Here is a 57671-nt window from a genome sequence, read left to right as displayed (position 1 = left end):
TATCTACTACAAGGTTGTAGTTGCTACTTTTTTATTTTAGATATTTGCACAACTTATCTAATTATGGCTACAAAAAATCAATCTTTAGGAGAATTTATTATTGAAAATCAGTCTGATTTTCAGTACAGCAGTGGAGAATTATCCAGGCTCATTAATTCTATACGACTGGCTGCAAAAATGGTTAACCATGAAGTAAACAAAGCTGGACTAGTAGACATAACCGGTAGCGCAGGTGAAGTCAATACCCAAGGAGAAGATCAACAAAAGCTAGATGTTTTTGCAAACGACACTTTCATAAGAACATTAACTAACAGACAAATTGTTTGCGGTATTGCTAGTGAAGAAAATGATGACTTTATTACCATTGAAGGAGAACGTAAAGATCACGGAAACAAGTATGTACTAGCAATGGATCCACTAGATGGTAGTTCTAATATAGATGTGAATGTATCTGTAGGAACTATTTTTTCTATATATAGAAGAGTCACTCCAGTAGGAACGCCTGTACAATTAGAAGATTTTTTACAACCAGGAAATATGCAAGTTGCTGCTGGTTATATTATTTATGGAACTTCTACCATGCTGGTGTACACGACAGGTAATGGAGTAAATGGATTCACTCTCAATCCATCTTTAGGGACTTATTATCTATCACACCCTAACATGACTTTTCCAGAAGATGGAAATATATATAGTGTTAATGAAGGAAATTATGTGCATTTTCCACAAGGCGTTAAGGACTATATCAAATACTGTCAGGCAGAAGAAGGTGATCGTCCTTATACCAGCCGTTATATAGGTAGTCTTGTAAGTGACATACACCGCAACATGATTAAAGGTGGTGTTTATATGTATCCAAAAAGTTCTAAAGCAAAAGAAGGAAAATTAAGATTGTTATACGAATGTAATCCAATGGCATTTATTGCAGAACAAGCTGGAGGAAGTGCTAGTGATGGTCACCAACGTATTATGGATCTTAAACCTACAGAACTACACCAACGCGTACCATTCTTTTGTGGAAGTAAAAATATGGTCGCTAAGGCAGAAGAATTTATGAGCAAATATCCTCGATAACTCTACTTAAATCGGCGTTTTAATTTTAACTAATGGCCACCAAGAAAAAGCAAGTAGAAGAGGAAGCACACTCTGTCGAAATCAATTCAAAACTTGAAGCAATCAAAAACCTCATTTTTGGGCAAAATATACAGCAGTAATTTGAATTTGATCTATTGAAAAAAGATATTCTATCTAAACACGAAAGAAGCTTTTCAAATGATTGAAGATACTAGTGAAGAGGTGAACAAAAGTATTGATAGTCTATCTACTGATTTAAAAATACGCCTAACTGATTTTGAGTCTAAAATGAAGGATAGGTCAGACCATATGGATGAGGATAAAATAAGTCGATCTATGTTAGGTGACACACTAACCAAATCAGGTAGAAAAATTAAAGCTTAAAAGTAAATGATGAACCAGGATGATAAGCTGGATTTATTATGCACTCTTTTACTTACTGATGATAGATTACTAACTGAAAGTATCTCAAATAAAATTTCTATTCTAGAAGAAACAATTAGAGAAAACGAGAAACTTTCTGAAAAAGCATCTCTCATTATCAAGGAAGAGCTAGAAGCTTTAGCACTAGACATCCCTTAAAAATTAGGTCCTGTCATCACAAAAAATCTGAAAATTCAAATAGCCGAATCTAAAGATGAAGTCGTGGAGGCTTTATATCCTATCTTGGGACAAATGATCAAAAAGTATATTTCTCAAGAAATCAAAATGCTTTCTGAGAGTATTGATAAATCTACTAAAGAAGCGTTTTCTGGAAAAGCTATAAAGGGAAAATTTAAAGCTTTATTATTAAGCAGTGTTAAAGAGAATGATTTAATAATAAGTGAACTGGCAAATACCAAAGTAGAGCAAATTTTGTCATCGAAAAGAATTCTGGTATCCTACTAGGAAGTTATCGAACTAAAGAAACGGTAGACGAAGAAATGATAAGCGGTATGCTTACCGCAATTAAGGCTTTTGTAGAAGACGCTTTCAAAGAAAAACAACATAATTTGCAATCCATAGAGTATGATCTTTATGAAATATACCTTCATAGTTTTCACAAGTATTACATTGCATCTGCTGTAAGCGGTACTTTCACAGGACGTCTTGAAAATGAATTAGAAAATTTTAATTTCAAAATCAGTGAAGATATTAATAAACAAAATATCTTAAATGATCGTACAGCACTAGAGTCTCTGCTTCTAGAAAAATATATAAACTATAAATTTACGTTAGAATAAAAAACGACATCAAAAAAATAGTTATCGTAGGAAGTTTTGGAGTTGGAAAAACTTCATTAATACGCCGTTTTGTGGACGATACTTTTGCTGACGACTATAAAGTTACCATAGGTGTACATATTTTAAAGAAAACAGTTGAAGTACAAGACCATGAAGTGAACTTAATCATTTGGGATACAGAAGGAACAGATGATATAAAAGAATTACGTAAAACATATCTTTTAGGGACACATGGATTTATCTATATTACTGATGTTACTAGACCTAAGACCTATCTTCATCTAAACGAGCATAAAGAATACTTAAACAATAACTTTGGGAATGTACCAATAATTACTGTTGGTAATAAAAGTGATCTATTACCGAAAGGTAGTATTGCGCAAAAAAAAGAAGAAATGGATTTTCTGGATCTAATTATTAGTGCAAAAGAAGGAAGTAACATGCAGCGCTTATTTGAAAAAATGGCAAAAACATTACTTTCATGAAAAACTATAAATCGAACAATGAATTTAATGTAGAAACTCAATTTATCTCGATTGATAAGAACGGAAGTATTATAAAATCAGACCTGAAAATAATACCTGCCCAAGAAGGAACTTTATTACAAGATACACATCCTTTTTTTGAATCGGCTATTAGTTTATTTAAATCAAAATCAGAACATATTCAACTAGACTGCGTCAACATGTTTGACCTTGTTTTAGATATAGAAGTAATTACACATGCAGATAATTCTGGTGTAATAATTTTAAAAGATTGAACTCATTTCTATAAACGTATTCAAAGCATTGCGCAAAAACACAATGAATCACTAATTTTCAATGAAATTCTTGAATTAAAAAATCAATTGCTTGAAGAAAAGGAAGCTTTTAAAAACAAGTTTATTACGAATTTTTCACATGAAGTAAGAAATCCGCTTACCTTAATCAGTGCCTTTTCATCATTATTATTAAAAGGTGAATTAGATCTAGAGCAAACAAAATTAATAGAGGCTGTAAAAGATCACAGTGATACACTTAAAAAATTGATGGATGATATTATTGAGCTATCACAACTGAAGAAAGAGAGCCCAAAACTATCCAACACTCTTTTCTCTTTTAAAGATTTACTAGCAAATATCCACATCAATTTCAGCTCAAAAATAAGTTTATCAAACAATTTTTTTGAGATGAATGTCTGAAAAGGCGTCCCAGAATTTTTAATAGGAGATGAAAGAAGAATTGAACAAATTATAAGCAATCTGATTGATAATGCTTTAATCTACAATAGTGGGAACTATATTAAATTTGAAATTAGTGAAAATCATAAAAGAGCAGGTAAATCAAGTCTTAGGTTTGTAGTGCATCATGAAGGTAAAGTACCGGACTACCTTGAGGGTAAATACTTACTTCAAGACCTAGACAAAATTGAACCAGAAGGATTGTGTTTTTCTATAGTAAGAGAATTAGTCGACTTGTTAGAAGGTAATATTACCATAAAGAAGGTGGACACAAATACTACCCAGCAAATTATCAATTTAAAAGTTTCTTTTCCACTTCATCATGTGCAAGTACCTACAAAAACGTCAGAGATAGTTGAAAAATATAAGTTTACAGATAAAGTAAAAGTTCTGGTTGCAGATGAAAAATAATACCACACAACTTACAGCGCTTAAAGTTTTAGTAAGTACCGGTAATTTTGACACAGTGGTTTATACAGATCCTAAAGAATTATTAAAAGCGGTAGAAAAGAACGAATACGATTTGATACTGATGTCTTCAGGTATTTCACAAATAGATTCTATAGAACTTATTGGTATTATTAAGCAATTTGCAAATAAATAAGAATAAAGGTATTCCTATAATTGCTCTCACTGTACACACTTCAAAACGAGACCTTGCCGCATATCGCAGTGCTGGTTTTAAAGACGTAATAAAAAAGCCTTACACAGATGACGAGTTATTAAACACCATCTATAAAAGGCTCCATTTGAAAAAATTCCTCTAAAACAATTATTGAATTTAAAATGATGTTTTAGAGGAATCTATATCCTTATTATGATCTATTTTTATTTAAAAGATATCTGTAATCTTCTAAATTAAGATGCCCACTAAAAATTTCTATAGAACGTGCTACTAGATATTCAGCATCTTCATCATTATATCCTAACGCTGTTGCATACTTTCTCAAAAGCTTATGCTCTGCCTCGTCCATACGGTGATCTGCAAAAACTATTTTAAATAAATCATGCAACCACTGGATGCGCTCTTCTGTTGTATTAGGAGGCGTAACAGGGTAAGCCTTAGGGTTTTTTATAATTTGATCAAAATCTGCATCAGAAATATCAAGAACAGATTTAAAACGGTTAAGCACCACCATTTCTTCTTCTTGCATTCCAGAAACTTGCGCTAGAGATACTAAAGTTGCAAAGTGACTTTTATTTCTGGAACTTCCTCCAGATTCAAATAAGCTTGAAAACGACATAATCTTTATTTAATTAATGCAAATATAACAATAGCTCCTATAGTAGGAATCAATTATTTGAGTTGAGATAACATTTCTACAACCATATTACTTAATTCATATTTTCTTTTCCATTCCCAGTCCTTTTGAGCAGGAGAATCATCTATAGAGCTAGGCCAGCTGTCAGCAATCGTCTGCCTAAAATCTGGTTCATAAGCAATAGTAAAATCTGGAATATGCTTTTTGATTTCTGCAGCAATTTCATCAGGAGTAAAACTCATCCCAGAGAGATTATAAGAAGACCTAATTTTAATATCATCATTTGCAGCATTCATAATTTCTACCGTTGCCCTTACAGCGTCCTCCATGTACATCATTGGTAAAGCAGTATCACTCTTTAAAAAACAATTGTACTTTCCATCTTCAACCGCTTTATGAAATATATCTACTGCATAGTCTGTAGTCCCGCCACCAGGTAAGGTTTTCCATGAGATCAAACCTGGGTAACGTATTGACCTTACATCTACACCATATTTTTGATGGTAATATTCACACCAGCGCTCACCAGTTTGTTTACTTATTCCGTAAACAGTAGTAGGCTCCATTATAGTATGTTGGGGCGTTTGCTCTTTAGGAGTAGTTGGTCCAAAAACAGCAATACTAGAAGGCCAGAATATTTTATCAATTTTACCTTCTTTAGCAATATCCAGTACATGCATTAAAGAGTCCATATTAAGACTCCAGGCTTTTTTAGGAAATTTTTCTCCTGTAGCACTAAGCATAGCTGCCATAAGATAAACCTCATTTACTTCATAATGTATACAAATGTCCTCAATCTGACCTTTGTTCATCGCATCTAATGTTTCAAAAGGTCCTGAGTTCATAATCTCCTCATTCCCGTGTCTAATATCACTAGCGATCACATTTTCACCACCATGAATCTCTCTCAATTTCATGGTCAGCTCAGTCCCTATTTGTCCACAAGCGCCTATAACTAATACTTTGGTTGCCATTAATGTTGTTTTTAACAAAGATAAGAAAGGATGTTAGGAGGATATGTTAGATTTATTACAGTTTTAATACTTATTCCGCTTTCGCGAAAGCGAGATCAAAACAAATTTACTAACCGTACAAAAGTTTATTAAAACAAAGGCAATAAAAAAGAAAACCTAAAAATCTTAAAAAACTGAAGGCTTTAAGTATTTTTGCAACTAGATTGTTCTAATTTATGCGACGAGCGTTTATCCTACTTTTTTTGATAGTATCTTGTAAACCAGCGCCAGTTCAAGAAATTGAAGCTGTTGAGAGTGTGGATTATGCTGCCATGAATCTACAGCAAACTAAAATGAACCTGACTGACAATGCACAAAAAATCGCATTAGAATGGACCGCAATTCAAGATTTGTTTACAGCTCTAGAAAACTATGACCATTCAATCGCAGCAACGATAAAATTACTAGACCATGTGGATGTAATGTTAGAAGATACACCGCAAGCATTTCAAGGCCAGTCCATCATCTCTCGTATCAAAGTTCTGAAAACACGAATTCATATCTACCAATCTTACTTGGGATATCGCATCAAAACAAATAAAAATTTAGAGAATAAATACAACGCCATAATTAAGGCCCTAGATGATTTAATTCTTCAAATGAATTTGAAAGTTAATGAAGATGATGGTATCAATAAAAAACTTCTAGAAGATCTTAAAGCAGATCTTGATCCTGAAGTTCAAGAATGATAAACTTCTCTTAATCTATCATGAATAAAGCTTATGTCAGTTAATTTTATGATATGAGTGTACCGTTATTACAATTTACTAAGAAAGGAATTTACTGCAAACCAGCTGGCGTTTATCTAGATCCCTGGAAACCTGTGGACAAAGCACTTATCACACATGGTCACGCAGATCATTCTAGATGGGGACACAAAAAATACATCACTCACCATAATAACGTGCCTATCATAAGTCACCGATTGGGTGATATTAATGTTACTGGAGTAAAGTACAACGATTCTTTTTCCATTAATAATGTAAAATTTTCTTTTCATCCTGCGGGACACATTCCAGGCTCTTCCCAGATACGTGTGGAACACAAAGGAGAAATATGGGTTTTTACTGGCGACTATAAAACTGAAGACGATGGAATATCAGCCGTATATGAACCTGTAAAATGCAATACCTTCATTACAGAGTGCACCTTTGGGTTACCGGCATTTAAATGGAGAGAGCAACAATTAGTTATGGATGACATCAATCTATGGTGCGCACAAAACCATGCTGATCAGAAAACATCTGTGATCTTTGCCTATTCATTAGGAAAAGCGCAGCGAGTAATCAAACATTTAGACACTTCACAAATGAAGATATACTGTCATGGAGCAGTTTTTAAGATGACTGAAGTCTTGCGGCAGCAAATTGATTTTCCAACAACGCATTTAATCACAAGAGAGACTACTAAAGAAGAAATAGCTGGTAACATTGTCATTGCACCACCAGGAGCTCATGGTACGACATGGATGAGAAAAATGGTTCCTTATGTTACCGCCAGTGCTAGTGGGTGGATGACTTTTAGAGGCGCCAGACGTAGAAAGGCTATAGATAAAGGCTTTGTTCTATCAGATCATTGCGATTGGGATGGATTATTGCAAAGTATAGAAGCAACAGGTTGCGAGAATGTAATTACCACTCATGGTTATCAAGAAATCTTTGCTAGGTTTTTAAGAGAAGAAAAAGGACTTAACGCCATCAGCGAAAAAACACAATATGAAGGTGAAGTACTAGACGATAAAGAAAGTGAAGAGCCTAAAGTAGAAAATGAAAATATTGAACTTTCCATCTCAGACTCAAATTCAAAGAAAGCTCTATGAAAGAATTTGCAGAACTGATAAGAACCATAGATGGTACAAATAAAACGACTCTTAAAGTCGCGGCACTAACTGATTATTTTAAAAGCGCAAGCGATGAAGATAAATTATGGACTATAGCGATACTGTCACATAGAAGACCTAAAAGACCAGTAAATACGACACTCATGCGAGAATGGGCTACACAAATAAGCGGTATACCCATGTGGCTTTTTGAAGAAAGTTATCATATTGTAGGTGATCTGGCAGAAACGATTGCATTAATACTTCCTACTGTAAACGAGTCCAGCGACAAAAGTCTTTCTGAGATCATTCATGAAATAATCGATTTACGCTCAAAAGATGAACTCGATAAACGCAATTATCTTCAAGAGAACTGGCTGCAACTTAACTATTATGAACGCTTTGTTTTTAATAAGATTCTTACAGGTGGTTTTAGAATAGGAGTTTCTCAAAAATTAATGACTAGAGCATTAGCAAATGCTACTGGAATAGATAAAGACATTCTTGCGCATAAATTAATGGGCAGCTGGACTGGAGAAAACACTACTTTTCAAGAACTGGTTTATGAAGATAATGAAGTTGCCATGCGCGGTAAGCCCTATCCGTTTTATCTCGCTTATGCTATTGAAGGAGAAGTAAACGAATTAGGAGATGTATCTCAATGGAGTGCAGAACATAAATGGGATGGAATACGTTCACAAACCATTATAAGAAGCGATGAAATCTTTGTTTGGTCACGTGGTGAAGAATTAGTGACCGATAAATATCCAGAGTTTCAAAAGTTCCTAGAAGTAATTCCTAACGGTACCGTAATTGATGGTGAGATTTTACCTTTTAAAGATGGCGTCATTATGAATTTCAATGACCTTCAAACCAGAATAGGTCGCAAAACCGTAGGGAAAAAGTTATTGAAAGACGTTCCTGTCGTAATAGTCGCTTATGATTTACTAGAATGGAAAGGAGAAGACTTGAGAGATCAGTCATTTGCAAAACGTAGAGCTATTCTAGATCAACTCGTGTTGGACTTAAATGAAAAGGAAGAAAGCTTACCTCAAGAAGAAAAAACGCCATTACTGTTATCTGAAACGATGACTTTTGATTCTTGGGAGGAAATGTCGACTGAGCGTGATCTGGCCAGAGAAAAACGGTCAGAAGGTTTGATGATCAAACGTAAAGATAGTCCCTATCTTGTAGGTCGTAAAAAAGGAGACTGGTGGAAATGGAAGACCGATCCGTTTTCTGTTGACGCTGTACTCACCTATGCGATGAGAGGTCATGGAAGAAGAGCAAATCTATTTACCGATTATACGTTTGGCCTTTGGCAAGATGGCGAGCTAGTAACTTTTGCAAAAGCATATTCTGGACTTACTGATGCCGAATTTCGTAAAGTCGATGCATGGATCAAGAAAAATACTTTAGAACGATTTGGTCCAGTGCGATCTGTTACACCACAACATGTTTTTGAAATCGCCTTTGAAGGAATTGCACCTAGCAAAAGACATAAATCTGGTGTTGCGACTCGTTTCCCTAGAATAGTAAGATGGCGACAGGATAAACCTATGGAGGAAGCAAACACTCTAGACGATTTGAAGGCGTTGATGCCATAAACTAATACCTTTCTATTTTTGCCAAAAGGCAGAAATAAATCTATTGTTTTTGGGAAATAGTTAAAAGATTTCTCTAACTGATTCTTCCCATCAACTCGAGAGAAAAGTCTCTTAACTGTTTTTTACTTTCTTCACTCAAATCGAGTTCTTCAATAATAGAAAGAGCTTTATCTGTGTAGGATTTAATTTTATCTAATGTAGCCGCTGCTCCACCACTTGCTTCAAAGAAAACTTTTACTATTTCCTTTTTTTCATCGATCTGGTCTTCATTCATTTCTTCGTGATCTAGAGCAAACCACTCTTTCAACTCGAGTGCACAATCTTCATTTTCTATACTTTTAAGGTATAAATATGTTTTTTTATTCTCTCTAATATCACCACCTACTTCTTTTCCAAAAGTTTTTGGATCACCGAATGCATCTAAATAATCATCCATTAATTGAAAAGCAAGGCCTAGATGAATACCATAATCATATATAAGTTTTTGTTCTTGTTCTTTTACACCAGCAATGATAGCACCCATTTGCAAAGCACAGCCTACTAGAACAGATGTTTTTAACTTAATCATATTCAGATACTCTGGAATAGTCACATCATCTCTAGTTTCAAAATCAACATCATACTGTTGACCTTCACATACTTCCAGTGCTGTTTTACTAAAGATTTTATTAAGTTCATAAAATTGCTTTTGATCATAACCTTCAAAAAGACGGTAAGCCATAATCAACATAGCATCGCCAGAAAGTATTCCAGTGTTTACATCCCACTTTTTATGTACAGTTTCTTTCCCGCGACGCAAATCTGCAGCATCCATTATATCATCATGTAATAATGTAAAATTATGAAACACCTCTACCGCAACGGCTGCATTCATGGCATCCTTAACTGTTGCACCGTACATTTTTGCACTCATTAGAGTTAGTAAAGGTCGTAAACGTTTACCACCTAAATCAAGTATATAATGTACTGGGTCGTATAAACCAGCTGGCTCTGTAGCTGTGATTTTAGATTTAAGCTCTTCTAAAAACAACGTTCTAAGGGATATCAATGTATTCATGCGGTAAAAATAACTGTTGCTACTTTCTTTTTTGTAGGAATTCTAAATTGTCTTGTTAAATTATTGTAAAACTTAGGAAACTTTATAAGTTTCTAAAGTTTCCTGACCTTATATTTGCGCCCTTATAAAAATTATGGCAACAATTAAAGATCATATCATAAAAACCTCATTAGATTTATTTCTAACGCTTGGCTTTAAAAGTGTAACGATGGATGAGATCGCCACTAAACTGGGAATGAGCAAGAAAACCTTATACAATCACTTTAAAAATAAAAACCAGCTAGTAGACGTCTCTTCCGTACAGTTGTGCAATTTTGTTTGTAACGGTGTAGATGAGATCGTAGACTCTGAAAATGAAAATGCTATTGAAGAACTGTATACTGTGAAGAAGTTTGTCATGCAACAACTTAAAAGTGATGACGCTTCACCTATTTATCAATTACAAAAATACTATCCAGAAACGCATAAAAAAATTACTGACATGCAGTATGCACACATGGAAAATTGTATAAAGAAAAATGTGACTAGAGGAATAGAAGAAGGCTATTACCGTGATAACATCGATGCAGATTTTATCGCGCGTATGTACTTTATAGGTATGCAAGGCATAAAAAATCCGATCATTTTTCCTGCTGAAAAATATCCTGTTAATGAACTTTATGATCACTATTTAGATTATCATATTAGAGGAATTGTAACTCCTCAAGGACGTAAAATTTTAAACAAAATCACCAATTCAAATCACGATTAAATGAACCATAAATTTTTATATGTATGGGTTTTAAGTGTTCTCGCTTTCGCGAAAGCGTACTCACAACAAGCACCTAAACAAGATTCTTACAGTTTTACACTTGAAGAAGCTGTCTCATTTGGACTGGAGAACAACTACCAAGCCATCAATGCAAAAAGAGATATCGCAAAAGCCTTGAAACAAAAATGGGAAACCACTTCTACTGGATTGCCTCAAATTAACGCAGGAGTTGATTACAACTATAACCTAAGAACACCAGTATTAGTTCTTCCTGCTCAAATTGTTAATCCTGAAGCACCTCTAGGTGAGTTTGCAGCGCTTGCCGCCGCACCGCGACAAACAGCAAATTTAAATGCCACACTTACTCAGCTTATTTTTGATGGCTCTTACATCGTTGCTTTAGAGGCGTCAAAAACATTTTTAGACTTTTCTGAAAATGCAAATAATAAGACAAAACTTGAAGTAAGGAAAGGAATCATCAACGCTTATGGTGGTGTTTTGCTCACACAAGAAAACATTGCTATTATAGAACGTAACCTAGAAACACTTACTAAAAACCTTGATGAAACTACTAAAATCTATCAAAATGGACTAGCAGAAGAAGAAGATGTAGAGCAATTGAAGATTACAAAATCTCAATTATTAAACCAGTTGAACAGCGCAAAACGTCAGGAAAGTATTGCTTTAGACATGTTAAAACTAGCTCTAGGAATTGAACTGGATACACCTATTATCCTTACGGAAGATCTTGCAGCTTTGGCGCTTAAAAATATGGACCCTAGCATAACCACAAACTCTCTAGAATTAGAAAAAAATACCGATTTTCAAATAGCTACTAATTTTACAGAACAGCGACGTTTAGAATATAAATTAGAAAGAGCAAAAGCACTTCCTACATTATCAGGTTTTTTGAATTACAGCACGCAGTCTTTTGGAGAAGACTTTGTATTTCTGGATAGAAACAATCCCTGGTTCAGTCAGTCAGTAGCTGGAGTAAGTTTACAGATTCCTATTTTTAGTTCGCTAGGAAGACAGGCACGCACCGATCGCGCAAAAATAGCGTGGGATCAGGCAAAAACAGATCTAGACCGAACCATGCAAGAAATACAATTAAACTATCAAACGGCTTTAAATAATTATCAGATTGCTATCGATAACTATAGTACGAGTAAAGAAAATTTAAATCTTGCAGAGCGTATTGAAAATAAAAATCAAATCAAATTTAGAGAAGGTATTGCCACCAGTTTTGATTTAAGACAGGCGCAAACGCAATTGTATTCTACACAAGCAAATTATTTACAGAGCATGTTTCAAGTGATTACTGAAAAAGCAAACCTAGAAACCATTCTCAACACACCAGAATTTATCAATCAAAATTAATCACACCACAGACTTTTATATCATGAAAAAATTAAGCATATTATTTATAGGACTTGTTCTTCTTACCTCTTGTGGTGGAAATGAACCTACCGTTGATGAGTTAATAGCTACAGGCGATACTAAGGCAATTGCAGCAAAAAAGACCGCGCTTAATACCCAAAAAGCAGAGATAAGCAAATCAATTCAACAAATTGAAGCTTATTTGAAGGAAAATGGTGATCAAGCCATCAATGCTCAAGTGAGTACTATTGTTGTAAAAGATACTTTGTTCAATCACTATATCGAACTTCAAGGTAATGTGGATACAAAACAAAACATCACCATCATGCCAGAAATGGCCGGATTACTGACTCAAGTTTATGTAAAAGAAGGTCAACAGGTAACTGCTGGTCAAGCACTTGCAAAAATAGATGATGGTGGATTATCGCAACAAATACAGCAAATGCAAGTACAGGAGCAATTAGCAAAAACGACTTTTGAACGTCAAAACAGGTTATGGGAACAAAAAATAGGTTCTGAAATACAGTATTTGCAAGCCAAAGCAAATTACGATGGACAGCGCAAGGCGATAAGCTCAATGCAACAAACGCTAGCCAAAACAACGGTAAGAGCTCCGTTTTCTGGAACTATTGATGATGTTATTACAGAACAAGGTAACGTGGTAAGCCCAGGAATGACTCAACTATTTAGACTAGTTTCATTAAAAGATATGTACATCAATGTAGATGTTCCAGAAAATTATTTAACATCTATAAAGGAAGGAACCAAAGTAATGATAGACTTTCCAGTTCTATCAGAAAAGATAGAAAGCTCTATCAGACAAACCAGTAGCTACATTAATCCTGCTAATCGTTCTTTTTCTATAGAAATTCCAGTATCGAGCAAATCTGATAATATAAAACCAAACCTTACTGCTAAGATTAAGATCAACGATTATACCTCTGAGAATGCAATTTTAGTCCCACTTAGTGTTTTAAGTGAGAATCAAAATGGTGAGCAATATGTAATGGTTGTAGAGAAAAGTGATGATGGACTTATTGCAAAACGCAGAACGATTACAACTGGGAAAGCTAGTGGTGATTTTATAGAAATAACTAATGGATTAAAAGAAGGTGATCAAGTTATAACTGCTGGTGCACGTACGGTTAAAGAAGGACAATTAATTGACATTAAAAACGCATAATCATGAGTACTAAAAAGAAAAGTGATAAAGAATTTAAAATCTCTTCATGGGCGATAGATAATTCTACAGTTATTTATGTGATGATGGCGATTATATTCTTTTTAGGCTTAAGTGCTTATAACAGCATGCCTAGAGAAGATTTTCCTGAAATTAAGGAAACTAAGATTTACATCTCTAGCGTCTGGCCTGGTAACACAGCCGAAGATGTGGAGCGTCTGATTACCGATCCATTAGAAGATAAATTAAAAAATATTTCTGGTGTTATCGAAACAGAATCTACATCGCAAGAAGATTATTCCATTATTATTGTGGAATTTGATGAAGATATTGAGGTTGAGGTTGCTAAACAACTGGTAAAGGATGAAGTAGATTCTGAAAGTGCTGGAGAAGACTGGCCTACCTTTAATAACAAACCTGTTACACCTAATGTTTTTAACCTTACTCTAAGTGAGGAAATGCCTATAATGAACATTAACATCAAGGGTGATTACACGGTAAAAAAATTAAAAACCTATGCTGAGTATTTAGAAGATGAAATTGAAGATGTAGAACAAGTAAAACAGGTAGATATACGTGGTGCGCAAGATCTAGAAGTGGAAGTAGCAGTAGACATTTATAAAATGACAGCTGCACAGGTAAGCTTTGATGATATTTTAAACGTGATCCGTGGAGGAAATGCAACCGTAAGTGCTGGAAATTTAAAGTCTAGCGGTCAACGACGTACCATCAGGATTGTAGGAGAAATAGAAAAACCACAAGATTTAGAAAATTTTGTTATTAAGAATGAAAAAGGTCCTATTTACTTAAGAGACGTTGCAAAAGTCACTTTCAAAGAAGAAGATAAAAATACTTTTGCAAGAGAGTATGGTGATCAAGTGGTCATGTTAGATGTAAAAAAACGTTCTGGTAAAAATATGATTGTTGCGGCAGATGCCGTTAGAGAAATCGTGAAAGAATCACAAGAGTCTGGCGCACTACCAGCAGATCTTGATATAACTATTGCTAATGATCTTTCTTCTAAAACACTAAATCAAGTAGATGATTTAGTAAATAATATCATCTTTGGAATCCTACTTGTAGTAGGTGTATTGATGTTTTTCTTAGGTTTTAGAAATGCCTTGTTTGTAGGGTTTGCTATTCCTATGTCTATGTTTATGTCTTTTGCTATCATCAGTCTATTAGGATACACGCTTAATACCATGATTCTTTTTGCCATGATTATGGGATTAGGAATGCTGGTAGATAACGGTATTGTAGTAGTTGAAAACGTATATCGTTTAATGGATGAAGAAGGTTTATCCAGAATAGCTGCAGCAAAAAAAGGAGTTGGCGAAATTGCCGTACCTATTATTATCTCTACCCTTACAACCGTTGCGGCTTTTGTACCATTAGGTTTATGGCCTGGATTGATGGGGCAATTCATGATTTACTTCCCTATCACCTTATCCATAGTTTTAGGTAGTTCTTTATTTGTTGCTATTTTCTTTAACTCTATGTTAGTTTCAAAATTCATGGAAGTAGAGGATCGCAATTTAAGTGTAAAGCAATTGCTATATCTAACCGTTATAATGGGAATCTTAGGAGTCTTTATTCTTATAGTAGGTGGACCGGTAAGTGGTCTAGGTAGTTTAATGTTACTTACCATTATTATGTTTTGGCTATACAAATATGCCATTAAACCATTAACTAGAGGTTTTCAAAAAACGCTTTTAGTATGGTTAGATAGTGGTTACGAATCCTTTTTAAAATTTGCATTAGGTGGTATAAAACCTTACTTATTTATTGCTGGAATGGCGGTAATGTTTGTAGGTGTAATCATGGCTTTCGGTAGTTCTATTGAATCTGGTCGCACAAAAATTGAGTTTTTTCCAGACAATAAGCCCAATCAGATTATTGTATACATAGAATATCCTCAAGGAACATCTATCGAGAAAACAAATCAAATCACTAAAGATATTGAAAGCAAAGTATTAAGCATCATTAATGATGAAGAATACATGGAAGATGATCGCAATTTCCTTGTTGAAAGTGCTGTTTCTCAAGTAGGAATGGGAGCTGGTAATCCTCAAACCGATGGTGGAAGTGCCGCAGAAATGCCTCATAAAGGAAAAATTACGGCAAGTATGCGTGAATACAAATTCCGTAATGGAAAAGATAGTGAGGTACTGCGTAAAAAAGTACAAGAAGGACTAGCAGGTGTTTATCCTGGTGTTTCTATATCAGTAGAAAAAGATGCTGCCGGACCACCACAAGGATATCCTGTAAATATAGAATTAGAAGGAAAAGACTATGGAGAATTAATCGTTACTGCAGAGCAAATGGTTAAATACCTCAACTCTCGTAATGTTGCAGGTGTTGACCAGTTAAAAGTAGACGTAAACAGAAGCAAACCATCTATGCTGGTTAATGTTGATAGACAAAAAGCTGGAGAATTAGGAGTAAGCAATAGTCAGGTAGGAATGCAATTAAGGCGTGCTGTTTTTGGAGAAAAAGCAGGTATTTATAAAAACGATGGTGAAGATTACGATATCAACATACGTTTTAATGAAGAACAACGCTATGATCGTAGTGCGATTTTCAATCAGCGTATAACTTTTAGAGATATGGCTACCGGCCAAATCAAGGAGATACCTGTAAGTGCTATTGCAGAACAAAAAAACACCTCTAGTTTTAGTGCTATAAAGCATAAAGACTCTAAACGTGTTGTAACCGTATACTCTGCACTGAAACCAGGATTTACAGACGCAGGAGCAGTAGTGAAAGATATTCAAAATGAAATGCTCAGCTTTGATACTCCATCTGATATCAAGATAGATTACACTGGACAAATTGAAGAACAAGAAAAAGAAATGGCCTTCTTAATGAGTGCTTTATTCGGCGGCCTAGGATTAATCTTTCTTATTTTAATATTTCAGTTTGGTTCTATTTCAAAGCCAGCGATTATCATGATTGCTATTTTCTTAAGTTTTATAGGTGTATTCTTAGGTATTATCGCAACAGGTGATTCATTTGTTATTTTAATGACTATGATGGGAATAATATCCTTGGCCGGTATTGTAGTTAATAATGGTGTGGTATTGATTGATTACATTGATATTCTCAAATTACGTCGTCGTGAAGAATTAGAACTTGAAGACGAAGATATTTTAAGTAAAGAAGACATGTTTAAAGCCATTGTAAAAGGTGGAAAAGCACGTTTACGACCAGTAATTCTAACGGCAATAACAACCGTTCTAGGTTTGATACCACTTGCAATAGGTTTGAACATCAACTTCTTTACCTTATTTAGTGAGTTAGATCCTAAGATATTTATAGGTGGAGATAATGTAATATTTTGGGGACCACTTGCCTGGACCGTAATTTACGGATTGATCTTTGCCACCTTCTTAACGCTAATTATTGTACCTATTTTACTGTATATGGTACACAGACTTAAATTGCGCTGGAGAAGATTTAGAGCACCTCAAAAAGTAGAAAATGAAGAGACTTCTTCTGGTTCTAATGAAGATTATAAAGAAGAAGTAGCTTAATATTCTTAGATTGTATTGATTATTCAAGCCCTTTTCATTTGAGAAGGGCTTTTTTATTATAAAATGTTTTAAAATCGATACTTCACCTTCATCAATAAATATCTAGGCAACAAACGATAAGATACTGTTGAGGAAGAAACATCGTTTATAGAACTGGTTCTAAACTGCTCGGTATTGGTCAAGTTTCTTGCCATAAGTGAGAATGAAAACGGACTGTCTTTTATATTGTATCGCGCATCGAGATCTAAGAAATAATAAGTATTATCGCCATCATTAATATTACCGAAGAAATAACGCTCTGACTTAATTTGCATATCAATTTGTTCGCTAAACACAAAAGATAAATCTAAAAACGAAGTGTTATCTACAAAACTGTTTGCAATACCAGAGCTTTCTACCTCATTCCAGCGCCAGCTCGTACCTATGTGATAATTAAAAATACCGTCAAAGGCAGATCGCATTTCCAGTCCAAGATTATAGTTAGTACTTTCTATTTCTCGCAAGTTTGAATTATTGATAATATTTTTAAAATTACTTTCTGAATAGCCTGCTTTAAGCTTTAAATTTGAACTCAATACGCCAAAATAATAATCCATATTTGCATTTACACTGATGTTGTCTCGGTCTTCAATAACTATTTTATCCGTTTGTGAAAAATTGGGTTGTAGTAAGGAGTTAGTAGAGAAAAAATCATGATCTGTTCTATAACTTGCCGTTAAACTCGCAAAAAATTGATCACTCCAGTTGCCTAATTGGTAATTGAAATTAATAGAACTGGCTTCTAACTGATTAAAATCTCCAGCACCTCTATTTAAAGAACGGAAACTGGTCAACACATATTGATCGTACACATCTAGAATACCAGCATTAGTGGTGTTGTGCGATGCGCCCAGTCCTATTCTGTTCTTTTTATTGATTTTATAGTTGGCATTTAAACTAGGATTGATAAAAAACGGCTGTTGAGAATCAGAGCTTCCAGACTGTTCTAGAGAATTGAACAATTGATGCGCATCTATCGCACCAGTTAATTTCAACTCTTTCCATTTATAGAGATACGATACTTTTGCATAGAGATCGTTCACTCCATATCTCGTATCATTTTCATAACCTCGTGGTGGCGTTATAATGTTTCCGCTTTCGCGAAAGCGTAACTCATTTCCTAATCTATCCTCACGGTATTCATTACCTAGTTGCAACTCTAGCAAGTGACCGTTTTCTTTGCGGTCTAGATAATGAGCGTTAAAACCTGCATAGGTCATGCTGTTTTCTATATTCTGAAAAACCGACTGCGGTTGTGGGCTCGTATTGAACAAATCCTGAAAAAAGTACTGGTTTACGTCATAATTTTGAGGCGATTTCTCGTCTATAAATCTACCTGTGAGCAATAGCACGCGCTGCTCATCAAATCTGTTGGTATAAGTGGTTATGTGATCCAGTCGTTGCGTGGCAGTCGTGAGTGACTCTACGGTTGAGATGTCGTTAAATTGCAGGTTAGAACCAGCATCGTTAGAGCGATCGCTGTAAGAAGTGATGGATTCTATACTAGAGGTTTTGGACAAGTCATAATTGAGCTGGAATTTTCCAAAACCTGTAAAATACCTGTTGCGCAACAGATAGTCCTCTGTATTGGTAAAGTTGGTGCCTTGTGCAAAAAAGCTGCTGGTACTGTTTCTAAAAAAATCTTTTTCATCCCAATTGAAAAAGCCTAAGGTTTTAATTTTAAGTTTCTCGGTAGTATTAAAAATAGCGTTCAAAGAAAGTAACTCTGCATTATTAAAATTAGAACGGCTGGCTTTAAAGTTATAGAGCCCGGCCTCTAGGTTTTGTAAATTGCTTACTTGCTCGCCATCGCCCACACGACCAGGTTCTCCATAACGCATAGGACTTATAAGATTGCCTATATCGCCAGTAGCGTCCTGACCGGTAGAGTTGGCATTTCCTAAAAAGTAAAATTTATTCTTTTTACCAAAACTCATTAGATTAAAACGACCTTCATAAAAAGAATCTCCTTCTAGATCCTGGCCGATCTCTACATTACCAAACCACTGCCGTTTTGCATCTTCATCTAGGGTAAGATTGAGCGCCACTTTATCACTTTCTTCTACACCTTTAAGGAGTTTATTGTTGGAATAATGCTGTAGTATCTCAATTTTATTGAGTGGTTTTGCAGGCATGTTTTTGGTTAGAATTTTATAGCCTTTTTCAAAGAAGTCATCTCCTTCTACCATGACTTTTTCTACCTCTTGATTGCCTATTTTAATGGTTCCATCACTTTCTACGGTAAGACCAGGGATTTTTTTAAGTAGGTCTTCTACCACTTCTTCATTGCCTTGCATAAAGGCTTTGGCATCTATAATTATCGTATCTTTTTTGATGCGTATGGGCAAGTCTGCATTTACAATGATCTCATTAAGCTCCAGTTGTTGCTCTTGCATGGTGAAATTAATGGTCATTTCTTCCTTAACATCTGTAATGGTAATATTAACAGGTGCGGCTTTATAAGATAAAGAAGAAATAGTAAGAAAGTGTGCGCCTGTATTTTCTGGCTGTATTTTATAAAAACCCAATTTATCAGTTTGAGTAAAAGCTACAATACTGCTGTCTTGAGCCGTTTTAAGAATTACCGTAGCAAAAGCAACAGGCTCTTTTAATTCATTAACCGCCGTGCCAGATATTTGTGCATTGAGTAAAAAGCATGTGAAAAATAGAAAAAGACCTGTTAGGGTCTTTTTCTTGATATTATAAATAAAGTTATGTTTATTTTTTTTCTTCATCATATTCTTTCTCCCATTCGTAGATTGTTTCAATACTATTCCGAGTGAAGGTAGTTGTAGTATTTGAATAAGCTTTTGGTAATCTAGAAACACTTACCTTACTTGCTTCTTTCCTCAGATTTTGTTTATATTCAACAAATTCCCTTAAAGTCATATTTGTACAATCCTCGCAAATAGGTGGAATAGGAAACTTTTCATCAACAGTCGTAATCTTAGTTGCAATCCATGACTTTTTGTAATTATCTCCTATAGAATTCAAGGTTAAGATTAAACCTGGGAGACCTTTAAACTTAAATGGCCCGAAAGTTATAGGGATTTCTGGGGTGAACCATGCTTCATAATCTCTTCCCCTAAAATGTGTAGTTGCCATATTACAGGTATATCCATTTATTTGCTTGGATTTATTTTTATCAATCGTCCAATTTATATCTGGAACTGAATCGGTAATCAATCTTCTCTCGTCTTTATATTTTAATTGATAAAGAATTGTTTGACTTTCTTTGTTTTGATAAAACTCTATTTTACTTAGTTTTATCTTTTTCTGTACCAAAGTTATTTCCGTACCTTCTACTCTATCTTTTGCATTATTTAATCCTGCATAGGGTTCATTATAATAATAAGAAGAATTAGAATTTGCAATTAAGGTTTCTTGCTTCTGATAACTAGTCGTAGTAAAAGTATAATTGACTTTGATATTTTGCGAAAAACATAAAAAGGGGAAAATAAAAATTATAGACTTCATATAATAATTATAAAATTATAGATTATCTGATTAAAATTTTAGAACCCCTAATTCATATGCTCTACCAATGAATGAAGCTATACTGTTACAAGCGGCTCTATCAGCTGCTGTAGTATAATGTATTCGTGTTTGTGTAACTTCGTTACCTTCTTCATCAATACTTGTTCTTTGAATTACAACAGTGCAGTCTCCTTGAGGTGATGTTAACTCTTTTTTAACAAACCCACTACTCAACATAAATACTCCAGCCAGTGCTGCAAAAACTAATTTTCTCATAATAAAATATTTTAAATGATTAATATGAGTTAAAGAAACTAAGAAACTAAGAAACTAAGAAAAATCCTAATTTAATTTTGAGTATTTTATTTTTTAACAGTTTTATTGTCAGTTTTTTATCTTTTAATCTACTCGCATACTTTGAATACTACTGTCTTGTATTGTTTTAAGAATTACAGTGGCAAAAGCGACAGGTTCTTATAATTCATTTACCGCAGTACCAGATATTTGCGCATTGAGAATAAAGCATATAGAAAATAGAAAAAGACCCTAACAGGTCTTTTTCTTTAAATTTGATAAGCTTTGAAATTTACTTTTTTTCATCTTTTAATTCCCATTCAAATACCTTTTCAATTCCAGTCCTCTTAAATTCAACTTTTGTTTTATTAAATTCAGTTGGTAATCTAGAAATAGTTCGCCTACTTCGAGTTTTATTTTTTAAATCACGTTTACTGATAAAGTCCTCGAAGGATATAACTTCTGTATATTTACTCTTATCTAAATTTAAAACATTTGTTTTACTTTCTATAATTTCAATTTGCTTAAGTGTCCAAGATCTAAAGCCTATCATTTTTTCAGTGTACAAAGAAATAATTAAACCTGGAAGTCCATTAAATTTCCAAGGCCCAAAGGAAGTCGATATTTCTTCATTATAATATGCGGTAATAAAAGTACCACGAAAAATTGTTGTTGCCTTTTTACAAACAAAATCTCCAATCAATTTTTTTTCATCAGTTAAATACCAAATAATATCAGGGATCGAGTCTCTTACTAAAATAGCATTTCTCTCAAAAAACAAAATATTATCAGTATTCTTAAAGTATCTACTTGATGCATATGTATTACCTTTATTATCAGGAATGTTCTGAATATTAGTTCTATACACTGATGCAGTATCATTAAAAATCAATGTCTCAAGTTTTAAACCTTGACTATTTTCAACCTGATATGAAATTTTATAAACCTTATCTTGAGAATTTGATAAAAATGTATTGATTGTAAATAGAAATATGAGCAAAGTTCTCATAATCTTATTATCCATAAATTGCTTGAAATAAAGATACCCAGCGTCTAAAACCTGTATTAGCAATTTCGCAAGCGCGTTCATCAACTGTTCTTGTAATTTGACTGTAGACAGCGGTATCAGTGATTTCTCCATCCTCATCATATAAATGCACTTCGGCTGTTAAAAGACAAAATATATCATCCTCCACTTTAATTTGATCGTCACTGGTAGTAAATCCGCTACTCAACATAAATACTCCAGCCAGTCCTGCAAAAACTAATTTTCTCATAATAAAATGTTTTAATTTATTAATATGAGTACTAAGAAACTAAGAAACTAAGAAACTAAGAAAAATCCTAATTTAATTTTGAGTATTTTGTTTTTTAACAGTTTTCTTGTTGTTTTTTTACTGTAAGCTTTAACGGTGTCGCTGTAATGCTAGTGTCTTGCGTGGTTTTAAAAAATAAGTTTGCGTATGCTGCTCTTTCAAGTTGTTTATCTCCCATTGAGCCAGATATTTACAAACTAAGTGCAAGGAAGGTAAAAAACAGAAAAAGACCCTAACAGGTCTTTTTCTTGTTAATGTAAATAAAGTTAAGTTTACTTTTTTTCATTTTTTAATTCCCATTCATAAATAAGCTCTAAAGAATGAGTGTGATTTTGTGTGACTACCTCAGAACTAACAAAGCCATTATTATCATTAGATTTATTATATTCTTTAATTTTAGTCTTCATTCTTGATTCAACTACCTTTAATCTCTGTTTGCTATCTTTTTCAACACATTTGATTTGATTTTCTAAATCAAATATTTTCATTTTATTAAAAGGTACATCAAAATTACTCACATTATAATCTATCAGTGTATTAATAGATTCGGCTTTATAAATGAAAGTTCCATCTGTAGATTTAGCTTCTAATATTAAACCTGGCAAACCTACTATTTTATAAGGACCTATAGGAGTAGAAATTTCAGTCGTATAAAAGGCGATAATAGCTCTACCTCGATAATTTCCAATCGCTTTTTTGCACTTTAAACCCAAAATAACTTTTTCTGCATCGATAATTTCCCATTTAATGATTGGTAAATTATCCACAATAATTGATTTTTTTCCTGTTTTACAAGATTTTCTCATGCTATACTGGGTATTTTCATAGATGTTCCCGATAGTATATGGATCTAATACATTTTCTCTAAAGCCTATAATCTTATATTGCCAAGAGGAAGTACTCTCATTCACAATATTTTGGTACCGGTATAAAGAATCATTAAAAATAAGTTGGATATTAACATTTGTAGAAAAAGTTTTGGTTGAAGTACCTTCACTACTTAATTTATATTGAACTTCTAATGTCTTTTTCTGTGCTGATAGCGAGTAAAAAAAAGTGCAAAAAATTAAACAAAAAATTATTTTCAAACTCATTGATTTATAATTGTTTTAATCTATAATGCTTGCCTTAGGTCTCTGATTTAATTCTGAGGTCTTGCAGGTTAAATCATCCCATACAAAGCTATTAAAATCTACAGATTCAGAAAATAACTCATAAGCTCCTTGAGCATCGTAATAGAAATTTATTGAATGACAAGCACACAACTCAAAAGTATCTTCAATAGAAAGTATGTCGTTTCTGTCTATACTTAAAAACCCACTACTCCACATAAATACACCAGCAAGTGCTGCAAAAACTAATTTTCTCATAATAAACTATTTTAATTGATTCATACAGAGCATTCAGGAACTAAGAAAAATCCTAATTTAATTTTGAGTATTTTATTTTTTAACAGTTTTATTGTCAGTTTTTTATCTTTTAATCTACTCGCATACTTTGAATACTACTGTCTTGTATTGTTTTAAGAATTACAGTGGCAAAAGCGACAGGTTCTTTTACTTCATTTACCTCATTACCAGATATTTGTGCGTTAACTATCAAGCATAGTAAAAATAGAAAAAGACCGGTTAGGGTCTTTTTCTAAATATTTAATAGGCGTTTCAAACTATTGGCTATTATCATCTAACTGCCATTCGTAAAATAATTCTAATAGATTCCGATCATTTGACACAATGTCTACAGTTGTTGAATTATCTCCATTCTGTTTACGTTTATTCTGATATTTTAGCTTAATTTGTTTAGCTAACTTACCTCGAAAATCATCATAATCTTTAAGCCAATCCCTCATTGTAGTTAAATCTCCAAATTCAAATGATTCAAAATAAGTAAATCGTTCTGGACGCGTTACCTTATCAATTCTAAGAACTTGAAAAGTGAAATTACGATCTCTAGATTGAGCGAATATTATTGCCCCAGGCAAACCATTCAAATTGTTGGGACCAATAGTGATCGGTATTTCTGTAGTAAAGAAAGCATCAATTACTCTTCCTCTATAATTACCAGTTCCTTTGCTACATTTATATCCTCCTATACTTTTTACTTCATTGGTAATTATCCAATTAATATCCGGCAAACTGTCAACAACATTATAATTCTTATATGGAAATGTTGTAAGATTAAAATCTACTTTACCGTCAATTTCCCCTATATGATAATCATATTCGAGCTTACTTGGATTCCTATCATAATCTCCAGTTATAAAATCTTTTGGTCCTTCTATACCTGCTACATGCTCGTAGCGATACGTCGAAGAATCGATATTCAGAATGTACTTGTCAACAGTCTTAGTTCCTGAAGATGAAATTCTGGTTACAGAGTAATCTAATTGATAAACTTCATTATCTTGACCATGAGCAAAAGCGGTTGTAGAAATTAAAATAAAAATAAAACTTCTCAACATCCCGATTCAGCTGCGTGTAGTTCTTCTACCGATCTTGCGTTTAACATGCCTGATGAATTCACGCAATCACTAGTATCATAACTTCCTTCACCACCAGTTAAATTACTACACGCCTGTGATCCGTTTGTATAAGACCTTAAGGTTAAATCCATATACCTAGGAGGATTGTTTCCTATTTGGACAGATATAGTTTCAAGACACGAACAGTTGCAGCCAAAGTTTACATCAACCTTTTCTATTTTTGGTATTGTAAACCCACTACTCAACATAAATACTCCAGCAAGTGCTGCAAAAACTAATTTTCTCATAATAAAATGTTTTAATTGATTAAAATTAGAGCACTAAGAAACTAAGAAACTAAGAAAGATCCTAATTTTCAATGAGTTATTTTATTTTATAACAGTTTTATTGTTCTTTTTTTATCATTTAATGTACTTGCATACTTTCAAAACTACTGTCTTGAGCTGTTTTAAGAATTACCGTAGCAAAGGCTACTGGTTCTTGTAACTCATTTACCGCAGTACCAGATATTTGCGCATTACCTATAAAGCAGGTAAAAAATAGAAAAAGACCTGTTAGGGTCTTTTTCTTAATAATTTGAATAAAATTAAATCTATTTTTTTTCTTCATCAACTAATTGCCATTCGTAAAATAATTCTAAAGAAGTACTCAGATTGGAAACTTTAGCTGTTGAAGCTTCAGATTCTGAGCCTTCATTCCTGATTTTTTCGCTAAACTGCATTTTCAATTTTTTCAATCTCTTACTTAATTTTTCATTTTTCTCTTTTAAGTATGACCGCAGTGACGTAGTTGCTCCAAAATTAAAACTATCAAATTTAATGAAACTGTCTGGTCTCTCGATTTTTTCGATCTTAGTAGCTATAAAACTAAATTCACCATCATGACTTTTTGCATATATAATGGCGCCAGGTAATCCATTTAAATTATTTGGACCTATCGCAATTGGTATATCTGGTGTGAAGAATGCCTCAATATTTCTACCACGATAATTCCCAACAGCTTTATCGCATACATATTTACCGATTTTTTGTTTCTCATTTAAAATTTTCCATTTAATCTCAGGTAATGTATCGACTATATTATACTCAGTCTTTTTGCTACCATCATTAGTTAAATGGAAATCTATTCTATCTTTTATAGATCCAATATGATAGGAATAAAAACGCTCGAAGTATTCTTGTTCCATTTTTTTAAATTGAGGATTAGAATTTTCCTGTTTTAAAAATTCATATTTGTAAGTCTCTTCATCTATTAATAGCTGGTATTTTTTGATCACCGAATTAACTAAAGAAGGATGATTGAATTTTACATCATATTTTATCGATAAAACTTTATCTCCATTAGGATTCTGTGCATTTCCAGCAAATACAATTAATAAAAAAATAAATTTCGTTAACATCCTCCACCATTTTGAGCTTCTTGGAATGTTTCTGCATTAGGAGCATTTAACATTCCCGATGTGTTTTGACAATCTTCTGTATCAAAACTACCCATACCTTGAGTTTGACTAGTACAACTCTGTGCCGATCGAGCGAAAAATTCAAATTCAATAAGTTCGCCACCAATGAATGCTATAAAATAACAAGCACATTCACATGATAAATCTTCATCGTAATTTTCATCTTCAATCTTTAATGAACTTGTCGTAAACCCACTACTCAACATAAATACTCCAGCTAGTGCTGCAAAAACTAATTTTCTCATAATAAAATGTTTTAATTGATTAATATGAGTTAAAGAAACTAAGAAAAGTCCTAATTTAATTTTGAGTATTTTATTTTTTAACAGTTTTGTTTTCAGTTTTTTAAATAGCAAACAAGCATGAGAATATATTTTTAATTTAAGTGCAAGTTCCTCTTCCAACGTGCATCTTGCAAAGTTTTCTATATTTTCCTCGCTTTCGCGAAAGCGAAACATGCACAAAATCTTCACCATAAAAAAAGCCAGTTCTTGTGAACTGGCTTTTAAAATATCTAATGGAACTATTTACTTGATTTTTGAAGGAGAACGACTGGCATCAAACTCTCTATAATACTGCTCTACTATCTGGATGGTTTCATTCATCAAATCTCTAGTTTCTAAAAGTAAACTAAAGTAAAGTGTCGTATTCTTAGGCGATTCCTCGTCGTTTTTAGTACGTTTTACTTGCTTATCAATCTTTTCATCGACTAGGTTGATCAGCTCTCTTTTTTCTAAAATGATTGATTCCAGACTATTGAAATCCTTAGTGCTAAAAATCTCTTGAGCATCATTAAAGATCTCATGAATACGTAAAATAATCTCTTTTAAATCCTTAATCTGATTAAATTTAAGGCTCTTATGATTATTACTTATGTGCGTTGTACTAGCCTTAGAGATATAATCTAGTGACTGGGATACATCTTGAAGATTACCTAATACATCAATATAAAACTTACTTGCTCCTAGATTTTGTTCATCGAGGTTTTTAATAAAGAAAAAGATGTTGTTACGTAAGTCATCTATCTCGCCTGCTAGTTTTTTACTCTCTTTCTTTGACGTTTTTAATATGGAAAGGTCTTGTGCTATCAGACCATCTAAAGTATTCTTATAGATGCGTTTAGAACGTTTAAAAACAGTAGCTACATTATCAGAACTTTCTTCTATAATTCCTTGTATAGTTTTACTTTCTGATTTTTGTAGTTTTTCTGTCTCTTCTTGCTTTTTCTGTGATTTCTTATGCCCTAAAAAACTGCGTATAATTAAGAGAACAGCAAGGGTTACAAGAGCTACGACTGCATACATTTTTCCAACATAGATTATGTAAGCAAAAAGAGCCGCAGCAGTAAATGCACTAAAAGCGGTAAAGAACCAACCACCTATTACATTTAATACTCCTGCAATTCTATACACAGCACTTTCTGTTCCCCATGCTCTATCTGCCAGTGAGGTTCCCATCGCTACCATGAAAGTTACATAAGTCGTAGAAAGAGGCAATTTATATGATGTGGCAATAGAAATCAATACACTTGCTACCATTAAGTTTACAGAAGCTCGCACATAATCAAATGCAGGCTTATCAGTATGTTTAGGCACCACAGCGACTTCTGGTGCTTTCTCAAATCTAGAACTGATATAATCTGCTGTTTTTTCTGGAACAATACGTTGCACACCTTCTGCAAGGATAAGTGAATAGCGAACTAAAAATCTAGAAAGAAGATTAGATTGAAAACGCTCTGAACCAGAATCCTGTCGTGCCAAATCTACTGAAGTTTTTACAACCGCTTGTGCTTTTGAAGAAAACCATAGCGTTGCTACCATAATCAAACCAGCAGCGACCAGCAACCATTTATTTGAAGGTAACTTTTCACTTAAAAAGCTCATGTTAATCTCACTTGCTAGAAGTCCAGTACCTTCTGCATATTCCCATGCTTGATAAGCACCTATAGGAACACCTATAAAGTTTACTAAATCATTTCCTGCAAATGCCATGGCAAGACCAAAAGTACCTGATATGATAATGAGTTTATAGATATCCCATTTGATGACCATCACATAAACAAAGCTTAAAATAGTCCAAAATAAAAAGGCTACTCCTATAAATGTATACACATTTGTTGCGGCAAGAAAGTCTGTTACGAGACCTAAATCTGCTCCTTTAAGACCTTTAAATACTATAAAGTAAAATAAACTGGTCAATGACACACCACCAAAAAGAGCCGCTAGGTAATTAGGTCTTTTCTTATAGTCAAAGGTGAGTAACAGCCTCGATAAAAACTGCACGATCCCACCTATAATAAAGGCTATGACCACAGATAGTAAAATACCTTGTATAATCTCTAATGCCGTATCTGTAGCGATATATTTACCTAGATCTAAAAAGCTCTCGCCGTTATTTTCACTAATTTTTATAAGTGACATACATACCGCAGCACCTAAAAGTTCAAAAACGATAGAAACGGTGGTAGATGTAGGTAATCCTATACTATTGAAAAAGTCTAGCAGTAGAATATCTGTAATCATTACTGCCATGAAAATAATCATGACCTCATCAAAAAAGAATTCTCCAGGATTAAAAATACCTTTACGCGCCACTTCCATCATACCGCTAGAAGATATCGCGCCAAAGGCAATACCAACACTAGCAATAATCATAATAGTCTTAAAACTAATCGCTTTAGAACCTATCGCACTATTTAAAAAGTTAACGGCATCGTTGCTTACTCCTACTACAAGATCTGTAATAGCAAGACCTGCAAGGATGATAAGCATGTAAATATAAATATCAGACATTTACTTCGTTTTTATTCAGTCTGCAAAAGTCGGTTATACCGATAGATTAAATGTTATGCTACTGTTATTAATCGTGTTGTTACTGATGATTATCTCGCTTTCGCGAAAGCGGAAACTATTCCAACTATGAAACACAAAAAAGGCTACTCGTTAGAATAGCCTTTTTAAATTTTATATAAATTAAAATTAGAAATTATATCCAGTCCAAGCAAACAACGAAGAGTCTGTACCTGTATTTGTTGTAGTAACCGTTACTGTTGCTCCTGGAGCATTTTTGATATCTGTACCATCTGCAGTACCGTTTGCAGTAGCATTTACTACAGTTCCAGCAGTAGAATCGCCTCTTGAATCTTCTAAATCAATGAAGTCTGAAGCAGTCGCTGTACCAAATGTACCTGCTAGTGCATTGTTGATGGTAGCTGTTGCCCCACGACGTACTTTAATTAAATCAGAGAAATCTACCGCATTACCTTGATTTACAATTGTAACGTTATTTACAGTAAATACAGACTGCGTATTATCAGATGGTGAATTACCGTCTAGATTACCATCTGCTTCAATACCTCTAGGGTCTGAAGTCACTGCAACATAATTTGCCTCACGTATTCCATAAAGATTGGTAAGTGTACCTCTATAACCTTGTGTTACATCAAACATGTCATCTTTTGCATTCAGTACAAAGATGTTAGATGCGTTTACTGATCCACCGAAAAACTCGATAGCATCATCATCGCCATTTGCAATGTAGATATTAGATAACGTAGTTCCAGAACCTACACCATTAAGAGTAAGGCCATTATGTTCTGCATCACCATCGATACGAGCTCCTGTATACTCGATAACGACATAATTTAAGATTCCAGAATCTTCTGTATCATTATTACCACCGAATAATAAACCTGCATTTACTTCTGTACCAGCTTCATTTTGACCTTGTGGATTCTGACCAGAAATCCATGCATTACCATTAATGATAATTCCACCCCAAGCGGCTGGTACTCTTGATGAACTAGTAAATCTAATAGGTGCAGCAGCTGTTCCATTTGCAACAATGCGTCCACCTCTTTCTACTAATAAATAAACGTCTGTTCCACCTGCTGTTGCGGAGATTGTAGTTCCTGCCTCGATAGTTAATGTAGCACCACTTTTAATGAACATAGGCCCATTAAGTACATAAGCATTACCAGCAGTTAAAGTTCTATTTTCTTGTACGTTTCCTGCAAGATTTAATGAATCTTCTGTTCCTTCTCCTATGATAGTAATATCATCTGTTTCACAAGATGTTATTGCTATTGATGCAACTGCAATTAAGGATAAAATTAATTTTTTCATTTTGTTTTCTTTAAGTTGTTTTTTGATTTCGTTTGTTGTCACAAATTAACATCGTAATAATACGATAAAGGTTATCTAAATATTACGAAACCTTTAAAACTTATAGCTGTATCCTAAGCTTATGTCAACTCCTCGTTTATAATTACTTAATACAACGTTACCATCTATCCCATCTCTTTCTAGTCTATATTCTGGATTGAGAAGGTTTCTAGCTTTAAGCGATAGTTTACCGTTTTCTCCCATAGTGATTGAACTTACTAGGTCTAGCGTAGGAACTCCTATCTCTTTTATGTTTTCAAAACCACGAGTACCTACAGAGAAAACACGTTCTGTAAAGTAATTAAGAACAATAGCGGTATTCAAATTACTCTTATTGATAAAAGTATTGTAATTCACATCTAGGTTCAATAAAACTGGAGCAGCTCCTTGAAGCTGTGTGGTAGTTTCTGTAAATTGTGCTAATGGATCATTCAATTCTTGATTACTATAAATGTAAGAAGCATTAAAACCTAAAGCTACTTTAGTCTCTCGACTCATTTCTAGACCTGCTTCAGATAATTCTCTAGTAAAAATATCCTTACGCAACTCAAGCTCTGCTCCTAGAACTGTTGCTTTATCTCCTACATTTAAATAAGTAAGCGTATTACCACCACTAGGTATTTCTGTACGAGCAATAGGATTTTGAATATTCTTATAAAAACCAGTTATGGAGATCAATTCACCTCTGGATGGATAAAACTCATAAGCAAGGTCTATGTTAGTAACGTCAGATAATTGTAAGTCTGGATTACCTTGTGTATTTAAACCACCAGGTATATTGTTTCTAAACGGCGCAATTTCTTTGAATTGAGGTGAAACATATGTCCTACTAGCTCCTAACCTAAAAATATTGTCTTCGTTTAAAGAATATTTTAATCCCAGACTAGGTAAGAATAAATTCTCATCTATTCTCGAGATACCATCGGTTGCACTTCTAGCAATGTTAGTATCATACTCTACTTCCATATTGAACTTTTCAAATCGCATACCAGCTGTCAGTAAAAATTTATCTGAAAAAGCTTTTACATAATTTCCCTGACCAGCAAAAATGGTTTTATCACCTATATAGTAGAATGGATTGAAAGCTTGTGGATTAATGGCACTACCTCTACCAGTTTCTAGCCTAAAATTACCAGCAATTAGCGATGGCTGATTATAAATGGCATCTGTATCATTTATATCTACCGCTATACGAGTATCAAATGTGTGGTTAAAAATGGTCGCTTGAAAAATATGGTGCGTCCATCGTATATCACCACCTACAGTAAAATAATGAGGTCTTTCATTCTCTTCACTTTTATTTAGATTGTACTTTAAAGAAGCGTTGGCATTCCAGTCGTTCTCTTGGATTTTACTGAAAAACCTTTGATTGTTACCACCAGAATCTATGTTAGGAGAATAAAATCCGTCTCTAAAAAGATATTCAAAATTTCTTCTATCTGGCTCGCTACCTCTTAAAGCATTGAATGATCCTTTTAAATCAAGTTCAAGTTGATCGTTTAACTGAAAATGAGTTAATAATTGTGTTACGTATAAGTTATTATCGTTAGTCTGTTGTCTTCTTACAAAAACACTATCACCATCTTGTTCTGGATTATCAATACCTTCATATTCTTGGAAACTTTGTGTATTCTTATGAATATACATCGTTAAAAGCTCGATGTTATTCTTACCAAAACGATAATCAAGATTGAATTGTCCTATTTGAGAAGTCTCATACTCGTACTTATCAAAATCTTGGTCTAAGAAAACACTTCCTGCACTATTGGTATTCTTAACATTACCATCAATAAAACGGTAACCATTATCAAAAGTCAGTAAACCATAAATATTTAGGTAATTTTCTCCTATATCGATACGTTTACCACCATTTATGGACAAACCTAAATTAACAAGGTTGTTTTCTGAACTAGGTGCTAGTTGATTGTCAAAACTGTAAACATTGAGGTTGTTAACAGGAAGCTCTGCATCACTGAAACCAAAATAACCTTCACCAGCGATACCTTTAAATTCAGACCCTAATGTTTGCATGTTTGCTCCTGTAGAAAAACTAACTCCTAATTCTTCTCTTCCAGTAAGTCCTTTAAGATCTACATTAATATTTGCACCAGCATTATCACCATTTAATTCAGATTGAAATACTTTATTGATATCTACACTTTCAATCAAATCACTACTGAAATAATCTAAGGATATGTTTTTATACTCTGGATCGTCAGATGGTAATGGTAAGCCATTTAATGAAGTAGAGTTATATCTATCACCTAATCCACGTACAAAAACGTTTTTAACACCAGCCTGTTTAGAAACTCCACTTACTTTTGTTACCGCACCTTCTGCATCACTGACTCCTTTCTTAGATAATTCTTCAGCCCCTATCGATTGTTTGATCGTTACTGCATTTTTCTTTTCTTGGATAAGCGCTTCTTCACTTTCTCTACTCTTAGTGACTACTATTTCTACCGCAGTAAGGGTTGCTGCCTCGGCACTCATAGGCACCTTAACATTAGTGGTATTACCTTCTGTTATTGTAATAGGGATTTCAACAGTTTGCATTCCTACAAAGGTTACTATAAGAGTATAGGAACCTGCTGGAGCAGTAATGGAAAACTTTCCGTCCATATCAGATTGAGCACCTAGAGTAGTTCCTTTTAATTGTACTGATGCAAATGCAACTGGATCATCGTCAAAATCTGTATCTGTGATCAATCCTGCAACCTTACCGCTTTGCGCTGTTGCTAAGCTAGTTAATAGTATAAATAAAGCAAAAATAAACTTCTTCATCATATATAAATTTGATTTTGCAAATGAACGACCTCAAAACTCATAATTAGGTTATGCTATGATTAACTCATTAATTCTTATTGTTAAGAAACGGTAAAATTAAAAGCATCCCAATAGAGCAATAAATGATGCTTATCTTGCACAAAATTTCTAAGTAAATGAACTGGCAGCAACTACTTTCTCTTAAACGATATGGCGACTCGCAACCTAGACCTAGAGCAAATCAGGATGAATTGCGATTGGGTTTTGAAGTAGATTATGATCGCGTCATTTTCTCACAACACTTTAGATCCTTACAAGATAAAACGCAAGTCATTCCTTTAAGTCAGACCGGTTTTGTACACACTAGATTAACGCACAGTCTTGAAGTAAGTGTCGTAGGTCGTTCCCTAGGAAGAATGGCAGGAAAGTTACTATTAGAAAAACATCCAGATTTAGTCTCATTGGGTTACAAACAACAGGATTTTGGTGCTATTGTAGCAGCAGCAGCGCTAGCTCATGATATAGGTAATCCACCATTCGGTCATAGTGGTGAAAAGGCGATAGGTAGTTTCTTTAAAACAGATCGAGGTGCTGGAATGATAAGTACGCTTTCGCGAAAGCAACAACAAGACTTACTTTCTTATGAAGGAAATGCAAATGGATACCGATTATTAAATCTAGATAGTCCAGGAACTTCTGGTGGTTTGAGACTTTCTTATGCCACATTAGGAGCATTTATCAAATACCCAAAAGAATCTTTACCCCATCGACCTACTAAACATATTTCACAAAAGAAATACGGCATCTTCCAGGCAGATCTTGCTCATTTTAATGACGTAGCAAACGAATTAGGTCTTGTGAATCGAACTGATAATGAAGAATCGCATTACCGTCATCCATTAACTTATCTGGTAGAAGCGGCAGATGATATTTGTTATACGATTATTGATTTTGAAGACGGCATTAATTTAGGCTGGATCAGTGAAGATCATGCGCTAGAGCAATTAATCAATCTAGTAAGAGACACTATTAGAACAGAAGTTTACACGCAGCTTTCTACTACTTCAGAACGATTATCTTACCTAAGGTCGCTTGCTATTAATAATTTAATCACTGATTGTGTAGCTATATTTATGGAAAATGAAGAAGCGATCTTAGCTGGCACTTTTCCTCATGCACTTACTGATAGATCCAAATACAAGTCGCAAATACAAGATATTTTAAGTATTACCATAGACCGTGTATACAATAATGAAGAAGTGATCCAAAAAGAAATTGCTGGATATAAAATCTTACAAGACATTCTAGCCGCTGCGGTAGAAGCTAGCATAAATGATTTGAATAATGTAGACAACTCTTATGACCAATTGATATTAAAGTCTTGTAAAGGATTAAAAATTAATGGCACGTCAGATTACGAACGTATTCTAGATGTTTGCGGTTATGTCGCATCCTTAACAGATAGCAAATCGATTGCTTTGTTTGAGGTGATCAACGGTAAAATTTAAGCTTTTAGTTTTTCAATCAAATTCAAAACAGTCTCTCGATCTATACTTACCATCCTATGTAAATCTGCAGTAGGGCCATGTTCTATAAAGGAATCTGGAATACCTAGTTTATGAATGATTCCTTGATACGCTTTCGCGAAAGCGAGATCACAAACAACACTTCCTAAACCACCGATTATCGTTCCATCTTCTATGCTAATAACGTGATCGTGGTTTTTAAAAATACGATCTAAAGCTTTCTGATCAATAGGCTTCAAAAAACGAATGTCTAAATGTGTACAATTCAAATTTTCATGCTCTAGCAATTCTTGAATCATCGTACCTATCGGGCCGATGCTTATAATGGCAATATTCTTACCTGATTTTAATAACCTAGAAGAACCTATTTCTATCTGTTTAAAAGGCTGTTTCCAGTTCACGATTTTACCACGACCACGCGGATATCTTATGGCAATAGGTAATTCTAATCCTTGAGAAGCCGTAAACATCATGTTTCTCATTTCTACAGCATCCATAGGTGCAGCAACGATTAAGTCTGGTACACAATTCAAATAAGCAAGATCAAAAACGCCATGATGCGTCGCACCATCTTGACCTACTAATCCTGCCCGATCCAGACAAAAAATAACCGGTAACTTTTGCAAAGCCACATCATGAATAATCTGATCATAAGCGCGTTGTAAAAAAGTAGAATATACATTACAAAAAGGCACCAATCCTTGAGTTGCCATACCAGCAGCAAGAGTGACCGCATGCTGCTCTGCAATACCTACGTCAAAAGCACGATCTGGAATAGCTTCCATCATTATTTTCATAGAACTACCAGTAGGCATCGCTGGTGTAATACCAACTATTTTTTCGTTTTCTTGTGCCAGCTCTACAATTGTATGACCAAAAACATCTTGAAATTTAGGTGGCAACTTACTGCTATCACTAGCTGGAATCTCACCTGTAATTTTATCAAATTTACCTGGTGCATGATAACGCACTTGATCTATTTCAGCTTGCTTTAAACCTTTACCTTTAACTGTTCTTATGTGTAAAAGTCTAGGTCCTTTTAAGTTTTTTTGTCTTTTAAGTTCGCTTAGTAATAGAGGTAAATCATGACCATCAATAGGACCAGAATAATCAAAGTTAAGTGATTCAAAAATGTTGTCATTTCCTGTTTCTTTACCAGACTTTGTAGTTGTTAGGTAATATTTAAGCGCACCTACACTAGGGTCTATTCCTATAGCATTATCGTTGAGAATCACTAAAAGGTCTGCACCACTCACACCAGCATGATTCAAAGCCTCAAACGCCATACCACTAGCGATACTGGCATCACCTACAACAGCAATATGTTTTCTATCTTCCTTTTTTAAAGCACTAGCCATAGCCATTCCTAGCGCAGCACTTATAGAAGTAGAACTGTGACCAGTTCCAAAAGTATCGTACTCACTTTCTGAACGTTTAGGAAAACCAGAAATCCCGCCTAAATCACGATTCGTATGAAAAACATCACGACGACCAGTCAATATTTTATGTCCATAAGCTTGATGCCCAACATCCCAAACCAACTGATCATCTGGTGTATTAAAAACATAATGCAAGGCAATGGTTAATTCTACCACACCGAGACTTGCGCCCAGATGCCCTTCTTTTGCAGCAACTATATCAATAATAAAGGCTCTTAATTCTTGAGCAATTTGTTCGAGTTCGCTTTCGCGAAAGCGTCTTAAATCAACCGTATCATTTATAGTTTCTAGTAAAGTCTTGAACATGCATCAAAGGTAAGCCGAAAAAGTATTTTGACGATTTAAGGATTTGGTAAATTGTTGGTTACTTACTACCAGTCATGAAAATAATTGGGAGCGAGTAGATAACATCAATTTTATTGCCTCTTTGTTGACCAGAGGTAAACATAGGAAGCAATTTCAATACTCTAACTGCCTCGTCTTGATACTGTTTGTAATTAGCACGAGTTTCTATATCTGCAACATTGCCCGATGAATCTATTGTGAATCGAACTGAAACTTTTTGTAGCTGGTCTTTTTTATGACGAATGATATTTGTATCAAAATGTTTATCGATGTGATCTTTCACTTTTGATGAGAAATAAACTCTTTTCTCATCTCTGCTCAAATACTGTGGCGTATCAGGAAATTCTGGAGATGTATCAACGATTGTGAATGGTACTCCATCTTTGAATTCATCTTCAATTACAATCATTCCCACTGGCGGCATTGGTATTGGTGATGCAGTACTGAATCCTCCAGTTATCGGAACAACCTCATCGCTTGAATCAGAATTTAAATACTCATAACTTTTAATTTTAGTTGAATCTATTATTGCTTTAGGTGGTGGAACCACTCCTAACAGTAAAGAGTCGGCATCTTCCAATTCCATCACCTCAACTGCGTCAATTTTTTGTTTATTACCACTTTCATTAATACAACTAAATAAAGTTGTCCCCATGACAATTAATAAGGCTAAAGCAAAGAATCGATGTGCTAGACGCGGCTCCAAAAGCATTTTTGCTGGTATTTGTACCACTATGCGTTCCAGTTGGGATTTGTAAATACGCCCACAAACTCCGTTGTGTAAATTTTCTTTAAGATAATTACTGATCTCAAATGAGCTCATTTCAGTAAAATCAATTACAGTCTTCTCGCAAGAAGAACAAAATCGGCCTTTTGCAGAAGGCGTCATTTGATTCCAGTCCTCGTGACACGGCTCTGAAATTTTGAAGGAATAGTATTCTTTCATGGTTAGTGTTTTAAATTAGAAACTAACCTCATCAAAAGTCTTGCCTTGTTTAAAATCTAATTTTAGTTCTTTTGCTTCATCAAACTTAAAAACATCGAGATTTTATAAGCGTTTTCGACTATCGCTCAAACTGACAGTATTTTCTTTTTCCTTTTATTTTTAGCTCTATTTTTACCAAATGATAGAACCATTTGACCACGAGTATTTCATGAGAAAAGCTTTACAAGAAGCAGAAGCAGCTTTTGATCGCGACGAGATTCCTGTAGGAGCCGTAATTGTTGCTCAAAATAGAGTCATTGCAAAAGGTCATAATCTTACAGAAACACTTACCGATGTCACCGCACATGCAGAAATGCAGGCGATTACCGCAGCATCTAGTTTTATAGGTGGTAAATATTTAAAAGATTGTACACTTTATGTAACTTTAGAACCTTGCCAGATGTGTGCAGGAGCTTTGTACTGGTCACAAATAGGAACTCTAGTTTTTGCAGCAAGTGATGCACAAAGAGGTTATCAATTTATGGGAACAAAATTGCATCCTAAAACAAACGTGATTCAAGGAATCTTAGAAGAACCTTGTGCCAGATTAATGAAAGAGTTTTTTATTAGGAAAAGAGGCTTGAATTAAATCTTATAATACTTTAAAAACATTCATAGATAAGAATTTAAGTCCACATCTGTGAAAATGAACCCTTAACAAATCCAAGGACTCAAAACTTAAAGACGTAAATGACTTGAGGTATATCTCGAATAATTATTTAAATGCCGAATCAAAAACAGATCCCTGATAAATTTGGTTCGATTAATTTTTATAAGCAATAAAATTCACAACCAAATTTTCTGGGGTTTTTAAGAATCAAATCTTGCTTTTACACGATCTGCAAGGTCCTGCATATCTTCTTTACTCATGCTTACTTTATTAGAAAAACGCATGTCTTCCATATCGCGCAATGGTATCAAATGTACATGTACATGTGGTACTTCCAGTCCTATAACAGACATACCTACACGCAAACAAGGAACTTCTTCTTTTAAAGCGATGGCTACTTCTCTAGAGAAATCCATCAAATCAAAGTACGTCATGCCATCTAGATCAAAAATATAATCAACTTCCTTCTTAGGAACACAAAGTGTATGGCCTGGCGCATTAGGATTGATGTCTAAAAAAGCAATGAAATCTTCGTTCTCTGCCACTTTAAAAGCTGGAATCTCACCTGTAATAATTTTTGTGAATACGCTCATGATTAATCTCTTGAAATTTCCAGAATTTCTAGCTGGATAGTTCCTACTGGTACAACAGCCTCTGCAATCTCACCTACTTCTTTACCTAGTAAAGCTTTACCTATAGGAGACTCTACAGAGATATGACCTTTGGTAACATCTGCCTCGCTTTGTGCAACAAGTTTGTAGTTCATGGTCATTTTATTTCCTAGATTCTTAATTTTTACGGTACTATGAATCAACACCTTTGAAAGATCCAAAGTGTTTTCATCTACAATACGTGCGCTAGAAACGATTGCTTCTAATTTTGAAATGCGCATTTCTAGCATTCCTTGAGCTTCTTTTGCAGCATCATATTCTGCATTTTCACTTAAATCGCCCTTATCTCGAGCCTCACCTATGGCCTGTGATGCCGCTGGACGCTCTACATCTTTTAAATGTTTTAGCTCTTCTTTCAGCTTTTTAAATCCTTCTTCTGTATAATATGATACGTTACTCATAGTTTCTTTTTTTAAATTGTTTTGTTCTAGCTCTCCTAACGCATTAAGTGCGGCATGAACTTTTAACTACTTCGCTTTCGCGAAAGCGAAACAATTAAAAAGCAATATAAAACTAGCCTCATAACTCACTTCATGGCTAGTAATTACAAAAAACAAAATCCCATCATTGCTGCGGGATTATCAAACAAATATAATAAATATCAATCAGATCGTTATACTTTTACAACTTATCCCACAATTGTTATGAAATTACGTAAAGCCTACCTTCTTTCTTTCTTACTAGTCATTTTTGCATGCACTAGTGATGACGGTCGAACTAATAATCCGTTTCTTATAGATATAGGTTTTCAAATTGATTTAAACACCAATTTGCCCCAATTCGGCAATCTGAATTTTGATCTGAATTTTGTAACTGTTCCTGATGTAGGATTGCGTGGCATTATTGTTTATCGCATAAGCAGTAATCAATATGTGGCTTATGAATTAAGTGATCCTAATCACTCTCCTAATTCATGCTCTCGAATGAGCATTAGTGGTATAGAAGCAACTTGCCCTTGTCCAGAAGATCAAAATAAATACAATGTTATTACTGGACAGCCTATTCAAGGCGATGGACGTTTTGGACTTAAAGCTTACAGAGCAGAACGTATAGGTGAAGTGGTTAGAGTGAGTAATTAACTTAAATCGCTCTCCATAGCAATGAAGAGCGATTTTGAAATGTAATTATTAGAAGTTCAAAGTCACTCCTGTCAAGAAATTAATTCCAGCCTGCGGATAAAAACCTGCTCCTTCTACCGTAGAAACGGTTCCTGGATTACTAAAATCATCATCAAAGGTGAAGTAGTAACCGTTAGAAACAAACTTCTCATTGAAGATGTTATTTACTAAAGCTGTAAAAACAACTGAATCAAAAATAGATTTTGGTTTTACAGTATAAATGAAATTAAGATCATTTGTAAAATAGCTGTCCAGCTTAGAATCTCTAGCTTCTGTATTGCTCATAAACTGTTCTCCTACAAATTTACTTAGTAAAGAGATTTGTAAGTTTTTCACTGGCTGAAAAACAATAGCATTTGCCGCAACAACATTAGGAGAGAACGCTATATCCGTACTTCCTAAATTCTGAATCTCACCGTCAAAAGAACGTATAGTTTCTCTATTTCTATTGCTACTTAATGCAAGGTTAGGTTGCAATGTTAATTGAGGACTTACCGGTATGATAGCATCTAGTTCTAATCCTAAACGATAACTTTCACCGCTGTTGGTTCTAATAGGTGCTCCTACATCATTGATCTCACCACTTAATACCAGTTGTTCATTATACAACATGAAATAGGTGTTTGCATTAAAAGTAAAGTTTCCTTTTTTATGTCTCCATCCTAATTCAAAATCATTGAGTTGTTCTGGCTGCACATTAGGATCACTTTCAAAATCATCTCTGTTAGGTTCTCTATTTGCTCGCGCATAAGAGAAATAAAGATCATTGTTATCATCGTACTCATAAGTAACACCAGCTTTAGGATTAAAGAAAGTGAAGTTTTCATCTACTAGAAATTCTGTAAGATTTGAATTAATACCAGATGTTTCATAGTTCACGTTTCTTACTTGTAGATCACCGTATAATTGAAAGCGGTCATTTAATTTATAAGTAGCTTTTGAGAATACTGAAAAGTCGTTTTTCTTTCCATTACCTTCATAATAACGATCTCTTATGTTAGACTGGCTTGCAAATCTAGCCCAAATCACCTCTCCAAAATGATCACCATCATAATGACTTATGCTTGTTCCAAAAACTAGATCTATCTCATTATTTTTATAATTAGCACTAGCATTAAAAACGTAGTAGTCGTTATCTAACCATCTGCGGCGCACAAGATCTGTAGTATTTACTGTTTGTCCATTTACGGTTAACTCATCAAAACCATAAGTAGCAAAGTCATCATCTTCTCTAAACTGCTCAAAGAAACCGCGACCATACGTATAATTCAACCCTATGTTAGTAGACCAATTTCTATTAATACGCTCATTCCAGTGCAGTTGATAATGGTCCTGACGGTAATCATCTACCTCATTATCATAAAATTGTGTATCTCCATTTTCATCTGTAAACTGTCCTGCAGGATTAAATCTTCTGTCTTCCCTAAGTTGATTGGCATCTATACCGAACCAAGATTGATAGGTCACATTATTACCACCAAATGTAATGGCCTTGATAAGTGTATTATCATCTACATAAGAACCTTGTAGAAAGTACGACTTTAAACTGGTAGAAGCGCGATCTATATAACCATCAGACTCAATATTTGATAATCGACCGGCAATTTCAAAGTGATCATTCATTAATCCTGTAGAAAACTTAACTGTATGTTTTCTACTATTAAAACTACCGAAGGAATTAGAAATCTCACCGCTAGCTTCCCTTGAAAAACCATCGGTTAGAATATTGATACTTGCACCAAAAGCGCCACTACCATTTGTACTTGTTCCCACACCACGTTGTACCTGCAAATTTTCTACAGAACTGGCAAAATCTCCTAGGTTGACCCAGAATGTACCCAATGATTCTGCATCACTATAAGGAATACCGTTGATCGTCACGTTAGTAGATTGAGAACTCACACCTCGTATTCTAAGACCTGTATATCCTATTCCTGCACCAGCATCACTCGTGGTGACTACAGATGGCAAGAAATTCAATAACATAGGAATATCCTGTCCTAAATTGCGCTTTGCAATTTCTTTTTTGGATAAATTGGTGTGTGTGATGGGCGATTTTGCATCGACACGTACTGCTTTTACTAGAACTTCGTCTAGTTTTTCTGCTTTTGTGGAGTCTTGCTCCTGTTTGTTTTGCGCCATTGCGAGACTGGTTGTTGCCAGTGCAGCTGCAATAAAAACGCGACCTAAATGTTTCATAAGAACTTAAATTAAGTTCAAATAAAAGGGGCATTTATTCGGTTTGATTAAAATAAAATGTTTGAAGGATTCTCTTGAAATAAAATAATTAAATGCACGATTTCTTCCTGAGCAACCTCAGGATCAACTTCCATTTTGAAATAAAAATGAAAAGCTAAATAAATACATCAAACCAGTTTACATCTTTTCCCTTAGCGACATTACTCGCCCAGGTTCCTTGGGTATTATCTCAGCCATTTCAACAACACTATTCATGCGGTTGAAAAAGCACCCCTTGAGATTGGCGGCAAAAGTAATATGAAAATGTAAATAGAAAAACAAAATTGAGATATTTTTAGAAATCATTTAATCATTAAAATCTCGAGGTATTTCTTTCCTGAAAACCTCCAAACTTTCTTCAATCCAACTTAAAGGAATGTCTTTCTGAAATAAATTTACAATTCTATTCTTATCCTTATCAGAACGGAAAATTTAAAGGACTAATTTATTATTCTTATAAACTTCAATTCCAATTCCGTCACGAATTACATCACTAGCAATAACTACACGATCTTTTTTCAATTTCATATCGTAAGAATTCAGACTAAAACTCAATCTCTTTCTCCACCATTTTACCATCGCGATCAACAGTCACCTTGGTTTTATCTCCATTATCAAAAGTAGCCAGCGTGCGCATGTAACTCATCATGTCTACAATAGTACTATCACCCAACTTCACGACAACATCGCCTTTCATCAATCCTGCTTTTTGGGCTGGTTTTTCTTCACTTATTCCATCGATGCGCATTCCTTTTCCTGTAAATAAATAGTCAGGCACTACTCCTAATCCTACTTTAAAACGCGGTACTTCTTCGCTTTCGTTCTTTGTTTTTCTAAAGGCTAATTTTCCTGCGGTATCAAACTCTGCTGTGATTCTTAAAATATAATCCGATATTTTTTGCATTCCGTCGTAATTCAACTTCTCTGCATCATCACCTGGCTTGTGATAATCTTCATGTTGTCCAGTAAAAAAATGCAATACTGGAATATCGTTCAAGTAAAACGATGTATGATCACTAGGTCCTACACCACTTTCACTTAAAGCCAACTCAAAATCTTTGTTGACCGCATTTACAATTTGCGTCCACCTGGTAGAAGTTCCTGTCCCGTAAATGGCAAGTTTATTCTCTTCATTTAATCTACCTACCATATCCATATTGATCATGTAGGTAATAGAATCTAGAGCGATTGTAGAGTTTTTAGTAAAGTAATTGGATCCTAATAATCCCATTTCTTCACCAGAAAAAGCCATAAACAGGTAGTTGTTTCCTTTTTTATCACTGGTCTTTAATTCATAAGCTAGATCTAACATTACTGCTACTCCACTGGCGTTATCATCTGCTCCATTGTGAATGGCTTTTCCATCACGATGCAAAGAGCCCTCGCCACCCATTCCTAAATGATCGTAATGTGCGCCTATCACAACCGTTTGAGCAGCACCATTATCGATGTAGCCTATAACGTTAGTTCCAGTCAAAAAACCATTGCCTTTCTCGTCTGTAAAAGCTGCTTCTTGATGTGGATCGCTAGACGGTTTAAAAGAAAATGTCTGGAAATAAGTCCCTTCATTTCCTTTAGGCTCGAGGCCAGATTCTTTCATGCGTTTTGCAATATAATCTGCTGCAAGTAACTCAAAAGAAGTTCCTGTCTCACGACCTTGCAAACTGTCAGAAGCAAGATATTCAACATCAGCTTTCATGTTGCCTTTTATGGGTTCTAACGTCTTCACATCGGTCTTGCAAGAGACTAATAAACAAATGGCTATAAAAAGTATCGTGATTCTCATATCTACCTTGTAATTTTACGCAAAATTAAATCATCTATGAGAACACTCCTATTTCTTATCGCAATAATCTCATTTGCAAGTTGTAAAGAGGCCGCAAAAAATACTGATAACACAGTTACAACATCAGAAAATAAAACTGTAACAAACCCATTAATCATGGAAGGTGAAAAGCACTTTAAAGATATGTACCAAGTGACTTTTGGAGGTGATAATGCAGAGGCTTACTGGAGTTTTGACGACAAGCAATTGATCTTTCAAAGCAACTATACCGATTGGGATGTCAATTGTGATCAAATGTTCTTGATGGATAATGGAGACAGCTTTCGCGAAAGCGTTCCTAAAATGATCTCTACAGGAAAAGGAAGAACCACTTGTGCTTATTTCTTGCCAGATAATGAGCATATCATTTATGCCAGCACACATTTACAAATGGATAATTGTCCAGACACACCATTAAAAGAAAATGGTAAATATGTATGGCCTATTTATGACAGCTATGACATTTTTGTGGCAGATCTTGATGGAAATATTACGGCTCAATTAACTAATGAAAAAGGTTATGATGCAGAGCCTACCGTTTCTCCACAAGGTGATAAAATCGTATTTACCAGCGATCGCAGCGGCGACCTAGAATTATATACCATGAACATCGATGGTAGTGAAGTAAAGCAAATTACCTACGAATTAGGTTATGACGGCGGCGCGTTTTTCTCACCAGATGGATCGCAATTGATCTTCCGTTCTTCACGACCTAAAACAGAAGCCGAAATCAAAGAATACAAAGACTTACTTGCTGTAGGACTTGTACAACCTACAGAGATGGAACTCTACATTTGTAATGCAGACGGTTCTGACTTGCGCCAGTTGACCCAACTAGGAAATGCCAACTGGTCGCCTTTCTTTTTACCTGATGGGAAACGTGTACTTTTCTCTTCAAACTTTGAAGCAGAGCGTGGTTTCCCTTTTAATTTATACATGATCAATACCGATGGAACTGGTCTGGAACGCATCACGCATGGAGAAACTTTTGACGCTTTTCCAGTATTCTCCAACAACGGAAAGTACTTGGCTTTTTCTTCTAATCGTAATAATGGCGGTGGACGCGATACAAACTTGTTTATTGCAGAGTGGCAGGATTAGCTATGAATCGATGAGTCTTTGAGCTATGCAAAAAAGTTATCAAAGCTTACTTAAGTTAGTGCATTCTTTTAGAGGTTTTTAATTCAAGAACTTCCTGTATTTATGTTACGCTTTCGCGAAAGCGAGAAACTGCATTCATCTAAATTCTATTTATGTGATTAGTACATTTGATTTACCTTTATTTTTCATTTTACTTTTAATACTATGTCTAATACTGATTTAATTATTGAAGAACGCAGTCGAGATATAGGTGATTTTCTAGTAGGTCGCTTGATACCTTTTCGTAAAAAGAGGATGGTTGGTCCTTTTATATTTATCGATCACATGGGACCGACAACTTTAGGTCCTGAAAAATATATGGATGTAGATCAACATCCTCATATTGGCCTTTCTACGCTTACTTATCTATTACAAGGGCAAATTACACATCAAGATTCTATGGGAACCAATCAGGTAATTGAGCCTGGCTCTGTCAACTGGATGGTCGCTGGAAAAGGTTGTTCTCATACAGAGCGTACACCTGAACATTTGAGAGATGCTAAGTCTGTATTTACTATGCATGGCTATCAGATTTGGGTAGCACTGCCTAAAGAATTAGAAGACATCGAGCCAGAATTTCATCATATAGCAGGTTCTGAATTACCTACTTGGCAAGAGAAAGGAGCAAGTTTTACACTTGTTGCCGGAAAAGGGTATGGTCATAAATCGCCAGTTCCAGTGCATTCTGAATTATTTATGGTAGACATAAAAACCACTGAAGATTATCGATTAGACATTGCTGGTAATCTAAGTGGTGAGATAGGTGTTACCATCGTTTCTGGAAGTGTAAACGCTTGTGGCGATATGATTAAAAAAGGAAATATGCTGGTAAGTAAAACTGAAGATGTTTGTAATATCACTATTTATGCTGGTAGTCATGTGTTGCTTTTCGGTGGCGAACCGTTTCCAGAAGAACGTCACATCTATTGGAATTTTGTAAGTCACTCTAAAGAGAAAATAGAAGCTGCAAAACAAGCTTGGAAGGAAAAAAGCTTTCCTATTATGGATGGTGATGATAGCTATGTGCCGTTGCCGAAGTAAAGTGATACCAACTATCCTAGCACTAAAACAAACCAGACAGGTAGAGTGGCTTTAAAACAAGTTTACTTGATATATCTATCAGTTTTAAAGCATTTTAGTTGTTTTTTTATAAAACAACACACTAATCATCTAAAGACTAATTGTAGGTGAATTTTACAATAGGACGTTCTAAGCGACCATTGATCCATGCATAACTTTTTACTTTCTGAACGGTGCGGTATTCGTTTTCTTCATCATCAACAAATCCACCTTCTTCACCTTTATAAATGATAGTATCTGGACGGCCTTCTTTGTCTCCAGGAAAAACAAGCGCTTCTTTCATATGAAATGCGCCACCATCAAAAACGCTATTATAAAAACCTAAATAATTAATTTTACCTTTTTCAAAAGCTAGAGTTGCATAACCTGTTCCTCCTTCTAAACCGCAAGCCTCGGCTGTGAGATCTATTTCTATTATATGATCTATTCCGGTCAAGCCTTTATTATTATGTAAAACCACAGCAAAAGTATCATGATGCAACGGTGCCTCACCTAACTCAATGTAAGCAGCACTATTATTGCTCACCTTTCTAAATTGCAAAGCTGCTGCGGCTTTAGTATAAGAGGGATTTGCATTTTTATTATAAAGTAAAAAAGAACCATCATTTAAACGAAAACGACCATTAGCCAAAAGTCCCGATACAACAAAACCAGTATTTACGCCAGCTTGCACTTCTACCCAAGAGCTATTATAACCATTTAACAGCATGGTTTTATCAGATACTGATATGACTTTTAGCTCTTGATTAATAGGTAAAAGAGCAATTTTTTCAGCATTTAGAGAAGGTTCCTTACGCAAGGTAAGGTTGTTAGCATATGCAAAATAGGTTGTACCCAATTCCAGCTCTTCGCCTTGCCAGTGCAATTGAGTAGTTTGAGAAAACAGTTGTGTTGAGCAACAAAAAACAGCCAACAGAATTATTATATTTTTAAACATATCTAAGTATAAATTGAAAAGTTTAGAATTCAATATTAAGCTATTGTCGACCCATTCACAACCGCGTCATCAGGGTTTACAAAAACAAGTTTCCCATCAGGATCTTCAGCTAGTAAAATCATTCCTTGAGATTCTACACCACGCAATTTTCTAGGTGCAAGATTTGCAAGGACCGTTACTTTGCGACCTACTAATTCTTCAGCAGTGTAGTGTTTTGCAATACCAGAAACGATAGTTCTTTTATCAATTCCTGTATCAACGGTCATGACCATCAATTTATCTGTTTTAGGCATTTTTTCAGCAGTCAAAATTTCTCCTACTCGCAAGTCCATTTTCATGAAATCGTCGTAGTTTGTTTCTTCTTTTTGTGGCATAAGATTAGGTGTTGTTGTTGTTGCATTTGCAGCCTTAGTAGCTTCTAATTTATCAAGTTGCGCTTGAATTTGTTCATCTTCAATTTTTGAAAACAGCAATTCTGATTTGTTAATTTTATGACCTGATTTGAGAAGTGGTTCATTTCCAGCTACTCGATTCCAGCTAGCAGATGCTGAATCAAGTTCAGCATGACAAAGAATAGATTTAAGTTTCTCAGAAGTATGTGGTAAAAAAGGCTCGCTTAAAATTGCAAGAGCAGTTGTGATTTGCAAACACACATACATAATGTTTTGTACTTGCTCAGGATTTGTCTTTACTAGTTTCCATGGCTCTAATCCTTCCTCTGCAATGTACTTGTTTCCGATACTAGATAAACTCATCAATTCTTGAAGCGCTTCTCTAAAGCGGTAACGATCTAGACTTTCTCCTATAGATTTAGGAAATGTTTTAATTTGATCGATAACATCTTGATCTCTTTGTGTTAGATCAGAAGTTTCAGGAACGACACCGTCGTAATATTTGTTAGTCAAAACAATCACACGATTGACAAAGTTCCCAAAATTAGCAACCAGCTCATTATTATTTCTCGCTTGAAAATCTTTCCAGGTAAAGTTATTGTCTTTAGTTTCTGGTGCATTTGCTGTTAACACATAACGCAATACATCTTGTTGATCTGGAAAATCTTGCAGGTATTCATGCAACCAAACTGCCCAATTTCTAGAGGTGGAAATTTTATCATCTTCCAAATTTAAAAATTCATTTGCTGGTACATTTTCAGGTAATAAATAATCTCCATGCGCTTTTAACATCGCAGGAAAAATAACACAGTGAAAAACAATATTATCCTTACCTATAAAATGTAATAAAGAAGTATCCTCACTTTTCCAGTAGTCTTCCCAGTTCTTACCTTCTTGAGCCGCCCATTCTTTAGTTGCCGAAATATAACCGATAGGAGCATCAAACCATACGTAAAGCACTTTACCATCAGCTCCATTTACCGGTACTGGAATTCCCCAATCTAGGTCACGCGTCACCGCACGTGGATGTAAACCGTCAGTAATCCAGCTTTTTACCTGACCTAAAACATTTGCCTTCCAGTCTTTAGAATGACCTTCTACAATCCATTCATTCAACCAGTCACTGTATTGATCTAATGGTAAAAACCAGTGTTTAGTTTCTTTTAATTCTGGCTTATTTCCTGTGATAGCACTTTTAGGATCAATTAAATCTGTTCCATTATGAGAAGTACCACATTTCTCGCATTGATCTCCGTAAGATTCTGTATTGCCACATTTAGGACAGGTTCCTATCACAAAACGATCTGCCAGAAACTGGTCTGCTTCTGGATCGTACAACTGCTCTGTAACTTGTTCTATAAATTTACCGTCGTCGTATAATTTTGTAAAAAAGGCGCTTGCCGTTTCATGATGTACAGGTGCGCTAGTACGACCGTAATGATCAAATGAAATACCAAATTCTTTAAAAGAATCACCTATAATTTTATGATAACGATCTACTAATTCTTGCGGAGTGATCCCTTCTTTTTTAGCTTTTATAGTAATAGGAACACCATGTTCATCACTACCACAAATAAAAGCCACGTCGCTACCTTTCATACGCTGGTAACGCGCAAAAATATCTGCAGGAACATAAACTCCTGCCAGATGACCTATGTGAACTGGTCCATTAGTATAAGGCAATGCTGCCGTAATCGTAAAACGTTTTTGATCGCTCATGAAGTTCTTTTGAATCCTGCAAATTTAAGACATTGCAGGTTCTTAAAAGACACTTTTACTAGGTGTAATAGTTGCTGATTTTAAGCTTTTATAGTAAATCAAGTTCATCAAAAATATTTTTTTGTTCTGCTTTTGCGAAAGCAAGATAGTCATGCTTTCTACTCTATAATTTATTAGTATTACCGTATTTTTAAACAAAATCTGTGTATATCTTGAACTATTTATCCATTTCATATCTCAAAAGCAATGATCATATTAGAATACTTTGCACAGCAAGAAGTGCAGAAGAAAATGATTTGGAACTAGCAAAAAGCCTACTGGAATCTTGGAATTTAAGAGTAAGCTACGGAAGTACCATCGGTAGAAGAGACCATCAATTCGGTGGTACTAAAGAAGAACGCTTGACAGATTTTCAGCAAGCGATTGATGACCCAGATATCGATGCTATATGGATCGCTCGTGGTGGCTATGGAACGGTGCAATTGATCGATGCTATTGACTTTTCTGCTTTCGCGAAAGCGGAATCCACCATAATCATTGGTTATTCAGATGTTACTTTGTTACACGGTAAATTACAGTCTCAAGGATTTTCTAGCTTACACAGTTTTATGCCGCTAGAATTAAAGCATAAACCAGATTCTAGCGTGGAAAGCTTGAGGAAAATACTATTTGGCGAAAGTCAAACTATAGAAATTAAAAATACATTTAACATTCCTAGACAATTTATAAAAGCACCTATTGTAGGTGGTAATCTGTCCATCTTATATAGTATGTTAGGAAGCGATACTTTTCCTGAAACTAAAGATCATATTCTTTTTATAGAGGATATTGATGAGTACTTATATCATATAGAACGTATGATGTATTCTCTTAAGCGAGCTGGAAAACTGAATAAATTAAAAGCTTTAGTTATAGGCGGCATGACTTCTATGAGAGATCATGAAATTCCTTTCGGTAAAAATACGGTAGAGATCATTAAAACGATCACTGCAGATTATGACTATCCTATCTTGTTTGATTTTCCTGCTGGTCATATAGAAGATAATCGCTCGCTACTTTTAGGTAAAGAAATGACTATCGATATCCAGTCTGAAAGTATTAAATTTAACCAATAATGGCAGATCATAATGATTTAGGAAATGAAGGTGAAGAAATAGCTGCATTGCACTTATTGAAAACTGGCTATGACATATTGATAAGGAATTATATGTATCAAAAAGGCGAGGTAGACATTATCGCTCGTAAAAAAGATGTAATAGTTATTGTAGAAGTAAAAACACGTTCTACACCTGAATTTGGTGATCCACAGGATTTTTTAAAACCTGGTCAGATCCAACGACTGGTGGCAACAGCAAATCACTTTGTAGAAAATTTTGTGGAAGATGACGTTGATGTGCGATTTGATATTATAGGGATTATCAAAAATAAAGCTGGCACAAAACTAGAGCATATTGAAGATGCTTTTTATCATTTTTAAAATCAAAAAAGCACCTCTGTAAAGGTGCTTTTTGTGTATTTGCATTGTAAATAATTTATTATTTACCTGAAGAAACTTTCATGTCATCTGCATCAGTGATTTCTTTTACCAGATATACATAAACTGGAAAGTGGTCACTAAAGCCACCTGTAAAACCGCCATCAGCAAAACTACGTAGCGTTGTATTTTTCCATCTTCCTCGCTTATTAGTCATAAAACTTGGGTTAAAGACATTTGCATTATAATAACGATAACCTTCTTGATTTGCTTCATTTAATAAAGGATAAGTGAACATTATTTGATCAAAAACAAATCCTGCATCACGATAAAAGGTAGTTGCAAAACCATCTTTTAACATTTGAATATAAGGGTTATAAATCATTTGTGGTCGTACATCTTCTCTGTCCTTTTGTGCATTAAGTGTAACAAGAACACTATCGTTAGTAGGATCGTCATTTAAATCACCCATAATAACGATTTTAGACATAGCGTCCACACTATGAAGTGAATCGACTATTTTTTTATTTAGCGCGGCTGCTGCGACTCTACCTGGACGACTTTTTTGCTCGCCACCGCTACGAGATGGCCAGTGGTTAACTATAAAACTTATCTTATCGCCTTCTAGCTCTCCAGTAACTACTAATTGATCACGAGTGTACTTGCGCTTTCCCGAGCTTTTATCATATATAATTAGCTCTCTACTATCGCTATTTAATACTTTAAAATCACTTTTTTTATAAAGCATCCCTGTATCGATACCACGTCTATCTGGTGAATCGTAATGCTCAATCCCGTAATCGAACTCTATAAGTAGTGGATGATTTACTAGGTCTTCTAATACTTTCCTGTTTTCTACCTCACAAACTCCTACTATTGACGGTGCAGATTGAGAAACATCTGCACCTATTTTACGAATTACACGCGCCATAGAGGTTAATTTCTTTTGGTATACATCTGCTCGTAAACCTTCAGCCATTTCCATGATGGGACTTGCTTCATCATTTATAGTTGGATCGTCTTCTATATCAAATAAATTTTCTAAATTATAAAAGGCTACCGTTTTAACCTTGTATTGTTTTGCTTTTTCCGACGTTTGTGCAGTTATCGCTTTCGCGAAAGCGAAAACACATAAAACACTCAATAATAGATTTTTACGCATGCTGAAATAGGTTTCAAAAGTTATGTTAATGTAAAGTTCTTTACAAACCGCGCGCCAAAGGTACACAACTGATTAGAAAATTGTAGTTTTGCCGCGCTTTTCATAACGAAATCTTAATATTATAAAATGATTAATCAACAACTTAACAAACTTCTTCTGGCTGTTTTTATGCTCGTATCTACGTTGGGTATGGCACAAGAACTCCTTAAAGGAAGAGTTATCGATGACGCAACAGAGGAACCGATCCCTGGCGTGACAATTAACGTAAAAGGCACAAAATTCAGTGCCACCACAGATGCAGACGGATACTTTGTGGTAAAAGGTGCTATCCCTGTAGGAGACCAAAAAATTACAGTTAGTGCTAATAGTTACTATACTAAAACGATACCTGTTGTTATCGATTTAAGTAATGTAGTAAATATTGATCCTCTTTATTTACAGATTGATAATTCTGACATCACGCAATCACAAGGTATTATTTCATTGACAGAGAATGATCTAGCTGATGATGAAAATGCGGCAAATAATGTTTCTGGTTTACTACAATCTTCAAGAGATCAGTTTTTAAGAGCTGCTGCTTTTGATTTTAGCGCAACTTTCTTCAGACCAAGAGGTCTAAATAGTGAAGATGGTAAGGTACTGATTAATGGTATCGAAATGAATAAACAATTCTCTGGAAGACCACAATGGAGTGATTGGGGTGGAGTTAATGATTTACAACGTAATCAAAACTTTACTATGGGTTTAAGCGCTGCAGACCAAAGTTTTGGTGGATACGGTGGTGTACAAAACATAGACATGAGAGCATCACTGCAACGTGCCGGTACTCAAGTATCTTATGCCAGTTCTAACCGTAGTTACAGAGGTCGTTTTATGGTATCACACCGTTCTGGACTTCTTAATAATGGCTGGTCTTATGCAATTACTGCCTCTAGAAGAGCTGGTGATGAAGGTTATATTGATGGTACTCTTTATGATGCTAACTCTTTAGGTCTATCAGTAGAGAAGAAAATCAATGAGTCACACTCTATTAACTTCACTGGACTTTATACTCCTAATAGAAGAGGTCGCCAGACAGCTTTAACTCAAGAGATAAAAGATTTAAAAGGAAGAAAATACAATCCTTTTTGGGGATTGCAAGATGGTGTTGTACGCAACAGTCGAATAAGAGAGATAGATGAGCCTATCTTTATGTTAAATCACTACTGGACCGTAAATGAAAAATTAAAAGTAAATACAAATGTAGGTTACCAATTTGGTAAAATAGGAAATACACGTATAGATAATGGTGGTACTAGACTTGTTACACTTGATGGACAAAATTCATATGTAGGCGGTGCTAGAAATCCTAATCCAGACTATTATCAAAATTTACCTTCCTATTTTTTAAGAAACGGACAAGATCCTATCGATTTTCAATATGCCTTTCAAGCACAACAAGCGTTTATAAACGACGGTCAGTTAAACTGGGATAATTTATATGAAGCTAACAGGAGCCTGAGAGAAAATGGCGGTAATTCGTTGTATGCAATTCAAGAAGATCGCATTGATGACAATCAATTATCTGTTAATACAATCGTGACTTATGATTTCACCGATAATATCCTTTTTAACGGTGGTATAAGGTATAGAAAATTGAATAGTGAAAACTATGCTTTACTAGCTGACTTATTGGGTGGTACTGGATTTCTTGATGTAGATTTCTTTGCAGAGGAAACTAGTAACATTAACCTAGATCAGGCAGCACAATCTAATGTGCGCACACCTAACCGTATTGTAGGAGTAGGCGACCGATATAAATACAACTATGACATTAATGCAGATGTTATCGCGTCATTTGCTCAAACTCAGTTTAAAACTAAAAGCGTAGACTTCTTTATTGCAGGAAATGTTTCTAGAACTACCTACCAAAGAGATGGTAAGTATGAGAATGGTAATTTCCCAGGTGCAGAGTCTTTCGGTAAAAGTGAAAAACTAGAGTTCACTGATTTTGGTGTAAAAGGTGGTGCTACATATAAAATATCAGGACAACAGTTTTTTGATTTTAACGCTGCTTATATCACACAAGCTCCAACTATAAGAAACTCCTTTAGCAACGCAAGGCAAAATAACGAAACCATCGTAGGTCTAGAATCTCAAAGATCTTACAGTGCAGATTTAAGTTATATTTATTCTACTCCTACTGTAAAAGCTAGATTAACAGGTTATGCGACACAATTTACAAATGGTAGCGAAGTAGGGTTCTATTTTACAGAAGGACTTACAGGACTTCCTTTAGATGATGGCAGTGCATTTGTACAAGAAGTGCTTACTAATGTAGAAAGACGTAATTTAGGAATGGAATTGGGAATAGAAGTACAAGTTACTCCTACAATCAAAATTAAAGGTGCTGCTGCGATAGGTCAAAACGTTTTCACGAACAATCCAGACTTATATCTAACTAGTGACGATTTTGATGGCCAACTTACTTTTGGTGATGGAACAACTAGTCTTAAAGACTACCACGTATCTGGTGGACCAGAAACGGCTATGCAAATAGGTTTTGAATATAGAGATCCAGACTACTGGAATATAGGTGTTACCGCAAACTATTTTGCAAATGCATACTCTGACATAAGTAATCTAAGAAGATCTGCTAACTTCAACCAAGATTATGATGGTATCCAGTTCAATGATTATGATCAAGAAGTTGCCAACGAGCTTTTGAAACAAGAACAGTTTGACAACTATATGTTATGGAATGTAATAGGTGGTAAATCATGGAGAATTGATGATAAGTACGTAGGTTTCTTTGCGACTATTAATAATGTATTTGATCAAGAATACAAAACTGGTGGTTTTGAACAATCTCGTAACTCTAATTTCAGATCGGTTAGAGATGATGCTAACAATCCACAAGAAGTATTTGCACCACGCTACTTCTTTGGTAATGGAACAACTTATTACCTAAACGTATATTTAAGATTTTAATAAGCAATGATGAATTTATTTAAAAATAAGAATATGAAAAATTTCACTAAACTTTTTGCGATTGCTGTATTATCAGCAATCACTTTCTCGTGTGTTGAGGATGACGACTTCAACATTCCAGACACTGCAGCTGTAGATATTGAAGCTCCTGCAAACCTAATTGATATGTCTGCAGTTATAGGCCAGATAGGTCAGTCCCAGACAGGCTTAGTTACTTTTGAAAATAACGAACAATTTATTGAAGGTTATGTAATCTCTAGTGATGAGGCAGGTAATTACTTTGAAGAGTTAATTATACAAGATGCCATAGAAAACCCTACTGCTGGTATCAAAATACTTATAGACAACAGTCCATTATTTACAACGTACGCACCAGGACAGCGTATTTATGTAAAGCTAGATGGACTTACTGCCGGTATTTCAAATGGTGTACCTGTTCTAGGAATTAATGGTAATGGTACTATTGAAAAAATAGCACCTTCACAACAAGACTCTGTTGTATTAAGAGATAGCGAAATATTCGATATCATCCCAACTCAAGTTTCAGGCCCATCTGAGTTTAACACAGGAAACTTACTTACACTTATACAATTACCTGAAGCGCAATTTACAGATGCAGATATCGCAAGTAATAGAACTTTTGCCTCAGAAGCAACAGATCAATTTGATGGTGTTAGATTAGTACAAACTTGTGGTGACTTCTTTGCTGCTCCTATTAGAATGGAAACTAGTACTTTTTCTGATTTTAAAGCTTTAAGGCTACCTAATGGAAGCGGTTCAATTACAGCAATACTTCAAAGAGATTTCAGAGATGAGTTCTTTGTAATCGCTGTAAATTCTCCAGAAGACTTTAATTTTGACGCAACAGTAAGATGTAATTTTGACATCGTAGCTTGTGGAACAGTAGCTAGTCCAGGAAGTAATGTACTTTTATCTGAGAATTTTGAAACACAATCTACAGGAGCAGCGGCAATGCCTGCTGGATGGACTAACTTTCAAGAAGCTGGTACAGAAACATGGGAAGTATATACAGCTACTGGAGCAAATGCTTCATTAGGTAAAAGTGTACAATGCGGTTCTTTTAGATCTGGAGATGCTAGTACAGTTGCATGGTTGATTACACCACAATTTGATTTTGATGCACAGACTGGCGAAGTGTTTTCTTTTGAAACTTCTAACAGTTTTGCAGACGGCTCTTCTATGGAAGTACTTTTCAGTAACGATTGGGATGGAACTACCGCTGGTGTAGCAACTGCGTCGTGGGAACCTATGTCAGATCCTATTGTAGTTAGTGATAGTGAAAATTTTGGTAACTGGGTATTTTCTTCTAATGCTTCTTTAGATTGTGTAACAGGAACAGGCGCTATCGCTTTTAGATATTTAGGAAGCGGTGATACGGCAGTTGACGGAACTTATGAACTTGATAATATTTCTCTTACTAGCAACTAGTAAAATTTAGTTTCTGCTTTCGCGAAAGCGGAACACATAAAAGCCTCTAATATCATATAGATACTAGAGGCTTTTCTTTTGGGCTAATTTAAGCGATATTATTCTAGTGAGCTTACACTTCAGCATTGACTCTGAAAATGAACGTAGCCACCTATTTTGTTACACCGTACTATGGAGAATCTTATAATCACACCATACAACTTAATACAAGTAATCTTACTATATAGAAACTTAAATATAAGATTCTTATTTTTATTACTATTGCTGTAGTCGAATAAGTTCTTATCAAAAAACTGAAAATATAGTACTGTAACATGAATGCATTTACATGGGTATCTACTGCTTTTTTAATGATATAAAGATACATGCTAAAGGAAAAACCAGAGATGCGCTTAATTAACTAATGATGAGCAGCTATAATTAAACCCAAGTAATTAATAAAGCTATTTAACATACTTTAGAAAATCATTGTTGCGATAGTATTTATTACCATTAGAACTAAATTTCTTCTGTTTTGATGTTGATTTTAAAGTGATCATACAGCTGTTCAAGATCTTAAGTATACCAATAAGAAGCATAAATATAAGTAAGCTTAAGATAGCAACTTGATTATCTACCACAATTAAAATTTATACTTTATTAGAAATTAATTAAAAGTTTGTCTAGTCCTAGATAACCGATACAGCTACTTAAGGAATTAAATTTATTATTTAAACCTCAATAAAACTAGCTTCATTGAGATTTTTTGATTTATACGTTTTTCTTGTTAGTTGACTTTGTTTGTGTATTTCATTAAGTGTAAGCTTATGATTAGAGAGGTGTGGTCTTAATGAGTTATAGACACTATACCCTATAAAGTGTAAGTTAAAACAGCTTGGGTTTGACTTTAAATTAATTAATAGTTAAATCCTTTTTTATAAATGGTCCGTTTTTGATGAGCATAGACCATTTTTTAGTCGCTTCCCTTTCTGCCCATTATACAGATTTCATAACAGAATCATCTGTGGGAAAGGATAATTTGTTTTTGGTGTATTTTCTGATTTCTTAAAGGAACTCAAAGAAAACGATAAGGTTTTTCCAGTTGTTGTAGCATCTTTTCAAAACTTAAGAGCAATTGTCTTACCATTTATCTGCAAAGTCTTTTAGAGCATCTTTTGCGGCTTGTTTTGTAGGCGCGTTATAAATCTGCTTCATATCTTGCGGTAAAAGCTTTTTTATCTTTCTATACTACATATCTACAAACATTTCTAATCTGGTGTACTACACAGATTTGGGTTTTGGACTCTGGGAATACATTTTTAATAGTCTCTGTAAAACCGTTAAGGTTGACTGTAGCGCTAATCTAGAGGTCTTTTACACCACAAACTCTCATATCAGTAAGCACACTCACTTTTACCATCCCTACAAAACCCTACAGCTGTGTAAACGCTTTTATGAATCACTTTAGAGTTGCACCTTAAAGACAATACAATAGCTT

The 57671-nt window shown here is 34.7% G+C and carries 57 protein-coding genes and 1 pseudogene; 27 read left to right on the top strand and 31 right to left on the bottom strand.

From position 1 onward, the window contains the following. Nucleotides 1-63: 63 nt before the first annotated feature. The 11 genes from fbp to ACTF54_RS07605 all read left to right on the top strand — a co-directional run bounded on the left by fbp (nucleotide 64) and on the right by ACTF54_RS07605 (nucleotide 4283). The gene (gene fbp / locus ACTF54_RS07655; RefSeq protein ID WP_347195994.1) at nucleotides 64-1074 is read left to right on the top strand and encodes a class 1 fructose-bisphosphatase; all 1011 of its coding nucleotides are present in this window, start codon (nucleotides 64-66) and stop codon (nucleotides 1072-1074) included. Between the two features lie 198 nt (nucleotides 1075-1272). After that, entirely contained in the window at nucleotides 1273-1458 is a 186-nt protein-coding gene (locus tag ACTF54_RS07650) for a hypothetical protein (protein ID WP_347202211.1), read from the top strand. A gap of 6 nt (nucleotides 1459-1464) precedes the next feature. After that, nucleotides 1465-1656 (top strand): hypothetical protein, encoded by a 192-nt coding sequence (locus tag ACTF54_RS07645; RefSeq protein WP_438969094.1) that lies wholly within the window; start codon nucleotides 1465-1467, stop codon nucleotides 1654-1656. Between the two features lie 63 nt (nucleotides 1657-1719). Further along, on the top strand, nucleotides 1720-1962 hold the full coding sequence (locus ACTF54_RS07640; RefSeq protein ID WP_347195991.1) for a hypothetical protein: 243 nt from the start codon (nucleotides 1720-1722) through the stop codon (nucleotides 1960-1962). Nucleotides 1963-1997: 35 nt separating this feature from the next. Then, on the top strand, nucleotides 1998-2297 hold the full coding sequence (locus ACTF54_RS07635; protein ID WP_347203369.1) for a hypothetical protein: 300 nt from the start codon (nucleotides 1998-2000) through the stop codon (nucleotides 2295-2297). Next, nucleotides 2282-2782 carry a Rab family GTPase gene (locus ACTF54_RS07630; RefSeq protein ID WP_438969133.1) on the top strand — a complete coding sequence of 167 codons (501 nt, stop codon included), beginning with the start codon at nucleotides 2282-2284 and terminating at the stop codon, nucleotides 2780-2782. Before ACTF54_RS07635 ends, ACTF54_RS07630 begins: the two co-directional genes overlap by 16 nt. Next, the gene (locus tag ACTF54_RS07625) at nucleotides 2779-3057 is read left to right on the top strand and encodes a hypothetical protein (RefSeq protein WP_438969093.1); all 279 of its coding nucleotides are present in this window, start codon (nucleotides 2779-2781) and stop codon (nucleotides 3055-3057) included. The genes ACTF54_RS07630 and ACTF54_RS07625 overlap by 4 nt, the downstream gene beginning before the upstream one ends. Nucleotides 3058-3144: 87 nt before the next feature. After that, nucleotides 3145-3477, top strand: coding sequence for a histidine kinase dimerization/phospho-acceptor domain-containing protein (locus ACTF54_RS07620; protein ID WP_438969092.1), 333 nt, complete (start codon nucleotides 3145-3147; stop codon nucleotides 3475-3477). A gap of 21 nt (nucleotides 3478-3498) precedes the next feature. Further along, nucleotides 3499-3927, top strand: coding sequence for an ATP-binding protein (locus tag ACTF54_RS07615; protein ID WP_438969132.1), 429 nt, complete (start codon nucleotides 3499-3501; stop codon nucleotides 3925-3927). Further along, a complete protein-coding gene (locus ACTF54_RS07610; RefSeq protein ID WP_438969091.1) occupies nucleotides 3917-4120 on the top strand; it encodes a hypothetical protein in 204 nt (67 codons plus the stop codon). The genes ACTF54_RS07615 and ACTF54_RS07610 overlap by 11 nt, the downstream gene beginning before the upstream one ends. Continuing rightward, nucleotides 4107-4283, top strand: a complete 177-nt coding sequence (locus ACTF54_RS07605; RefSeq protein ID WP_438969090.1) for a hypothetical protein — start codon at nucleotides 4107-4109, stop codon at nucleotides 4281-4283. Before ACTF54_RS07610 ends, ACTF54_RS07605 begins: the two co-directional genes overlap by 14 nt. A 48-nt stretch (nucleotides 4284-4331) precedes the next feature. Here the strand turns inward: ACTF54_RS07605 and ACTF54_RS07600 are convergent, their stop codons facing one another. Together ACTF54_RS07600 and ACTF54_RS07595 are read right to left on the bottom strand one after the other, a co-directional pair. Beyond that, nucleotides 4332-4760, bottom strand: a complete 429-nt coding sequence (locus tag ACTF54_RS07600) for a TerB family tellurite resistance protein (protein ID WP_347195985.1) — start codon at nucleotides 4758-4760, stop codon at nucleotides 4332-4334. Between the two features lie 53 nt (nucleotides 4761-4813). Beyond that, nucleotides 4814-5752 (bottom strand): NAD-dependent epimerase/dehydratase family protein, encoded by a 939-nt coding sequence (locus ACTF54_RS07595; RefSeq protein ID WP_347195984.1) that lies wholly within the window; start codon nucleotides 5750-5752, stop codon nucleotides 4814-4816. Between the two features lie 242 nt (nucleotides 5753-5994). Here ACTF54_RS07595 and ACTF54_RS07590 point away from each other — a divergent pair, with 242 nt between their 5' ends. The 3 genes from ACTF54_RS07590 to ACTF54_RS07580 are packed head-to-tail and all read left to right on the top strand — an operon-like array spanning nucleotide 5995 to nucleotide 9217. Continuing rightward, nucleotides 5995-6480, top strand: a complete 486-nt coding sequence (locus ACTF54_RS07590; protein WP_347195983.1) for a hypothetical protein — start codon at nucleotides 5995-5997, stop codon at nucleotides 6478-6480. 53 nt (nucleotides 6481-6533) lie between these two features. Beyond that, nucleotides 6534-7610, top strand: coding sequence for a ligase-associated DNA damage response exonuclease (locus ACTF54_RS07585; RefSeq protein ID WP_347195982.1), 1077 nt, complete (start codon nucleotides 6534-6536; stop codon nucleotides 7608-7610). Continuing rightward, entirely contained in the window at nucleotides 7607-9217 is a 1611-nt protein-coding gene (locus ACTF54_RS07580; protein WP_347195981.1) for an ATP-dependent DNA ligase, read from the top strand. Before ACTF54_RS07585 ends, ACTF54_RS07580 begins: the two co-directional genes overlap by 4 nt. A gap of 73 nt (nucleotides 9218-9290) precedes the next feature. On the opposite strand, the gene ACTF54_RS07575 is transcribed toward ACTF54_RS07580, so the two are convergent. Further along, nucleotides 9291-10274: a polyprenyl synthetase family protein gene (locus ACTF54_RS07575; protein WP_347195980.1), complete on the bottom strand. Its 984-nt coding sequence runs from the start codon at nucleotides 10272-10274 to the stop codon at nucleotides 9291-9293. Between the two features lie 133 nt (nucleotides 10275-10407). Between ACTF54_RS07575 and ACTF54_RS07570 the strand changes: the two genes are divergently transcribed. From ACTF54_RS07570 to ACTF54_RS07555, 4 genes are read left to right on the top strand one after another with little or no spacing between them, the layout of a single operon-like run. Then, nucleotides 10408-11025: a TetR/AcrR family transcriptional regulator gene (locus ACTF54_RS07570; RefSeq protein WP_347195979.1), complete on the top strand. Its 618-nt coding sequence runs from the start codon at nucleotides 10408-10410 to the stop codon at nucleotides 11023-11025. Continuing rightward, entirely contained in the window at nucleotides 11026-12405 is a 1380-nt protein-coding gene (locus ACTF54_RS07565; RefSeq protein ID WP_438969089.1) for a TolC family protein, read from the top strand. It begins immediately after the preceding gene. 22 nt (nucleotides 12406-12427) lie between these two features. Then, the gene (locus ACTF54_RS07560) at nucleotides 12428-13588 is read left to right on the top strand and encodes an efflux RND transporter periplasmic adaptor subunit (protein WP_347195977.1); all 1161 of its coding nucleotides are present in this window, start codon (nucleotides 12428-12430) and stop codon (nucleotides 13586-13588) included. 2 nt (nucleotides 13589-13590) lie between these two features. Continuing rightward, the gene (locus ACTF54_RS07555) at nucleotides 13591-17118 is read left to right on the top strand and encodes an efflux RND transporter permease subunit (protein WP_438969088.1); all 3528 of its coding nucleotides are present in this window, start codon (nucleotides 13591-13593) and stop codon (nucleotides 17116-17118) included. Between the two features lie 68 nt (nucleotides 17119-17186). Here the strand turns inward: ACTF54_RS07555 and ACTF54_RS07550 are convergent, their stop codons facing one another. The 17 genes from ACTF54_RS07550 to ACTF54_RS07470 form a co-directional block, all read right to left on the bottom strand. Next, complete coding sequence (locus ACTF54_RS07550) at nucleotides 17187-19895, bottom strand: carboxypeptidase-like regulatory domain-containing protein (protein WP_438969087.1); 2709 nt, start codon at nucleotides 19893-19895, stop codon at nucleotides 17187-17189. Beyond that, the gene (locus ACTF54_RS07545) at nucleotides 19876-20634 is read right to left on the bottom strand and encodes a GLPGLI family protein (protein WP_347196519.1); all 759 of its coding nucleotides are present in this window, start codon (nucleotides 20632-20634) and stop codon (nucleotides 19876-19878) included. The genes ACTF54_RS07550 and ACTF54_RS07545 overlap by 20 nt, the downstream gene beginning before the upstream one ends. A gap of 30 nt (nucleotides 20635-20664) precedes the next feature. Beyond that, complete coding sequence (locus ACTF54_RS07540) at nucleotides 20665-20910, bottom strand: hypothetical protein (RefSeq protein ID WP_347202213.1); 246 nt, start codon at nucleotides 20908-20910, stop codon at nucleotides 20665-20667. Nucleotides 20911-21220: 310 nt separating this feature from the next. Then, on the bottom strand, nucleotides 21221-21937 hold the full coding sequence (locus tag ACTF54_RS07535; RefSeq protein WP_438969086.1) for a GLPGLI family protein: 717 nt from the start codon (nucleotides 21935-21937) through the stop codon (nucleotides 21221-21223). Between the two features lie 7 nt (nucleotides 21938-21944). Then, on the bottom strand, nucleotides 21945-22205 hold the full coding sequence (locus tag ACTF54_RS07530; RefSeq protein WP_438969085.1) for a hypothetical protein: 261 nt from the start codon (nucleotides 22203-22205) through the stop codon (nucleotides 21945-21947). 94 nt (nucleotides 22206-22299) lie between these two features. Continuing rightward, nucleotides 22300-22422, bottom strand: coding sequence for a hypothetical protein (locus ACTF54_RS07525; RefSeq protein ID WP_438969084.1), 123 nt, complete (start codon nucleotides 22420-22422; stop codon nucleotides 22300-22302). A gap of 94 nt (nucleotides 22423-22516) precedes the next feature. Beyond that, the gene (locus ACTF54_RS07520) at nucleotides 22517-23338 is read right to left on the bottom strand and encodes a GLPGLI family protein (protein ID WP_438969083.1); all 822 of its coding nucleotides are present in this window, start codon (nucleotides 23336-23338) and stop codon (nucleotides 22517-22519) included. 15 nt (nucleotides 23339-23353) lie between these two features. Further along, complete coding sequence (locus ACTF54_RS07515; protein ID WP_438969082.1) at nucleotides 23354-23614, bottom strand: hypothetical protein; 261 nt, start codon at nucleotides 23612-23614, stop codon at nucleotides 23354-23356. Nucleotides 23615-23723: 109 nt separating this feature from the next. After that, nucleotides 23724-23846: a hypothetical protein gene (locus tag ACTF54_RS07510; protein WP_438969081.1), complete on the bottom strand. Its 123-nt coding sequence runs from the start codon at nucleotides 23844-23846 to the stop codon at nucleotides 23724-23726. 64 nt (nucleotides 23847-23910) lie between these two features. After that, the gene (locus tag ACTF54_RS07505; protein WP_438969080.1) at nucleotides 23911-24705 is read right to left on the bottom strand and encodes a GLPGLI family protein; all 795 of its coding nucleotides are present in this window, start codon (nucleotides 24703-24705) and stop codon (nucleotides 23911-23913) included. Further along, the gene (locus tag ACTF54_RS07500) at nucleotides 24699-25013 is read right to left on the bottom strand and encodes a hypothetical protein (protein WP_438969079.1); all 315 of its coding nucleotides are present in this window, start codon (nucleotides 25011-25013) and stop codon (nucleotides 24699-24701) included. The genes ACTF54_RS07505 and ACTF54_RS07500 overlap by 7 nt, the downstream gene beginning before the upstream one ends. A 118-nt stretch (nucleotides 25014-25131) precedes the next feature. Further along, a complete protein-coding gene (locus ACTF54_RS07495) occupies nucleotides 25132-25335 on the bottom strand; it encodes a hypothetical protein (RefSeq protein ID WP_438969078.1) in 204 nt (67 codons plus the stop codon). Next, nucleotides 25319-26125: a GLPGLI family protein gene (locus tag ACTF54_RS07490; protein WP_438969077.1), complete on the bottom strand. Its 807-nt coding sequence runs from the start codon at nucleotides 26123-26125 to the stop codon at nucleotides 25319-25321. Before ACTF54_RS07490 ends, ACTF54_RS07495 begins: the two co-directional genes overlap by 17 nt. Beyond that, the gene (locus tag ACTF54_RS07485) at nucleotides 26119-26589 is read right to left on the bottom strand and encodes a hypothetical protein (protein WP_438969076.1); all 471 of its coding nucleotides are present in this window, start codon (nucleotides 26587-26589) and stop codon (nucleotides 26119-26121) included. Before ACTF54_RS07485 ends, ACTF54_RS07490 begins: the two co-directional genes overlap by 7 nt. A gap of 123 nt (nucleotides 26590-26712) precedes the next feature. Next, nucleotides 26713-28977 carry an inorganic phosphate transporter gene (locus ACTF54_RS07480; protein WP_438969075.1) on the bottom strand — a complete coding sequence of 755 codons (2265 nt, stop codon included), beginning with the start codon at nucleotides 28975-28977 and terminating at the stop codon, nucleotides 26713-26715. A gap of 186 nt (nucleotides 28978-29163) precedes the next feature. Next, nucleotides 29164-30309, bottom strand: coding sequence for a hypothetical protein (locus tag ACTF54_RS07475; RefSeq protein WP_347195329.1), 1146 nt, complete (start codon nucleotides 30307-30309; stop codon nucleotides 29164-29166). 93 nt (nucleotides 30310-30402) lie between these two features. Beyond that, nucleotides 30403-33132 (bottom strand): TonB-dependent receptor domain-containing protein, encoded by a 2730-nt coding sequence (locus tag ACTF54_RS07470; RefSeq protein WP_438969074.1) that lies wholly within the window; start codon nucleotides 33130-33132, stop codon nucleotides 30403-30405. A 158-nt stretch (nucleotides 33133-33290) separates the two neighbouring features. Between ACTF54_RS07470 and dgt the strand changes: the two genes are divergently transcribed. Continuing rightward, the gene (gene dgt, locus ACTF54_RS07465) at nucleotides 33291-34622 is read left to right on the top strand and encodes a dGTP triphosphohydrolase (protein WP_438969073.1); all 1332 of its coding nucleotides are present in this window, start codon (nucleotides 33291-33293) and stop codon (nucleotides 34620-34622) included. Here the strand turns inward: dgt and ACTF54_RS07460 are convergent. Together ACTF54_RS07460 and ACTF54_RS07455 are read right to left on the bottom strand one after the other, a co-directional pair. After that, complete coding sequence (locus ACTF54_RS07460; protein ID WP_438969072.1) at nucleotides 34619-36385, bottom strand: 1-deoxy-D-xylulose-5-phosphate synthase; 1767 nt, start codon at nucleotides 36383-36385, stop codon at nucleotides 34619-34621. The genes dgt and ACTF54_RS07460 overlap by 4 nt on opposite strands. 58 nt (nucleotides 36386-36443) lie before the next feature. Next, nucleotides 36444-37370, bottom strand: a complete 927-nt coding sequence (locus ACTF54_RS07455; protein WP_438969071.1) for a hypothetical protein — start codon at nucleotides 37368-37370, stop codon at nucleotides 36444-36446. A 178-nt stretch (nucleotides 37371-37548) separates the two neighbouring features. Between ACTF54_RS07455 and ACTF54_RS07450 the strand changes: the two genes are divergently transcribed. Beyond that, complete coding sequence (locus ACTF54_RS07450; protein ID WP_347195324.1) at nucleotides 37549-37998, top strand: nucleoside deaminase; 450 nt, start codon at nucleotides 37549-37551, stop codon at nucleotides 37996-37998. Nucleotides 37999-38219: 221 nt separating this feature from the next. Here ACTF54_RS07450 and ACTF54_RS07445 read toward each other — a convergent pair whose 3' ends face one another. Both ACTF54_RS07445 and greA read right to left on the bottom strand, forming a co-directional pair. Next, nucleotides 38220-38615 (bottom strand): HIT family protein, encoded by a 396-nt coding sequence (locus ACTF54_RS07445; protein ID WP_347195331.1) that lies wholly within the window; start codon nucleotides 38613-38615, stop codon nucleotides 38220-38222. After that, nucleotides 38615-39091, bottom strand: coding sequence for a transcription elongation factor GreA (greA, locus tag ACTF54_RS07440; protein ID WP_347195323.1), 477 nt, complete (start codon nucleotides 39089-39091; stop codon nucleotides 38615-38617). Before greA ends, ACTF54_RS07445 begins: the two co-directional genes overlap by 1 nt. Before the next feature lie 132 nt (nucleotides 39092-39223). On the opposite strand from greA, the gene ACTF54_RS07435 reads away from it, so the two are divergent. Beyond that, nucleotides 39224-39769, top strand: a complete 546-nt coding sequence (locus tag ACTF54_RS07435) for a Rieske (2Fe-2S) protein (RefSeq protein ID WP_347195322.1) — start codon at nucleotides 39224-39226, stop codon at nucleotides 39767-39769. Nucleotides 39770-39817: 48 nt separating this feature from the next. On the opposite strand, the gene ACTF54_RS07430 is transcribed toward ACTF54_RS07435, so the two are convergent. The 3 genes from ACTF54_RS07430 to ACTF54_RS07420 form a co-directional block, all read right to left on the bottom strand. After that, nucleotides 39818-42007, bottom strand: coding sequence for a TonB-dependent receptor (locus ACTF54_RS07430; RefSeq protein WP_438969070.1), 2190 nt, complete (start codon nucleotides 42005-42007; stop codon nucleotides 39818-39820). A 471-nt stretch (nucleotides 42008-42478) separates the two neighbouring features. Further along, a complete protein-coding gene (locus ACTF54_RS07425) occupies nucleotides 42479-42601 on the bottom strand; it encodes a hypothetical protein (RefSeq protein ID WP_438969069.1) in 123 nt (40 codons plus the stop codon). Next, nucleotides 42591-43832 carry a M20/M25/M40 family metallo-hydrolase gene (locus ACTF54_RS07420; RefSeq protein WP_347196166.1) on the bottom strand — a complete coding sequence of 414 codons (1242 nt, stop codon included), beginning with the start codon at nucleotides 43830-43832 and terminating at the stop codon, nucleotides 42591-42593. The genes ACTF54_RS07425 and ACTF54_RS07420 overlap by 11 nt, the downstream gene beginning before the upstream one ends. 36 nt (nucleotides 43833-43868) lie before the next feature. Between ACTF54_RS07420 and ACTF54_RS07415 the strand changes: the two genes are divergently transcribed. Continuing rightward, nucleotides 43869-44972: a TolB family protein gene (locus ACTF54_RS07415; protein ID WP_438969068.1), complete on the top strand. Its 1104-nt coding sequence runs from the start codon at nucleotides 43869-43871 to the stop codon at nucleotides 44970-44972. 204 nt (nucleotides 44973-45176) lie between these two features. Next, nucleotides 45177-46052, top strand: coding sequence for a pirin family protein (locus tag ACTF54_RS07410; protein ID WP_347196164.1), 876 nt, complete (start codon nucleotides 45177-45179; stop codon nucleotides 46050-46052). Between the two features lie 136 nt (nucleotides 46053-46188). Here ACTF54_RS07410 and ACTF54_RS07405 read toward each other — a convergent pair whose 3' ends face one another. Then, nucleotides 46189-46956, bottom strand: coding sequence for an SH3 domain-containing protein (locus ACTF54_RS07405; protein ID WP_347196163.1), 768 nt, complete (start codon nucleotides 46954-46956; stop codon nucleotides 46189-46191). A 107-nt stretch (nucleotides 46957-47063) separates the two neighbouring features. Then, nucleotides 47064-49139 carry a methionine--tRNA ligase gene (gene metG / locus ACTF54_RS07400; RefSeq protein WP_438969067.1) on the bottom strand — a complete coding sequence of 692 codons (2076 nt, stop codon included), beginning with the start codon at nucleotides 49137-49139 and terminating at the stop codon, nucleotides 47064-47066. A 203-nt stretch (nucleotides 49140-49342) separates the two neighbouring features. Here metG and ACTF54_RS07395 point away from each other — a divergent pair, with 203 nt between their 5' ends. Together ACTF54_RS07395 and ACTF54_RS07390 are read left to right on the top strand one after the other, a co-directional pair. Further along, a complete protein-coding gene (locus tag ACTF54_RS07395) occupies nucleotides 49343-50254 on the top strand; it encodes a S66 peptidase family protein (RefSeq protein WP_347196161.1) in 912 nt (303 codons plus the stop codon). Further along, nucleotides 50254-50616: a YraN family protein gene (locus ACTF54_RS07390; RefSeq protein WP_347196160.1), complete on the top strand. Its 363-nt coding sequence runs from the start codon at nucleotides 50254-50256 to the stop codon at nucleotides 50614-50616. The genes ACTF54_RS07395 and ACTF54_RS07390 overlap by 1 nt, the downstream gene beginning before the upstream one ends. Nucleotides 50617-50674: 58 nt before the next feature. On the opposite strand, the gene ACTF54_RS07385 is transcribed toward ACTF54_RS07390, so the two are convergent. After that, entirely contained in the window at nucleotides 50675-51775 is a 1101-nt protein-coding gene (locus ACTF54_RS07385; protein WP_438969066.1) for an endonuclease/exonuclease/phosphatase family protein, read from the bottom strand. 126 nt (nucleotides 51776-51901) lie between these two features. On the opposite strand from ACTF54_RS07385, the gene ACTF54_RS07380 reads away from it, so the two are divergent. Together ACTF54_RS07380 and ACTF54_RS07375 are read left to right on the top strand one after the other, a co-directional pair. Continuing rightward, the gene (locus tag ACTF54_RS07380; protein ID WP_347196158.1) at nucleotides 51902-54745 is read left to right on the top strand and encodes a TonB-dependent receptor; all 2844 of its coding nucleotides are present in this window, start codon (nucleotides 51902-51904) and stop codon (nucleotides 54743-54745) included. Between the two features lie 33 nt (nucleotides 54746-54778). Continuing rightward, complete coding sequence (locus ACTF54_RS07375) at nucleotides 54779-56194, top strand: DUF5689 domain-containing protein (RefSeq protein ID WP_347196157.1); 1416 nt, start codon at nucleotides 54779-54781, stop codon at nucleotides 56192-56194. 891 nt (nucleotides 56195-57085) lie between these two features. Here ACTF54_RS07375 and ACTF54_RS07370 read toward each other — a convergent pair. Continuing rightward, nucleotides 57086-57671: pseudogene (locus tag ACTF54_RS07370) on the bottom strand (transposase); the annotation flags it as partial.

Source organism: Nonlabens sp., assembly GCF_965657255.1.
GTDB lineage: Bacteria > Bacteroidota > Bacteroidia > Flavobacteriales > Flavobacteriaceae > Nonlabens.
This window is presented reverse-complemented; position numbering and strand designations above follow the sequence as displayed.

Excerpts from the sequence above, each read along its gene's own strand:
- fbp (WP_347195994.1), top strand. The coding sequence starts at position 64 with ATGGCTACAAAAAATCAATCTTTAGGAGAATTTATTATTGAAAATCAG.
- ACTF54_RS07650 (WP_347202211.1), top strand. The coding sequence starts at position 1,273 with ATGATTGAAGATACTAGTGAAGAGGTGAACAAAAGTATTGATAGTCTA.
- ACTF54_RS07645 (WP_438969094.1), top strand. The coding sequence starts at position 1,465 with ATGATGAACCAGGATGATAAGCTGGATTTATTATGCACTCTTTTACTT.
- ACTF54_RS07635 (WP_347203369.1), top strand. The coding sequence starts at position 1,998 with ATGATAAGCGGTATGCTTACCGCAATTAAGGCTTTTGTAGAAGACGCT.
- ACTF54_RS07625 (WP_438969093.1), top strand. The coding sequence starts at position 2,779 with ATGAAAAACTATAAATCGAACAATGAATTTAATGTAGAAACTCAATTT.
- ACTF54_RS07610 (WP_438969091.1), top strand. The coding sequence starts at position 3,917 with ATGAAAAATAATACCACACAACTTACAGCGCTTAAAGTTTTAGTAAGT.
- ACTF54_RS07600 (WP_347195985.1), bottom strand. The coding sequence starts at position 4,760 with ATGTCGTTTTCAAGCTTATTTGAATCTGGAGGAAGTTCCAGAAATAAA.
- ACTF54_RS07595 (WP_347195984.1), bottom strand. The coding sequence starts at position 5,752 with ATGGCAACCAAAGTATTAGTTATAGGCGCTTGTGGACAAATAGGGACT.
- ACTF54_RS07585 (WP_347195982.1), top strand. The coding sequence starts at position 6,534 with ATGAGTGTACCGTTATTACAATTTACTAAGAAAGGAATTTACTGCAAA.
- ACTF54_RS07580 (WP_347195981.1), top strand. The coding sequence starts at position 7,607 with ATGAAAGAATTTGCAGAACTGATAAGAACCATAGATGGTACAAATAAA.
- ACTF54_RS07575 (WP_347195980.1), bottom strand. The coding sequence starts at position 10,274 with ATGAATACATTGATATCCCTTAGAACGTTGTTTTTAGAAGAGCTTAAA.
- ACTF54_RS07570 (WP_347195979.1), top strand. The coding sequence starts at position 10,408 with ATGGCAACAATTAAAGATCATATCATAAAAACCTCATTAGATTTATTT.
- ACTF54_RS07565 (WP_438969089.1), top strand. The coding sequence starts at position 11,026 with ATGAACCATAAATTTTTATATGTATGGGTTTTAAGTGTTCTCGCTTTC.
- ACTF54_RS07560 (WP_347195977.1), top strand. The coding sequence starts at position 12,428 with ATGAAAAAATTAAGCATATTATTTATAGGACTTGTTCTTCTTACCTCT.
- ACTF54_RS07555 (WP_438969088.1), top strand. The coding sequence starts at position 13,591 with ATGAGTACTAAAAAGAAAAGTGATAAAGAATTTAAAATCTCTTCATGG.
- ACTF54_RS07550 (WP_438969087.1), bottom strand. The coding sequence starts at position 19,895 with ATGATGAAGAAAAAAAATAAACATAACTTTATTTATAATATCAAGAAA.
- ACTF54_RS07545 (WP_347196519.1), bottom strand. The coding sequence starts at position 20,634 with ATGAAGTCTATAATTTTTATTTTCCCCTTTTTATGTTTTTCGCAAAAT.
- ACTF54_RS07540 (WP_347202213.1), bottom strand. The coding sequence starts at position 20,910 with ATGAGAAAATTAGTTTTTGCAGCACTGGCTGGAGTATTTATGTTGAGT.
- ACTF54_RS07535 (WP_438969086.1), bottom strand. The coding sequence starts at position 21,937 with ATGAGAACTTTGCTCATATTTCTATTTACAATCAATACATTTTTATCA.
- ACTF54_RS07530 (WP_438969085.1), bottom strand. The coding sequence starts at position 22,205 with ATGAGAAAATTAGTTTTTGCAGGACTGGCTGGAGTATTTATGTTGAGT.
- ACTF54_RS07525 (WP_438969084.1), bottom strand. The coding sequence starts at position 22,422 with ATGGGAGATAAACAACTTGAAAGAGCAGCATACGCAAACTTATTTTTT.
- ACTF54_RS07520 (WP_438969083.1), bottom strand. The coding sequence starts at position 23,338 with ATGAGTTTGAAAATAATTTTTTGTTTAATTTTTTGCACTTTTTTTTAC.
- ACTF54_RS07515 (WP_438969082.1), bottom strand. The coding sequence starts at position 23,614 with ATGAGAAAATTAGTTTTTGCAGCACTTGCTGGTGTATTTATGTGGAGT.
- ACTF54_RS07505 (WP_438969080.1), bottom strand. The coding sequence starts at position 24,705 with ATGTTGAGAAGTTTTATTTTTATTTTAATTTCTACAACCGCTTTTGCT.
- ACTF54_RS07500 (WP_438969079.1), bottom strand. The coding sequence starts at position 25,013 with ATGAGAAAATTAGTTTTTGCAGCACTTGCTGGAGTATTTATGTTGAGT.
- ACTF54_RS07495 (WP_438969078.1), bottom strand. The coding sequence starts at position 25,335 with ATGAAGAAAAAAAATAGATTTAATTTTATTCAAATTATTAAGAAAAAG.
- ACTF54_RS07490 (WP_438969077.1), bottom strand. The coding sequence starts at position 26,125 with ATGTTAACGAAATTTATTTTTTTATTAATTGTATTTGCTGGAAATGCA.
- ACTF54_RS07480 (WP_438969075.1), bottom strand. The coding sequence starts at position 28,977 with ATGTCTGATATTTATATTTACATGCTTATCATCCTTGCAGGTCTTGCT.
- ACTF54_RS07475 (WP_347195329.1), bottom strand. The coding sequence starts at position 30,309 with ATGAAAAAATTAATTTTATCCTTAATTGCAGTTGCATCAATAGCAATA.
- ACTF54_RS07470 (WP_438969074.1), bottom strand. The coding sequence starts at position 33,132 with ATGAAGAAGTTTATTTTTGCTTTATTTATACTATTAACTAGCTTAGCA.
- dgt (WP_438969073.1), top strand. The coding sequence starts at position 33,291 with ATGAACTGGCAGCAACTACTTTCTCTTAAACGATATGGCGACTCGCAA.
- ACTF54_RS07460 (WP_438969072.1), bottom strand. The coding sequence starts at position 36,385 with ATGTTCAAGACTTTACTAGAAACTATAAATGATACGGTTGATTTAAGA.
- ACTF54_RS07455 (WP_438969071.1), bottom strand. The coding sequence starts at position 37,370 with ATGAAAGAATACTATTCCTTCAAAATTTCAGAGCCGTGTCACGAGGAC.
- ACTF54_RS07450 (WP_347195324.1), top strand. The coding sequence starts at position 37,549 with ATGATAGAACCATTTGACCACGAGTATTTCATGAGAAAAGCTTTACAA.
- greA (WP_347195323.1), bottom strand. The coding sequence starts at position 39,091 with ATGAGTAACGTATCATATTATACAGAAGAAGGATTTAAAAAGCTGAAA.
- ACTF54_RS07435 (WP_347195322.1), top strand. The coding sequence starts at position 39,224 with ATGGCTAGTAATTACAAAAAACAAAATCCCATCATTGCTGCGGGATTA.
- ACTF54_RS07430 (WP_438969070.1), bottom strand. The coding sequence starts at position 42,007 with ATGAAACATTTAGGTCGCGTTTTTATTGCAGCTGCACTGGCAACAACC.
- ACTF54_RS07420 (WP_347196166.1), bottom strand. The coding sequence starts at position 43,832 with ATGAGAATCACGATACTTTTTATAGCCATTTGTTTATTAGTCTCTTGC.
- ACTF54_RS07415 (WP_438969068.1), top strand. The coding sequence starts at position 43,869 with ATGAGAACACTCCTATTTCTTATCGCAATAATCTCATTTGCAAGTTGT.
- ACTF54_RS07410 (WP_347196164.1), top strand. The coding sequence starts at position 45,177 with ATGTCTAATACTGATTTAATTATTGAAGAACGCAGTCGAGATATAGGT.
- metG (WP_438969067.1), bottom strand. The coding sequence starts at position 49,139 with ATGAGCGATCAAAAACGTTTTACGATTACGGCAGCATTGCCTTATACT.
- ACTF54_RS07390 (WP_347196160.1), top strand. The coding sequence starts at position 50,254 with ATGGCAGATCATAATGATTTAGGAAATGAAGGTGAAGAAATAGCTGCA.
- ACTF54_RS07385 (WP_438969066.1), bottom strand. The coding sequence starts at position 51,775 with ATGCGTAAAAATCTATTATTGAGTGTTTTATGTGTTTTCGCTTTCGCG.
- ACTF54_RS07380 (WP_347196158.1), top strand. The coding sequence starts at position 51,902 with ATGATTAATCAACAACTTAACAAACTTCTTCTGGCTGTTTTTATGCTC.
- ACTF54_RS07375 (WP_347196157.1), top strand. The coding sequence starts at position 54,779 with ATGAAAAATTTCACTAAACTTTTTGCGATTGCTGTATTATCAGCAATC.